Consider the following 57671-nt stretch of genomic DNA (forward strand, 5'->3'; position numbering starts at 1 on the left):
GCGCAGCGCTGCGCCAGGGACTGGCAACCAGCATCAGAGCTGCACCGGCATACGGAAGGTGCGCAGCACACCCATGTCGAACGGGTTTGGCGTGCGCTGGCTCGACAGCAAGTAGTTGGCGCGCAGGCCGCCCACGTCAGCTTTCAGCACCAGCACATCACGACCGCTCAGGTATTCGGTCTGCATCAGGTCGAACAGGCGGAACAGCGACCACGGGCCGGTGTTCTTCTCGATGCCGATCGGGCGGCCGGCCATTTTGTCGAGGACCAGGCTGGTGCGACCGTCTTCAGCGTCGGTCGGCCATTTGAACGACACCGGCACGATCGGGCCGTGGCGGTATTCGATGGTCTTGTCGCCGAACTTGAATTCGGAACGGCTGACCGCCGGGTCGAGGGTGTACGGCTCCAGTTTGAACTGCACTTGCGGCTCGGCCGGGTTGATCGAGAAGAAGCTCTGGCGAATCACTTGTGCCGCGGCCATCTGGTCGAGGTAGAGCTTGGAGATCGGCATGCTGTGACCGTCGATGCTGCGCAGACGGTAGTTGCCTGGATCGCCGCTCACGAACGGACGCATGTAGGTATCAAAGAAGCGATCGGCAATGCCCTGCGCCTTGAAGAACTCGCGGAAGTCGCTGATCGCCACGTCGCTGGTGCTGTGGGCGCTGAACGGATAACGCTTGTTGATCGCCTTGCCGTAGAAGCTGTAAAGCTCGCTCTGATAACGCTGGTTCAGGTACTGGTAGGAATCGTTGAGCACCAGACGCCAGGTATCTTCGGCCAGCACGTTGAACCACACGCTGACCGGGCGCGGCAGACGGTTTGACGCATTGCGCAGGTTGCTCAGCGCATCACGCTGGCCGCTCATGCGGGTCTTGGCCATTTCGAATGCAGCCTGCTCCGGCGCACTGGCACGCGCCAGGCTCGCCAGTTGCATTTGCAGGTCGTTGAGCGCGTTCAGTGCCGGGGTCAAATCAGCGGCCGGGCCGTTGTTGTCATCCAGCAAACGGTGCAGCGGTTCGAAGCGGCGTTGCAGGGATTTCTTCGCCGTGTCCGGCAGGTTTTTGACCGCTGCCATGTCCGAGGCTTTGTCCGCTGCGGCAGACGCCAGTTTGCCCAGCTTGCCCAACTTGCCTTTCTGCTCGCCCAGTGCGGCGGCGGCATCAGCCGCTTGATCGACCGCCTCGGCTTCCACCGGGAACCGGGTGTTCTCACGCACTTCCACCAGCAGTTGCAGCACCGGCGAGTTGGCCGACGTCAGGCCAGCCAGTTGCTCGGCGCCCTCGCTGAAGTCGCTGATCGCGGGCAGTGCAACCTGGCCCACGGCTTCGCTCCAGAAGTTGGCGTAGTCGCGGAAGTACAGTTGCTCCAGTTCGACCATCAGGCGACGCAAGTCCATGCCGCTGATGCCCGAGCCTTCGCCCAGCACCCAGTTGTCACGCAGGATGTCGGTGACCAGCGCCGAGCCCTGGACCGAGAAATACTGCTGATAACCCTGTTGGGTGTAGAAGCCCGGGATCACGTATTCGGTGCCGACAAACAGCGCACCCTGCGGGCCCAGGTGTTGGCTCAAACGGTATTCCGGCAGGTTGCGGGCCTGCTCGCGCAGCATCCGGTAAACCACGTTGGCCAGCGATTCGCTGCGCAAGACCTGACGCGCCTGCGCCACCAGTTGATCGTTCAGCGGGTAGATAAACGGCTGCTTCAGCAAACGCTCGAAGTGGGTGTTCAGACCGTTCTGCACCGCGGTGTTCCCGGCGTAACGCTGGGACCATTCGGTGGCGACCCAATCCTTGAGCCACGGGCCGTCACGACGGTCTTCCATGTTCAGCATCAGGTACGCACGCAGGCTGTTGAGCAGGCGTTCGCGGTCCTTCATGTTGGCGCGGATCTGCCCTTCCAGCAGGGTCGCGACCTTCGGCAGCAACTGCGTTTCGAGCTCGCGCTCGTAAGCTGCCTTGACCACCGGATTGACGTCTTCGCCCTGATACAGACCGCCGCGTTCGTGGTACGACACGTCGCCCTTTTTCGGGAAAACCTGAGTCGCCGCGTAGCTGGTGTCGAGGGGCTTCAGTACGGCCATGGAATCATCACGCGCGGTCAGCGCCGAGCGTTGTTGCGTCCAGGTTTGCGCCAGGTTGCGCAGGTTTTCCAGACGCTCATAGTTCGCCGAGAAACCGCCTGCCCACAGCAGACCAAACAGGCCCAACGCCGCCAAAGCACCGACGTACAACGCACGCTGGCCCCAATGGATGCGACTGCGTTCGCGCTTGTCCAGACCGGCCAGATCGGCCTCGGGGAAGATCACCCGGCTGAGCAAGTGATGAATGAACCGCGAGCGGCCACTGCGCAGGGTTGGCAACACGCCGGAGTTGATCCCCAGATTCGCGCCGATGCCGGCGGTGGTCTGGTCCATTTCCTGGGTCAGGTGCGGTGCGCTGGTCAGGTAGAAACCGCGCAACTGGCTGACACGCTGATAGCGGTTGCCAGTGAACGCCATGTCGACGAACAGGCACAGGCGCTCGCCGATCTGCCCCAGTTGATGCGGGAAATCGAGGATGCGGCCACGGCGCTGGGTGTCGCGCTCCTGGTGCATGCGCATGATCACCTGACTGTTCAGGCGACGCAGCAGCTCTTCGAACTCGGCGCGCAGGACGGTGACGTCGGTGCCGCTCTGCTCTTTGCGGAAGCTGGTGCCGAGCACCTGATCGCTTTCTTCGCGGGTCAACTGATCGAAGAACTCGTCGAAACCGAGCAACTGGTCAGCCTTGCTCAGCACCAGATAAATCGGCACATCAACGTGCAGTTTCTGATGCACGTCTTGCAGGCGCGCACGCACTTGGCGAGCCAAGGTGTCCAGATCCTGCTCGGTGTCGCCCAGCAGCATTTCCACCGGAATGGTCACCAGCACGCCGTTCAACGGACGGTTGCGGCGACGCTTGCGCAGCAGGTCGAGCAAGGTGCTCCAGGCGCTGCCGTCGACTTCGGCATCCGGCTGGGTCAGGTAACGCCCGGCGGTGTCGATCAGCACACCGTGGTCGGCGAAATACCAGTCGCAATGACGGGTGCCGAGGGTATCGCGGGTCAGTTTGCGGTCGATCTTGTTGATCGGAAACTCAAGGCCCGAGAAGTCCAGCAGGCTGGTCTTGCCGCTGCCCTGCGGGCCGATCAGCAAGTACCACGGCAAATCACTGCGCCAGCGTTCGCTGCGGCCGCGATACAGGCTCGAGGTCTTCAGGGTTTTCAGGGCGTCCTTGAAACGCTCCTTCAACTCCTTCTGCTCTTCGTCGATCTTCTCTTCGCGGCGGATACGGTCCTGACCGTCTTCAGTGTCTTCGACCGCTTTCTTGCGCACACCGGCGCGCCAGCTGACGAAAACCATGGTCAGGCCCCAGATCAGGAACAGCACACTGATGGTCAGCAGGCGGGAGGTCGAGCCTTCCCAGAACTTGTAGTCATTGACCGCCAGCAGCGGCCCGACGAACCACACCAGCAGCGCGACGAACAGCACCAGCAGCAAGGTCCAGACCCAGGTCTGACGCACGAAGGCGCCGACTTTCTTGAAAAACTTTTTCATCACACGTCCCTGTTTACGGCTGCGACTGCGGCTGGACCGCGGCGGAATCCAGCGGCTGATAAGGTTGCAGAACGGTGTCGCGCTGCTCGCCCAAGACCCAGGCGAAACCCGAATACATCACCACCAGGCAGACCACGGTGAACAACACCACCATCCACGCCGGCACGATGCGCACCAGGCTGCGGCGCTGATCGTTCAAGCCTTCCCAATGCGGCGACAGTTCGCGAGGCACGTCGCCGCGCAGCTGACGAATCTGCCGATACAAGGCATCGCGGATGCCTTCGAGTTCGAGCATGCCGCGCGCCTGCACGCGGTACTTGCCTTCGAAACCGAGGGACAGGCACAGGTACATCAGCTCCAGCATCGGCAGGTGCTTGACCGGGTTTTTCGACAAGCGATCCAGCAACTGGAAGAACTTCTCGCCACCGAAGGTTTCGTTGTGGAAGCTGCTGAGCAGGCTCATCTGCGACCACTCGCTTTCGTTGCCCCACGGCGTGGTCACGACGGCTTCGTCGACCACGGTGCAGAGCACGTAACGGGCGGCCATCACCTGGCTGCTTTCGGCGCCGTTGTGCAGTGCGCGCACTTCAAACAATTTCAACCCGGCAGTCAGGCGCTCATTGAGCGCGTACATGTCTTCGCGGGTGTCGCTGTGTTTGAGGCGCACCACTTCCGACAACAGGTCGGAACCGGCGGCCACCAGCGAATTGAGGCTGATGTTGAAGGACTCCGCCGGACGCAGGCGTGCGGCGTAGATCATCCGTTCTTCGAGCTGTTCGAAACGCGGCGGTGCAGCGAAGTCAGTCAGCGGACTTTGCGCCGGGCCGTGGCCCTGGCGGTCGAGCAAGACGGTTTTATCGTCCTGATGGTGTTCCATGTCCTTGATCATGTCGGTCAGTTCCTGATGGCCCAGAATTTCAGTTCAAGCTCGGCGAATTCGCCGGACACGTGGAACGCGAAGCCGCCGGAGCGCTCGAGTTGTGCCAGGTCTTCGGAACTGAGTTCGAGGATGAAATAGGTTTTGTTGGAGTGGAACGCGATCTGCCGCGGGGCCACCGGCAACGGTTTGACCTTGATGCCCGGCAGATGCAGGTTGACCAGTTGGCGGATGCGCTCCACCGGGCCGACCTTGAGGTGCGCCGGCAAACGATGGCGCAGTTCTTCGGAGTCGCAGTTGGCACTGGCCGCGAGCACGAACGACGCCGAGCCCAGCAGTTTGTGGTCGTGCAACGGCGAGACGATGATCCCGTACTGACGCGCTTGCAGGACCAGCTCGATGGCGTGCTGTTCGAGCACCATCGACAGCACCTGACGAATCGCTTCCATCAGTTTGCGGAAGCTCGCGCCCTGGTCGCTGTGCTGGTAACGGCTGTCCAGGCGCGGACGTTTGCTGTCGCTGGAGAAGGTCGCCAGATCGCCGAGCATGGTCAGCAGCGTGCGGTACAACTCTTCCGGGTGAACCTGCTCCAGGCCGAGGTAGTGACGCAGCAGCAGCTCGGTGCGGTTGATCAGTTGCAGCATCATGAAGTCGCCGACTTCCGCGCCACCGACCTTGCCGTTGGAGCGGATGCGCTCGGCAATGGTGTCGCCCCGGTGACCGAGCATGCTGATCACTTCTTTCAGGCACGACAGCAGGTAGCTGGAGGAATGCGCCTGAATGTAGGTCGGCACGAAGTCCGGGTCGAGGCTGATCACGCCGTCGGGCGTGGTATCCAGCACGTCGCAGATCTTCAGCTTCACATAGGCCTGATCGCTCTGCTGCTCGCCGAGCAACAGTTTGAAGTCCGGGCGGCCGCAGCTGACCTGGCTGGCGGAATCGTCGCCGGCGTTGGAGTCGGCGACTTCGGCTTCGTACGCGGTGTAGCGCGCCAGCACGTCGGATTGCTCCGGACGGCGGGACTCGATGTGGTTACCGGTCACCAGTGGCAACGCGAGGTAGATCGGCGTGTTGCCGGTGTTCGGCGGCACGTCCAGCGCCAGCGGCTCGGTGTTGCCACCCAGTTCGAACAGGCTGCCGTCCGGCAGGATCCCCGAGGCCTGGCTGATCACCAGTTTGCCCATGTTGAGGAACTGCAAATCGATGTCGAGATTCAGGAAGCCCCAGGTGTAACTGCCCAGCAACTGGGTGCGGGTCTTCATCTGGTGGTCGTAGTAGCGATCGTTGTGCTGGAAGTGCTGCGGGCGCAGCAGCATGCCTTCCTGCCAAATGACTTTATGGGAATTCATGATCAGTCATCCGCCTTGGCGAGCGTTTCGTTGCTGTTGCGAATACCGGCCTGATCGAGGGTCAGGTCAGCCTCGGTGACTTCCACCGGCGTGACTTGCACCGTGTAGCGCCATTTGGTTTCCGGCAGGTCGCGGTAGGCCGCGAGGATCCCGACGTAACGGCTGCCCTCTTCCACGCTGAGCTTGAGTTCGATGGTTTCACCCGGACGCAGTTCGAGTTCTTCGCTGGCCACCAGGTCCGGGGCCAGGGATTCCTTGGCGCGCTCGTACAGGCTGAAGAAATCGGCGTTTTCAAAGGTCACCGGGTGCTTGAGCTCGAACAGACGCACGACGATTGGCGAGGGACGCCCGTTGAGGTCCGGGTTCAGCTGATCGCTGCCGGTGAGCTTCAGGTTGACTTTGGTCACTTTGGAATACGGCGACAGCGACGAGCAGCCGGCCAGCAGCACCACGGCCATGAGCACGGTCAGCATCTTGAAAAAAGCGGTCGAGCAGCGAGACATGCGCATCATCCTTGGTGGTCGGTGTGAAGGGTGGAAATCAGGCGGATCTGTTCTTCGTACGCCTGAGCGAAGTCGCGGGCCAGCAGACGCTCGCTCCAGTCATCGTCCTGACGCAGAGCCTGGTGATAACGACCGTAGGCTCTCCAGCGACTGCCGGACGTGGCCAGCAACGGCTTGTTGTCGCGCTCGAACCGCAGGGTCAATTGCTGCGGCGAGAAATGCTCCAGCGTGCCGCGAACGGCGGCGCGGCTGGCGGTCAGCAGCGCAACCTGGTGCGCCTGCAAATCGCGGAACGCGCGAGAAATCGACTGCTCCGCCGGCAACTGGCCGGGCTTGTTCGGCTGTAACAGAATTCCCAGCGCTTCACCGGCATCGACGGCGAACTTCAGCGGGTTTTTGTGGGTGCCCTGCACGGTGGTCTGGGCCAGACGCAGTTCGTTTTTCAGTTCGCTGCGGGTGCGCAGGCTCTGCTGCAAACCGCCGACGCTCTGCTTGAGCAAGCGCGCAGCGTTCAGCGCCAGGGCTTCGCGGGCGTCGTGGTCGAGGCCTTTGAGGTCCACGCCCAGCGCGGCGCCGAAGTGCTCCCAGAAATCTTCGCTCTGACGCTCACGCGCTTTCGGCACCGGGGCGGGCGCAGGTTCGGCCGGGGCGTCGATCAGCTCGGGCACCATCAGGCTTTCCATGTCGATGCGCGCATAGTCGGCGCGTTGACGGGTGTCCTCGATGGCGTTGCTCGGGGAGATCAGTTCGTCGATTTCCGAGTACACGCGCTCTTGCTGATCAAGGGCGTTCAACGGGTCGAGGTCGAGGAACGCGTCGTCCGGAATGATGCTGCCCGCGGCTTGCGGGCGGCCGACTTCCACGTCGAACGTCGCCGGGTCGCGCACCAGCCGTGCACGGATCTCGAAATCACCCAGCACGTAGGTGCTGCCATGCTCGATGCGCATCGGTTCGCCCTTGCGCAGGCGCGCGCCGCTTTCGCCATCCTGGACACCGTTGCTGCTGGTGTCAGTCAGGAAGAACGTCCCTTCGCGAAAGCTGATGTCCACATGGTGATTGGACAGATGACGTTTGCGATCCGGGATGATCCAGTCGCAATCCTCGCCCCGGCCAATCACGCCACCGGCCTGTTTGAAGGTCTTCTGGCACAGTTCCGTGGGCACGAACTGCTTGGTGTTGAGCATTTCGAAAACCAGTTCCATGGTGATACTCCTTGCGGTCACTTGCCGCGATTGACCGCCTGCGGATCACCCAATGGGCGATAGGTGTTGTCGTTGAATTTGTAATTGCCGCTACAGCCGCCGAGGCCGCATAGAACGACGAGGGTCAGCAGGACGGCTTGCCAGTGACGAACAGACATCAGAGGGTCTCCAGGGGTAGACAAAGCACAAAGCGCCGGCCCGGTTGGGCGGCGCTATCGAAAGCAAATGAAATGGGTTGTGGGGCTCTAATACGGTGGTTAGAGCCGATCCCCCGTGGCGAGGGAGCTTGCTCCCGCTCGGCTGCGCAGCTGTCGTAAATCAACGAATGCGGTTTGACTGAGGCACCGCGGCGCATGGTTTTGGGGCTGCTGCGCAGCCCAGCGGGAGCAAGCTCCCTCGCCACTTGGAATGTGCTGGCCTCAGCAAGCATTCCAGCCAGAGTTGTTGGTGGGTAGAAAATGGGCTCAGCCATCGAAATCACCCAAATTGATATTCAGGCGCCCGAGGCGGTACAGCAGCGTGCGGCGTGGCAGGCCGAGTTCGCGGGCGGCGAGGGTCTGGTTGCCGTCGTTTTTGCGCAGGCAATCGAGCAGCAGGCTGCGTTCGACCTGCTCCAGGCGTTCGCGCAGGTTCAAGCTGTTGTCTTCCGGCATGGCTTCCATGCGCAGGGAAAAATGCTCGGCCAGCAATTCACCGCCCTCACACAGCAAAACGGCGCGTTCGACCAGGCCTTTGAGTTCGCGCACATTGCCGGGGAAGGTATAACCGGACAGGTGATCCAGCGCCGCATCGGACCAACGCACCGCGTCGCGCTGCAAAAACGCACACGCCTTGTCGGCGAAATGCCGGGCCAGATCGAGGATGTCGCCTTCACGCTGACGCAGGGCCGGCAGTTCGATCGGAAATTGCGCGAGACGGTAATACAAGTCCTCACGGAATTTGCCTTCACTCACCAGCACCGACAAATCCCGGTGCGTCGCGGCGATGATGCGCACGTCGATCTTGTGGGTGTCGTTGGAACCCAGCGGGCGGATCTCGCCTTCCTGCAACACGCGCAACAACTTGGCTTGCAGCGACAACGGCATGTCGCCGATTTCATCGAGCAACAAGGTGCCGCCATTGGCCGCGTCGAACAGCCCGGCGCGGTCGCGATCAGCACCGGTGAACGCGCCCTTGCGGTAGCCGAACAGCTCGCTTTCCAGCAGGTTCTCGGGGAACGCCGCGCAATTCTGCACAATGAACGCCTGGGACCGACGCGGGCCGCAGTCGTGAATGGCGCGGGCGACCACTTCCTTGCCGGTGCCGGTTTCGCCGCGCAACAGAACGGTGTAAGGGCTGTGCAGGACTTTGCTGATCAGCGAATAGGTCTCGCGCATGGCCTTGCTCTTGCCGATCAGGCCGTAACCACTGGCACTCGGGACGCTGGCCTTGAGCGGTCGTGCATCACCGGTCGGCTGACGCAGACGGTGCAGCAAATGCAGTTGGCCGAGCACAAACGAACCCAGTTGACCGAGGGAATCGGCAAAGCCTTGCAGGTCGATGTGCCGGCGGCTGGCGCACAGCAGCAAACCTTCGACCGCCTTCTGCTGATTGACCAGCGGCACGCACAGCAGCGACTGCCACGGCGTGGCCTGCGGCGGCAGGAAGCTGGTTTCGTGCAGGCTCCCGCTCAGTTCACCGAGGCTCACCACACGGTTCTGGCACAAGGCGAATTGCAGCAGTTGTTCACCGTTGTAATCCGCCGGAAGGCTCGCCGATTCGCGTGGTTGCAGGATGCCGTTCAGGCACTCGGCGTTCATCCCCAGGCAGGTGTGGGTCGCGTCCAGCAAGTACAGCTGCGTCAACTCGCACCCGCTCAGCTCCGCCACCCCGCGCACGAAGTCACCCAGCAGCGCAGCGCCGTCCGCCGCCCGCGACAGGCTGGCGAACTGCGCCAGCAAGGCTTCGGCATACACCAGCGGCTGCGGCACTTGAGTGAACATCACACCCACCTCAGGCGAACTCGCAGGTCACGCTGGCGCCGCCGTCGAGCGTCGCATGGACACGCTTGAGGCTTTCCCCGGTGGCCATCGCATCGAGCAAGCGGTCGGCCACCAGCGGCAGCACGTGCAGGTCCAGCAAGTGATCGATCAGGCGTGCGCCGCTGTCGCTTTGGGTGCACCGCTCCGCCAGGTGATCGACGAGGTCTTGCGAGTAAGTGAAATCCAGCTGACGACGGTTCAGGCGCTCGCCCAAACGACCGAGTTTGATTTCGATCAGCTCGCGCAACACCGGACCGCCGACCGGGTAGTACGGCACGACGCGCATACGCGCCAGCAGCGCCGGTTTGAAGTGTTTGCTGAGCACCGGGCGAATGGTTTCTTCGAGCACTTCGGCGGTGGGTCGTGCGCCGTTTTCGCAGAGCTCGCTGATGCGGTCGCTGCCCAGGTTCGAAGTCATCAGGATCAGCGTGTTGCGGAAATCGATCTCGCGCCCTTCGCCGTCGTTGGCCACGCCCTTGTCGAAGATTTGGTAGAACAGGTTCAGTACGTCCGGATCGGCCTTTTCGACCTCATCGAGCAGCACAACGGAGTACGGCTTCTGACGCACGGCTTCGGTGAGCATGCCGCCCTCGCCGTAACCGACATAGCCCGGTGGCGCACCGATCAGGCGCGAGACGGTGTGTTTCTCCTGGAACTCGGACATGTTGATGGTGGTGATGAAACGATCACCGCCGTACAGCAAGTCGGCAAGGGCCAGCGCGGTTTCGGTCTTGCCGACGCCGCTCGGGCCGACCAGCAGGAACACGCCGACCGGTGCATCGGGTTTGTTCAGGCCGGCAGCGGTGGCGCGCATCGAGCGGTCCAGTGCGTGAACAGCTTGTTCCTGACCACGGATGCGGGTGCGCAGGTCGGTGGCGAAGCTCGCGACCTTGGCGTTGTGCTCACGGGCCAGTTGCGCCAGCGGTACGCCGGTCCAGGCGCTGATCACTTCGGCGACCAGGCGCGGGCACACTTCGAAGCTCACCAGACGTTCTTTGACCTGCAACTCGGTCAAGGCTTTGTGAGTTTCGTTGAGCGCGGTTTCCAGAGTTTCGACGCTTTGCGCTGCGTCCACCGGCAGTGTTTCGATGACGGTGCCTTCGGCATCTTCTTCAACCGTGACAGCAGGCTCGACGGCTGCGGTTTCGCGGGCCTTGGCCAGTTGCTGGCGCAGATCCAGCAAACGCTCGGCCAGTTCTTTCTGTTCGGTCCACAGCGTTTCGAGGGCGACCATTTCGTCTTCGGCCTCGGCCAGGCGATCTTCCAGAGCGCCCAACGCTTCGTGATCGATCAGCAGACCGGCTTCGGCATCACGACGCAGCGCCTGACGTTGACGCCCCCCTTCAGCCAGTTCGCCGCGCAGGCGCTCAAGGCTTTCCGGCGCAGCGGCGAGGCTGATGCGTACGCGGGCGCACGCGGTGTCGAGCACGTCGACGGCCTTGTCCGGCAGCTGCCGACCGGCGAGGTAACGGGCGGATAATTCGGCCGCCGCCACCACCGCGTCATCGCGCAGGTAAATGCCGTGGCTCTTCTCGTAAACCTGAGCCAGGCCACGGAGGATGGTCACCGCTTCGCTGACGGTCGGTTCGTGCAGTTGCACCGGTTGGAAACGACGGGCCAGGGCCGGGTCTTTTTCGAAGTACTTCTTGTACTCCGCCCACGTGGTGGCAGCGATGGTGCGCAACTCGCCACGGGCCAAGGCTGGCTTGAGCAGGTTGGCCGCGTCGGAACCGCCGGCATTGCCGCCCGCGCCGATCAGCGTGTGGGCTTCGTCGATGAACAGGATGATCGGTTTCGGCGACGCTTTGACTTCATCGATGACGCCTTTGAGGCGACGTTCGAATTCACCCTTGACGCTGGCGCCGGCCTGCAACAGGCCCATGTCCAGCGACAGCAACTCCACGCCTTTCAACACTTGCGGCACTTCACCAGCGGCGATGCGCGAAGCCAGGCCTTCGACGATCGCGGTCTTACCGACGCCAGCTTCACCGACCACAATCGGGTTGTTCTTGCGGCGACGGGCGAGGATGTCGACCATCTGCCGAATCGCGCCATCGCGGCACAGCACCGGGTCGAGTTTGCCGTCGCGGGCCTGTTGGGTCAGGTTGTGGGTGAAGCGCTGCAGCAGCGATTCGCCGGGTACAGCGGGTTTGCCCGTCGCCGGTTGTTCTTTCTGCGACAGGGCGAATTCTTTCAGGCGCTCGATGTTCAGTTTGGACAGCAACAACTGGTAGCGGCTGCCGGCGTAGCGCATCGGGTTGCGCAACAGCGCGAGGATCAACGCGGCTTGCTCGACCTGGCTTTGGCCCAGTTCAAGGTTGGCCACCAGCAACGCATCCTGCAGCCACTGCACCAGTTCCGGGGCGAACACCGGGTTGCGCGAGGCGCTGTGCTCGACCCGCGATTGCAGGGCGGCGCTCAGCTCACCGGCATCCACTTCGGCGTCTTGCAGCGCGCGTGCGAGCAAGCCTTGCGGGCGCTCCAGCAGGCCCAGCAGCAAGTCTTCGACGAGGATCTTGCTGCCGCCACGGGCGACGCAACGCTCGGCAGAACTTTCCAGATCACGACGGGTTTCGGCGTCCAGCGCCTGGATAAGTTGTTGCAGGTCTACGTTGATCATTGGTCATCTGTCCTTAATGAATTTTGCTGCCCAGGGTCACCACGCCGTCCGCTTTTTCGCGGCCCAGCCAACTGGTCCATCCCAGGCGACAGGCGTTCTGCTCACCGATGCGCAGTTCGCGGATTTCTTCCTGGCGCAACACCAGGCGAATGTCGTAATCGAGTGGGTCACGCAGGGTGAACCGCACCAGCGCGCACAGCGGCTGGTAGCCGAAACCGATCGGCAGGAATTCGTGAAAGCGCTGCCAGTCGAGCTCGCGGATGTGGATACGGAATTTGCCGCTGCGGTCGCGTACGTGTTCGCCCAGCACCAGGTCTTCGCCGAGCAGGCTGTTGGCGCGGCCCAGCCGATTGCGCTGCTCGTCGAGAATTTCCACACGACGCTCGATGCACTGCTCGATGGTCAGTTCGGCGTGCTTGAAGTAGTAACGCAGCACCGCTTCGATCAGCGCCGCCGAGTGCGCCCGCAAACTGAGCAGACCGAGGTACGGCAGCAGGCGTTTCCAGTTGAGTTCCTGGGCCTTGCGGATCTCTTCGCCGCCGAGGCCGATCAAGGCAAACAGCTGCGCCGAAAATGGATCGAGCGCGCCGCTCTGGAAGCTGGCGCGGTAGCGGTACTTGCGCCAGATCGGCAGCATCAGCCGTTGCAGGCGATGGTGAAACAGGTCGAGGAAGTGGCGGGTCGGGTTGCCGTCTTCGCTGTCGCCTAACGCCTGCTCGCCGTAGAACGCCGGCAGCGGCGAACCGGAGCCGACCAGGCCGATCAGGTTGAAGCGCAGGCGCGCGCGCATCTGCCCCTGCTCGTGGAAAAACTCCACACGATCGACGTCGCTGCCGGGGAAACCCAGGCTCGGGTTGGCCTGGAATTCCAGCTGGTCGTACAGGTCGTCTTCGCTCAGGTGCGGGTGGGCCTCGCGCAGCCGGTCAACCACCAGCAGCACGGCCTGAAACAGCGAGTACTCGCGTATTCCCCGGGTCAGTCCGCTTAAAGAAGCGGCTGAAGGCCCATACGTGGTGTCCATTGGTACACCTCTCCTTGTGTACTTTTTACCCGCAGCTCGTGGTACGAATTGAGACTGGCGTAAAGCGCGAAAAACTCGTTGAGAACCGAAGCGAACACGAACAGGTCGCCCTCGCCGATATACCCTTCCGGATCGATGGTCAGCTCGGTGCGCAACCCGCGAACCGGCAACCCTCGGTGCAGTCGATCGACATGCTGGTGCTTGATCGACTTGAGCCCGCCGAGCAGGCGTTTGCTGACTTTCTCCGCGTGCTGGTCGTAATAGCGCGGCAGGTCGTAGGTTTCGAGAATCACCTTCAACGCATTGACGTCGGCCAGCGACAGATAGTTAAGCGACATGTTGCTGATCAGCTTCCAGAGGAAGTCGCGATTCAGCGGCGGCGCGAAGCTCGACGTGGCCGGGGTGATGTTGCGGAAGCTCAGGAATTCCGGTGTGTCCTCGCATGCCATGCTGATGTCACCGAGCTTGAGCTTTTTGGGCAGATTCTGGTTGGTGCACATCAGCTCGATCGACAGGGTTTCGTGGGCTTCGGTGTGACGGATGCCGAAGCTCAGGTAAGTGTCGAGGCCGTCGTGCAACGAGGACGAACGCTGGCGAATGCTGTAATGCGGGCGGCTGTTGGGCACGTCGAAACTCGGGTCGTGCTCGAAGGACTCGAACGGCACGTACTCCTGATAACCGAGGCCGCCGGGTTTCCAGCCGGTCACGGTTTCCACCGAGAACACGCCGCAGTTTTGCAGATCGAATTCGGCCGGCAGCAGCAGGTATTCGTCCTGTTTGCCGTCGAGGCGGATCGGCAGTGCGTCGTGCTTGAACAGGTTGACGATGGGCGTGCAGTAGAGCTTCACGTTGTCCAGGGTCGGACGCATCCGCATGATGCCGCTCTTGCGAATGTCGAAGCGCAATTCGAGGCCGCGCATTTGCTTGAGCGTGTCTTCCGGCAAGGCTTTGAGCAGGTCCAGACCGTTGATATCAACGAAGAGAAATTTGTCCTGGAAGGCGAAGTATTCCTGCAAGTAGCGATAGCCGCGGAAGGTGTTCAGCGGATACGGGATCAACGCTTCTTCTTCGGCAAACCCCACCGGCTGCACGCGGTCGCCGGGCATTTTGAACGCCATTGGCGTGCCGTTGACGCCGTTGATGGGCTTGCCGGCGCCGTCCAGCGGGATCAGCTCGATGCCTTCCAGGTTGCGCAACAGGCTCAGGTAAAGCATCTGGCTGATGTAGCGCTCGCCGGCGAAGTGCAGACGCAGACGACTCAGCTCCAGCTCGCCCAAGTGACCATCTGCGCTCATCTCCAGGCGCAGGCTCAACAGCGAACCGTCGCCCTTCACCGAGTAATTCAGCGCGGCCAGATCCAGCGGCAACACCTCGGTCGGGTAGCACGTGCGGAAACGGCAACGCACATCATCGACCGGCACACTCTCCACCGGCGTGTCACGCTCGACCATCAACGCAGGCCCGGAACGCTTCAACGGGTCGAACTGCAAAATGCTGAACGCCGGCAGCGGCCGCATGTAGTTGGGCCACAGCAGGTGCATCAGGGAGTGGCTGAGCTCCGGCAGTTCATCGTCGAGCTTCTGGCGCAGGCGACCGGTCAGGAATGCAAAACCTTCCAGCAACCGCTCCACGTCCGGATCCCGCCCGGCCTGACCCAGGAAAGGCGCCAACGCCGGGCTACGCTCGGCGAAGCGACGACCTAACTGGCGCAGTGCGGTGAGTTCGCTTTGGTAGTAGTGGTTAAAGGACATCGTGTGGTTGCCTGATCATAATTTAGAGTAAATTCCCACGCTGACATAAGCCGTCGTTCACTTAGTGAGCTTAATTCGCGCCAAAGTAGTCATCGAGAGGGATTCATCCGCCTCAATTAGGAATAACCTCATACGGCGTATTACTGATAAAGACATTCAGCCAACTTTCTTCCCACTGCGGCATTGAAACCGTGAACACTTTGCTTTTCTTGTTGAAGTCGATCCAGGTAATACCGACCTCGTTATCATCCTCGTACGCACGCATATCTAGCGATTGAGTATCGTACAACGGGCTTCGATATACTTTGGCTGAATCCTTCGAATCAATAATTCTTAAGTACGCCATACCGCCAAGCATGAAAATTCTGCCGACACGCACATTCTCAATTACGTAATCTCCTGAAGGGCTGGCCTTAGTTGTACTTGCAGGAAATCCAAGCATTGCGTTTACGCAATAAACAAACAATGCAAACAACAGCACCAACGAGAGACTGATAGACCACAACCACCTCTTGCTAAACGTGATCATTTTTTAACACCCACATTTTCCGCAACCACACCAACGCTAAATGTGCGCATTATTTATTCCAAACGTTAATAACTGTTAATGGAATACCCTGATAGTGCACGTCAGATAAAACCTGAAAGTCGCCACCCTTACCGAACTCAGCCCGATATTTCACAAAGTGGGAGTTCGTAATATAAAAATAGCGCGCACTGTCTATTTCCTTAAACATAGCTTGAGAGTCTTCGGCACTGAGATACGGATTCGACGCGATGTCTGACCTCATCTGCGCCGCGCCGGCATTTGCAGTGGCTGCATAGGCAGGGTTGGCTACCCCATCAAAATTCCAAAAACCCAGTGGTTGACTGAAATTATCTTCCGGTGCGTCATTGAAGTCGTAGGCATCCTCAGCATAAAAGCCGATACGCTCAACAAATAGTTGAATGCTATCTACAGAGACGACTAACTTCCCTTCTGGAAATACGCGAACGTTAAAATTTGCCAGCGCAGCCCGGAGCTCATCGGTTTTCTCTATCAAGCCGAATTTGACCGCTCGATTATTACTGTATCCGAACTCTTCAACCTTTCTTGCACCTTCAAACTTGAAAGGGTAAACGCCTAGAGTCGAGCCAAGATACTTATCTTTGACTTTCTTGCTTATATTTTTTCGTCCAGCAGGATTATCCCAAACAAACTTCAACTCTTCAATTACAGCCTTGGCAGGTTCAAACCGCATCAGCCAAGCCATTTTCACGATGGTATCTTCTACATAATTGACGTCTGCAAGAGCGGCGTGGTCTTTGACCTCTTTGCTCATAGCGCCGTCTGTGGTTGGCCATGGCTTGCCATTGAACCAATGGCGCATGAGCTTCGCAGCAACCGGCCATTTCATCTTATCCATCGCGCCAGGTATATCTGTGATTTTGAATTGACGAACAACTGCTGACTTACCAGCCTGATTACTCGCTGGTGTCAGACTTGAAGCTATTGTTGTATCCGCCATATCAAAAACCCTCACTCGTTTTATCCAATTACAACTTCGGATTGCTGCTCAATAATCAACTCATACGTCTCAGCTACCGATGACGAAATTTTCTGCGTCTTGCCGTCGGCGCCTGTGACACCACTGATTATTTTTCCCGAGGCTGTTTTGAAACTGTATGCAACTCCAGGCAACGGCTTCCCGGTGTCCTGGCAATTGATCACGTAGTGCTCGTTAAACGGCCACTGAATCTCCACCGGCAACGGCGCCACAAACGGCACCGGCGAATGCGAATTCCCGATAATCACCGTCCCGGAACCCGCCGTAACTTTGTTGCCATGAGTCCCGACGGAATCCACCGTTGCCGCCGGTTTGCCGTTAATCAAAACCGTCGTCGCCAACCCGCCCGACATCGCACCACCACACGCCGAGGCATCGCCTTGGCGGGCGGCCGCGAGGCCGTCGAAGAACACATCGCCGGAACCGGCGGCGATCGGGTTGGTGCCGTGGCCGGGGAGCGGGCAAGCGGTGGGGTCGGATACGCGTGCTGCGGGTTTGCCGGACATACGAATCTCCTTAGTTGACCTTGACTTGACCGCTGCCATCCAGGCGCGCGGCGAAACTGACCTGGCGCTTGAAACCATCAACTTCGAGCAGGCCTTCGATGCTGAAGGACAGGCGAAGCTGATCGTGATCACGCGGCAGGGAGATGACACGCACATTGCTCAGGCGTGGCTCGTAGGCTTCGATGAAATTTTCGATGGCCAGACGGGCCTGACTCAGGGAGTCGTGCAGGCTCAGACGCATGTCATTGAGATCGGGTAGCCCGTAATCGGACAGCGTTTGCACGCTGCCCGCACGGGTGCTGAGCATCTTGGCCAGATGGGCAGCCACGGACGCCATGGCGGAGACCTCGCGGCTCCAGCCGACGCGTTTGTCCGCGTCGCCACCCAGGCGTTCGAAAAGGCTGCCGTATCCAGTCATGAGTTAGGCTCCGCTTACTCTTTGTCCAGCTTGCCAACCAGCGACAGGGTGAAATCGGCACCCATGTACTTGAAGTGCGGGCGCACGTTCAGGCTGACGCGGTACCAGCCAGGCTCGCCTTCGACATCGCTGACGATGATCTGGGCAGCGCGCAGCGGACGACGGCCACGGACTTCGGCGCTTGGGTTTTCCTGGTCGGCCACGTACTGGCGGATCCACTTGTTCAGTTCCAGCTCGAGGTCGGTACGTTCTTTCCACGAACCGAGTTGCTCGCGCTGCAGCACTTTCAAGTAGTGAGCCAGGCGGTTGACGATCATCATGTACGGCAGTTGGGTGCCGAGCTTGTAGTTCAGCTCTGCGGCCTTGCCTTCTGCGCTGATGCCGAAGAACTTCGGCTTCTGCACCGAGCTGGCGGAGAAGAACGCCGCGTTGTCGGAGCCTTTGCGCATGGTCAGGGAGATGAAGCCTTCCTCGGCCAGTTCGTATTCACGACGGTCGGAAACCAGAACCTCGGTAGGAATCTTGGTTTCGATTTCGCCCATGCTTTCGAAGTGGTGCAACGGCAGGTCTTCAACCGCACCACCGCTCTGCGGGCCGATGATGTTCGGGCACCAGCGGAATTTGGCGAAGCTGTCGGTCAGCTTGGTGCCGAACGCGTAGGCGGTGTTGCCCCACAGGTAGTGCTCGTGGCTGTTGGCGACGGTTTCTTTGTACACGAACGATTTGACCGGGTTTTCTTCCGGGTCGTACGGGTTACGCAGCAGGAAACGCGGCACGGTCAGGCCAACGTAACGGGAGTCTTCCGATTGGCGGAAGCTCTGCCATTTGGCGAATTGCGGGCCTTCGAAGTGATCTTTCAGATCCTTCAGGTCCGGCAGGCCGGTGAAGCTTTCCAGGCCGAAGAATTTCGGGCCGGCCGCGGCAATGAACGGCGCGTGGGACATACAGGCAACGCTGGACACGTACTGCATCAGCTTCACGTCTGGCGAGCTTGGGGACATGAAGTAGTTAGCGATGATCGCGCCCACAGGCTGGCCACCGAACTGGCCGTATTCAGCGGTGTAGATGTGCTTGTACAGGCCGGCCTGCATCACTTCCGGCGAATCTTCGAAATCGTCCAGCAGGTCTTCTTTGGAGACGTTGAGGATTTCGATCTTGATGTTTTCGCGGAAGTTGGTGCGGTCGACCAGCAACTGCAGACCACGCCACGACGATTCCAGGGACTGGAAGTCCGGGTGGTGGAGGATCTCGTCCATCTGACGGCTGAGCTTGGCATCGATCTCGGCGATCATGCGGTCAACCATGGCTTTCTTGACCGGCTCACCGTTGTTCTGCGGCTTGAGCAGCTCTTCGATGAAGGCCGACACACCGCGCTTGGCGATGTCGTAGGCTTCGTCGTCCGGCGTCAGGCGGGTTTCGGCGATGATGCTGTCGAGAATGCTGTATTCGCCGTTCTCGTTACTCTTTTGCTGCGCTGCACTCGTGCTCATGTTGGCTTCCTTGGCTGATGGAGACTCAGGCGTCCTGGGCTGCGGCGTTCAGGCCCAGCTCACCCAGTACGCGACCGCGGGATTCGTCGTCGGCGAGTACGCCTTCGATGGCTTTGCGGAACGCAGGCGCGTTACCCAACGGGCCTTTGAGGGCCACCAGTGCGTCGCGCAGTTCCATCAGTTTTTTCAGCTCGGGCACTTGCTCGACCAGCGAGGCCGGGTTGAAGTCCTTCATCGAGTTGACGCGCAGTTTCACGGCCAGTTCTTCAGTGTCGCCTTCTTCCTGAAGACGATTTGGCACGCTCAGCGTCAGGCTCAGCTCTTGCTTGGCCAGCACTTCGTCGAAAGTCATTTTGTCGATGCTGATCGGCTTGCGATCTTCGACCTTGCGTTCGTCCTTGCGGTGGGTGTAGTCACCGATTGCCAGTAGTTTCAACGGCAGTTCAATCTCTTCCTGGGCACCACCGGTGGCAGGTTTGAAGGTGACGTTGATGCGTTCCTTGGGGGCTACCGAGCCTTCTTTGGCCATGGCTTTTCTCCTTGCGGTTGTGGCCCTGGGGCCTATTCGAGTACCACTTCGAGATCGAGGTGGCACAGCCTGCGATAAATCTCTTCCTTGCGTTCACGTACGGCATGGTTCTGCGGCAACAACTCGCAGCAGCTATGCAGTAAATGCAGCACTTCCAGCGCAAGATCGGGCTCCCAGGCGTGCAGGCCTGAGTCCTGTAATGTTTGGTCGAGGGTTTCGAGTTGGGTCTTGGCCAGTTCGTATTTCTTGGCCATGAAACACAGCCGCGCGAGGGCGAACTGCCAGAAGAATCGGACGCGCCCGCCGTGGGCACTTTGCAGGCCCTGCTTGAGGATTTGCACGGCAGCCTTGAGGCCGTCCTTGCGCAGAATCGGCAGGACTTCTTCCAGGGCCAGTTCCCAGGCCGGCTGGGTGTCGGCGACTTCGACCTTGCGCGGCGCACTGGCGCTTTGCAGGTGCGGCATGACATTGGCGCTGACCCAGGCACGGGTGGCCGGATCGGCGAACGGAGCACCGTCATGGAAACGCAACTCGACGATGCCAGGCAGGCGCTGAACCAAAAGCGCGAAGTGGATTTCCACTTCGCGCATTGCCATGTCGGCGTTCAATGCCTGGAGACATTCCCAGACCATTCGCTGGCCATCGAACCAGAACGGTGCCTTCGCCAGGCTCGCCTCCAGTTCCACCAGCAGGTCGGCGTATTTGCCCTGATCGTAACGGTCCTGATAGGCCTTGAGCTTGTCGGCCGGCAAGCCGCGCAGCACGGTGATCTGTTCAGCGTTGCGTTCAGGGACGGCGTCGATGGGCAACCACAGCAACGTGCGATTGAGGCGCAGGGCGCGCAGGTCGGTGGCTTTTTGCTTGAGCCACCAGGCACACAACGGACGGGCGCTTTCCTGCTGGGCGCGCAGGGCCTTGTGGGCTTCTTTTTCGTTGTCGATCGGCGCGCCGGGCGTTAACAGTTGTGTCGCGACTTGTTTGACCTGAGCCACCGCAGCACCGACCACGCCGGGCTCCGGCTGGTTGTCGGCGGCGCGTTGCACCATGTTTTTCAGGCGGCGGGAGATCGGCAGCAGCAACGGCGCGTCATCGCCCAGATGCTCGGTGCACGCGGCGTCGAGGCCCTCAAGGTGTTCGACCAGCCGCCGGAACATCGGCAACTGCTCTTTGATCGCGATATTTTCAGTCAGCACCTGCTCAAGACGCGGCACCAGCCAACTGATCGCAGCGGTGCGCGTGCGGGCCTTGTTCGGGTGGACGTCGGCCCAGTGGCTTTCGCACAGGTAGTGCAGCAAACCGAGGCCGGCGAGCAGGCCTTGAAAGGATTCGCGCTGGTACAGCGCCCAGGTCAGCCAGGCGCCGACGCGCAAATCCTTGGATTGGGTACGCAGCAGGTTTTCGCTGTTTTCACGGATTTTCAGCCAGTCGATCTGACCGCTTTCGTGCATGGACGAGGCTTTGGCCAGCTCACTTTCCAGTGCTTCATATTCGCTCGAGAAGCGAACATCCTCGCCCGCGAAATTCTCTTTGGAAACAGAGACTTTTGCGAGTTCAAGGTAATGAGCAGAAAGTTTGCTTGAGTAGGACATCCATGGCCTTTAGTTTGGATTACGGTCATACGCCCATTGGAATTCCAACGGCGAGGGACGGTAACGAAGAGCTGCGAAGAGTCTCATCCAATTGAGATCGTGCTCTTACAAAGTGGGCGCATCGTACTCACGATGATGGCCACTAGCAAGCACCCGAGTAAACAATAAGACAAAGTGTGTTTATCACTCCTAGGAGATTTCCCTATATATAGCAAGGGAATCCCTGAGATCGGCTCAACTGTTTATTGTTCGGCCAGCAGGCCGGAAACCGTTGAGATAGAGCCATCCAGCCTCTCATCCTGAATAAATCCCGTATTCATTGCCTTTGCACTCCCTGAGGCGGACGTGAAGCATGCCAAAAATATAAAAGGAAGAATGTAGGAGCCTTCTGAAATGTTACTGATCGCAATGAATAAATCGATGAGTGACAACAGTCGACTAGAAAAGTGCCATCATAATGATGGCATTTTATAATTAACACGAAGTTCCAGAATGGAACTTTCAGTATCACGGAAATTTCATACTTCGCTTCAGGATCCCTCCTACATCAATACTTTGGAGGCCTTGTTAGCGTGCCCGGCATTTTGACGACTTAATTCGGTCACGCACGGCTCGGCCGTCGCGATTTCTTTCTCTCTCTGCTTAAGGACGAGCAAAAAAGCAAAAGGATAAGCGCATGTCGACACCGGCCAATACTGCCCCACTCCGCCCTTGTGATGAGACATCCATGGATGATCACCACATCCCCCCCGACTACCTCCGATGCCTGCCCATCGAGCTACACAGCGAGGCGGAGGCCTTCATCCGTTATCTGCGCGAGCTACCCAGCAAATCGCCGGTCGAATGCCCAAAGTGCGGTCATCCACGCTTCAGTGTGGAAGCCAATTCAAAACCACGTATTCCCTCTTACCGCTGTGCCGCTTGCAACAAAGGCTTTAACTGTCTGACGAAAAGTCCGTTTTCAGGTTTTGGGCTAATGCACCTTTGGCCCGCTTACGGCCAATACCTATTGGCGGGCTGGTCCATCCATAACGCCGCCAAAGCGCTGGGCGTTGCACCCAGTACCACAAGTCGCTGGATTAAACCCTTGCGCACGGCAATGGCTAAAGAATTTCCAGCGCTGTATCACTGGTGGTCTGCGCGACACGATAGAACCAACCTGGAACCCCCGCCGCATATTGCGGCACAGGCCCAGGCATTTCTGAACGGCTTAGAGCATTTACTGACCACTCAACAGGCAGATTGTCCGAGGTGTGGCTCGCGTGATACGCAGCGCGTCGATGAGCTGCGCCCCAACTTCTACTGCTCTGTCTGCTCGAGCACGTTGAGCTTGCTGCGCGACACGGTGCTGGCTCGATTGGGTTATCCCGAACACTGGATGGGCTTTGCTCAAGGGGTGATCAATGGTGAAACCGTGGTGGACCTGCAACGGCGTACGGGGCTTTGCGTACCTGCGTGCAAGCGCTGGCAAGTGCGCTTCTTGCAGATGCTGGAACAGCAGGGCCACGACGATCTAATCCAGTGGATTACCTGGCTGCGAAGTCGCCGGGTAAAAGAGGTAGGTGACTTTGTGCGTGAAGGCGGACACATGGAGGCTGTAACCGGCTCTCGCTATTCCGCTGATTCGAAGCGTCGTTTTTCCGTTCCGCCGCACCTGATACGTAAGAAGCACTAGTGACATCTGGGACAGTAGGAGTGGAGCGACACCCAGTGCGCTCCCGCTGCGCTCGTAGAATCAACATTTGGTAATGCGGGAGCTTTCAGACAGTGCTTCGGGACTCTTCCTACATCACTCCCATCCGCGCGCTGATAGCGTTTCCGGTTCTTGCGTAACTCCAGGCCGGGCACGGCTCGGGCGTCGCAGCTTTTTATCTCTTAGCTCAAGGACGAGCTACTCGGAAGCAAAAGGACAAGCGCATGCTTGCATCGGCCACTGCTGCCCACTTCACCCTCGTCATTGCGACGGTTCACAACGATTTTAAAGTGCTGGCCTTCGCAGGCACTGAAACCATCAGCGCCTTGTACTCGATCCAGGTTGACCTGGTCAGCGAGCATCCGGATTTCGATCTGGAAAGTTTGCTAAGCCAACCCGCATTTCTCCAATTCGGGCATAACGGCGAAGGCATTCACGGCCGCATCGAAAACGTGGTTGTCGGTGAATCGGGGAAGCGCCTGACCCGTTATCACCTGACCCTGGTGCCAGCGCTGCACTACTTGCAATTCAGTCACGATCATCGAATTTTCCAGAACCTGACAGTGCCCCAAATCATCACTCAGGTTCTCAAGAGGCATGGCATCCAGACGGATGTGTTTACCTTCCATGTCAGCACCAGCGTCGAACGCGAGTTCTGCACTCAGTATGGACAAACTGACTTCGAGTTCGTCCAGCGCCTGTGCGCCGAAGACGGTATTGCATGGCATCACCAGCATTCGCCTGAGAGTCATTTGCTGGTGTTCACCGACGACCAGGTCTTTTTACCGACCCTCGGCGCAACCCCCTATCGGCAAGACACCGGCATGGTGGCCGAGCATCCGGTCGTCCACCGGTTCGCCATGGGTTTCAGCACTCGCACCAGCACGGTCACACTCCGCGACTATGACCAGAAACGCCCTGGTCTGTTGCTGGAAAGTAGCTTCACCGCGGAATTCACCCCCGAGCTTGAAGACTACCGCTATCCGCTGCTGATGAAGTCTGAGAAACATGGCAAACAGCTCGTCCGCCAGGCACTGGAGCGACACCGTAGCGACTATCAGTTGGTCGAGGGAGCAAGCAATCAGCCGACGCTGCGTAGCGGTTACTTGTTCGACCTGACCGAACACCCCCGCACAACCTGCAACGGCATGTGGTTGCTGGTGAGCCTTCATCACGAAGGGAAAGAACCGCAATCTCTGGAAGAAGCGTTCGTCAGCGACGACAAACCCGCCAACGGTTTCACTCAAGGCTACCGCAACAGTTTCAGCGCTATTCCGTCAGACGTGCTCTACCGCCCTCCTCTGCCCCCCCGAAAACCTGTGTTGGTCTGCCAGACCGCTCGTGTCACAGGTCCGCCCGGAGAGGAAATTTTTTGCGACGAATACGGCCGGGTTCGCGTCGAAATGCCTTGGGATCGAGCAGAACTCAACAGCGAAAAAAGCAGTTGCTGGCTACGGGTTGCCTCCAGTTGGGCCGGCGAGGGATTTGGTGCAGTGACGATCCCGCGCGTCGGGATGGAAGTCGTCGTGACGTTTCAAGAGGGTGACCCGGATCAACCGTTGATCACCGGGTGCGTGGTCAACAAGGTCACGTCCGTCGCTCATCAACTGCCCGAGAACAAAACCAGAACGGTGCTACGCAGCCAAAGCTCACCGCGCAATGGCGGCTACAACGAATTGTCGATTGAGGACCGCGCAGGTCGGGAAAAAATCTACCTGCGCGCACAACGCGACATCGAGCAACTGATCCTCAACGACAGCCATAGCCTAATCAACAACGACCGCTTCGAGCAGGTGGACAACCACAGCACCAGCCTGATCAAGGGCAAGGAATTGCACACCACCCAAGGCATGCGCAGCACGGTGATTGGCGGTGACGAGTTGATCACTATCAGTGGCAACAGCAGCACGACGTCCACTGGTTCGCTGGTGATTCAGGCCGGTCAACAGGCGCACGTCACCGCCAGCAACGTGGTGATCGATGCGGGCATGAGCCTGACGCTCACGGCGGGTGGTCACCACATCGTCATCAATGCGGGCGGGATCTTCAGCAGCGTGCCCATCGTCGAGGGTGGTGCGCCACTGGCGGGTATTCAGCCGTTACAGGCGCTACAAGCTCCGGCTCGCACTGCCAATGCCGCTATCGCCAACCCAATGTCCATCGTCGCCAGCGCCCGACAGCAGGCGGCGGACTACTGCCCGCTTTGCGAGGCCTGTCTTGCGGGCCAATGCAGCATTGGAGAAGTCGCATGAATACCCTTGAACAATGGCTGTTCGATCAGTCCCGGTCCGCGCGGGAGCTTTATCTGATACTCGACTCGGATGGCCAGCTCGACGAGCGCAACGCATTAACCAAGGAACTGGGCGCCGATCAGTACCGCAATCTGTATGTGGGCACGGCGGCGAATTCAATGGCACAAGCAGGCCCAGTTCTTTTTCGGATCGGAACCGTCAACCATCCGGTCATCCAGGCGCTGCTCGCCACGCCCGAGCGTCATTGGGGCTGGCTGGCCAGTGCCACCCTCACGGACCTTGATGCCTTGGTCACCCACTGGCGCGACCGGCTGGTGGTCGGTGAGCGCCCGAATCTGGCGCTGTATCGCTTCCACGATAATCGCGTATTGGCGCGCGCCCTCAGCTATCTGCAATCTGAGCAATACGCCGATTATCTGGGGCCGATCGCCAGCGTCTGTTACTGGCACGCCGAGCAATGGACGGTCACGGACAACCCTGACCCCGGCGAACATCCGCTGCCAGTCGATCCTGCCTGGTTGAAAACTCCGACGCCGGAGATTGTCTACGCGAATGTGCAGTTCGATAACACGCGCCGCTACTTGGTCCGTGAACACACCGAAGCCTTGGTTGCCCTTGCCACAGAGCGCGATGTGGATGACTGGTTGTGGGGCTTGATTCAATTGGCCCGTTTGTGGGGCTGGCAGCAACCTGAGCAGATGCATTTTTTGTTGACTCAATGCTTGAAAGCGCCGGGGTACTTGCCACCCAAGACATGGCAACCGAAGCCGGAGGAGGACTCAGCGGCGCATTTTGAGCGGGTGTATCAGCAAGTGTTGTATTGGGAGGGAGATGCACACTTATAAAGCGCGTCGTCAGTACCTTAAAAACGTACAAAATCACCCAATCAATGCGAACGTTCAAAACGACAATATGAAAAAAATTAAATTAGTAGCAAACAGAATGATCGTAATTTTGATTACGACCTCTTTGACTGGTTGCATTGGTTACGCCCTAAAAATACCTGATCCTTATACACGCAGCGGAGACAAAACAACCCATGAGTGGTGTGGGATTACGCTATGGGCTCTAATTTTACCAATCCCATTAATGCTGCCTGTATGCAAGGTGTACAAGGACCAAAAATTCAACTCTGATTTTTATGCGTGCGGCCCTCTTATGTTTCTAGGACCTTTAGTTCATAGCTACAAAGGGAACGCTTTGTGTGGAAAATTCTCCGGATAACCAAAGGTAAGCGCAGAAGGGAAGTGACCTTCTACATACCGGCTGATCGCAACACTTCCCCCGTTTACTTTGGCTGCACGGAAAACAAGGATGAAAGCCTATGAAACATCAAAAAGCGCTGGGGTGCTGTGGTGCTGCTTTGCACGTGAAACGGGTTATTCAAAGCTTAACCCTCTCCGCTGCTCTTTCCCTTACTTTGGGTTGTGCTGCTGTTGGAAAGCGGGAGACATTTACCTTCGTTCCCGATTTCCCGCCTGACTTCAAGTACGAACTGACGGCCAACTACGTGCCCGCCCAAGGGCAGACGTGCACCGTGCCGGGTGGGAAAGGTACTCAGCTCGGTTTCAACAAGGTCTACATGGAATACGAAGCGACTTCCGAGATCCCGCTTTACAGAACCGTGAGCGGCTGTCCGCTGGCGTTGAACCGTGTGGAGGTCGAAGTGACGGGCATCTTTGGCCCGGAACGAAGTGATAGAAGCACTGACTATGCCGCAATTGCCGTGCGTCCAGAGTTGTTAGAGCGACAAATGGGCACCTTCGACAGCGACGGCGTAGGTGAGTTCTTTGGTGAATGCCAGTGGGCATTTCGCACAGTCGGCCCCAAGCGCTACCTGATAAAACTGCTCACCTGCAAAAAAATGGATGAGCAGGGAAATATCGCCCGAGGTCGTCCTTTCACGGCCTACACACTGACTCAGTTACCGGGGAAAACTGTAAAGCTGAAAATCAAGCTAGCGGGTGAAGAACTGCCAGGCTGGGGTGACACTTGGGTCAAAGTCCCGGGAGGCTGGAAGCGCTGTATGGGAAAAGGCAATGAAGACCAGCGTGGCTATTGCAATGGAAATTACAAAGATTTCAGCAGTTTCAGAATGGTGGATGAACGGATCTGCACCATTTACCCGGGCTGCACGGAAGACAAGGACGAAACCAAATGAGCATTCAAACTTTAGCAGTAAGTGATGTGCCTTTTATGGGGGGAAATATCCACGCCTGCCCATTACGCGGTCACTCGACGAGCTTTCAGTTAGTAGACGAATTCGGCGACGGCAAAGCCTATGCAGGCTTGATTTATGAAGTCATCGATTACGAAGACGCTGTCTACACCGGCAAATTGGATGCTACAGGCGCCGGAAAAGTGGATAACCACTACTGCGGCCCAGTAATGCTCAAAGTCGATCAGCCCTTCCAAGGATCAGAAGAACTTTACAAGGATCTAAGAGATAGACCGAACTACCCTCTCCCCATCACTGAACTACAAGTACGCGCCGAAAAAGCCCGCTTTTTCGATATATCAGGCGTACGCACTCTCGCAAATCCAGCAAAAGACCTCGCCGATCCCGAAGCCTATTACCAGGTTGAAGTGAGCGAACTGGTCAAGCACGTTGCGCATTTGCCGCCCTTGGCCTCGCGCAGCGCCCCACCCAACACGGTGTTACACACGCTGTTCCGCCAGCCCGCAAAAACCAGATCATTCACGCTTCAGAATAAAGGTGCCACGGATGGAGGAATGGGCGCTGTCATGACCCCGGCAGACATGGGCATGTCCGAACTGGGGTTCGCCCCGCCGACGCCCAAGCCAAAAGGCATCGCCTTACTGCCAAACAAACACCATGTGCTGGAAGTACGCCCGATGAGGGCGCTGCGGCCGATGTTGTCGACCAGCAACGAGTTTTGCGCACTCAACCTTTATCAACTGGCACTGATGTCGACATTGAGCTACACCGATTTTGGTCAAGAACCAAACACCCAGCCCGTAACCTCCGACAGCGTGTCATTTCCACTACGGCCCAGCAGCGGCAACTGGTTCGGTCATGCCTTGCCGCAATTTGAAGAGCTATGGCAAGTCGATGACTCACAGACTGCGAAGTTCTACCCCCTGTATGAAGAGGTGCCTTACTCCAAACGTCTGGAAGTGGTGCCGTTCGACCCGCAGTTGTATCCAGAGGTTAACGACCCCGAGTTGGGTGCGGAGCAGGAACACCCGACGAAGCTGCACTGCCTTGATGATCGCGAACTAGAGGAAAGCTCGGACACTCAGGCCTTTATCAGCCATCACGACGAGTTGATATTGATCAGTGTCAGGGGAACCAGTGAGAAATGGCCCGACGCCTGGCTTGATGCGGATGCCCACCAAGTTCCCTTCGAGGAAGGGGATGGCAAAGTGCACAACGGTTTTTATCGGGCTGCCAAAGTGGCCTACACGTTTGCTGTGAAGTACTTGGAAAAATTCTACAACGGGCAAAAGTTGGTGATTTGCGGGCACAGCCTTGGCGGTGCGGTAGCGCTGTTACTTGCTGAGATGCTGCGACGCAATAAACGGTATCAACCGGAAATCGTGCTTTACACCTACGGCGCCCCCCGCGCCGCCGACTCAACCTTTATCGAAGCGGCACAACCGCTGCACCACCACCGCGTCGTCTTCCACAACGACCCCGTACCCAGCGTTCCTTCCACCTGGATGAACACGCCATCCAACCGGGTTCCGGCCTATGCCACCCATGGAGCGGTACTCGCCCTCCACCCGGTTGGTGGTTTGGCTTTCTTCATCGGCGGGATCACGAACTTCACGGGTGACCCCTATGGGCATCACGGCAAATTACGTCACTTCATGCCGGTGGACTTCGACGACGGACGCCAATCCTCGATTCTCTGGGAACCCAGTTGCAGTACGATCAACGACCATGGCTACGCCGAGGCACTGCGGCAGACCTATGGCTTGCCCAAGCGTGGTTCATTCCTGCGGCAGATAATAGACGGCGGCCATCACTCGATGGTTGGCAGCTACATTCCCGGCTGCTGGGCCACCCTGCGCCGCTGGCAGGAAGCGCAGGAACAAAGACGTCCGCGTGTGACGTTTACGGAATACGAGCGGGTCAGCGCCAACCTTGAAAACGTCAGAAGGCAACTGAACGCTTTACGCATGAAACTCGAAAAGCAGTCACGCACTTATGCCAATCCTCAGCGAGATGCCCAAGACATCAGGGATCTTGAAAAAGAAGTCGAAAATCTCCGGATGACCCAAGCTCGCCTGGAGGCGCCGCACAAGCACACAGTCACCGTGGCCGATGTTTATGGCAGCCATGCCGACCAGCCCGAGAGGGTGCAAGAAAGCCTGCTACGTTGGAGAGCCCATCCGAAAAATACTGCCCACGATCCACTGGCGATGATTCCGTCACCCCCCGAAGACAATGACGCGGCTATTGCGGCAATTACGGGCGGGCATGCGGTGGGCAAACCGTTCCATTTGGATATTGATTCGATTGTGTAGCGCTTGCCAGAATCAAAAAAAGTGGCAGTGTCGCTGCCACTTAAACACGTCTGACCGATCTTGTTTAAAAGCCTTGTAAGTTACTTCCTGAGAGCTACAGCACCTTGCGTCGTTGCCTACGGCTACGCCAGAATCCGCCGGCTTGTGCGCCTTGGGGGCGGTCGGTAACTTGGTTCCTGTCACTGCCCATCAGTGATCGGGTTTAGTCGCCCGGTTAGTCATCCACGGTTGCACAATTGTCATCCAGTCAGGTTTCGATTGAACTTGATGGTGGCTGTGCGCATGGCGCCTTCTGGCGCGCCGGGTTTGGATGCTTACCGGTCGACTAACTTGCGTACAGCCGCCTCCCTTTCGTTTAGTCGCGAGATGGTCGCGGCCCAACTAAAGGAAGCTCCCATGTTCAAACCAACCCCAAACCCGCCAGACACCGACCCGATCTCCCCCTACGAAAGCCCCGACTCCAATAAACTCAACGAAGCCGCCGAGCGCGCCCTCGACCATCACTTCCCGCCAACCGAACCAAAACCACCAAAGCGCAACGGCCAGCTCTTCAGCGTCTGCCCCGGCATCAACACTGAAGCCCTCCTCGCCAACGCCTCGGAAGACCTGCTTTCCATCAGCGCCATCGCCGCCGACCTCGCCGACGATGTGGACGGCTCACGCCGCTCCGTAGCGCTGGCGCTTAGCCGCATGGCCGACGGCGTGCATTTGTTGGTGGAGCGCGCACTGGATCATCTGGATGAACCGGAGATGGCGGCGATTTTTGCCAAGCAACAACTCCGCGTCGATTGACCTGTAGGAGCCGGCTTGCTGGCGATAGCGGTGTGTCAGGCGACTTCAATGTTGATTGGTAAGCCGCTATCGCCAGCAAGCCGGCTCCTACGAGGGTCTTGTGTTGTCTAATCCGTAGGTGACCGGCATGACCTTCGCACCCACAAAAAAATGGGCACCCAACCCAGTTGGCGTGCCCATTTCTTATTCCGCTCCCGCGCTACGCGGGAAGTCGGTCGGTGTTACGGATTGACGCTGTCTTTCAACGATTTGCCTGGCTTGAATGCAACGGTGTTGCTGGCCTTGATTTTCACGGGCTCACCGGTTTGCGGGTTTTTGCCGGTGCGGGCTCCGCGGTGGCGTTGCAGGAAGGTGCCGAAGCCTACCAGCGTCACGCTGTCCTTGCGGTGCAGAGCGCCGGTGATTTCTTCGAGAACGGCGTTAAGTACGCGGTTGGCCTGCTCTTTGGTGAGATCTGCTTTTTCAGCAATTGCTGCGGCGAGTTCTGGTTTACGCATTAGTGAAGCCCCTTTGACGGTTTTTTGTTGTTATGTCCGTGCTGTTCTCGTTGGAACAGCGCCCAAAGCGCCGCAGGTGCTCTACTCTGCGGCAGACGGGAGTGAGAATGGCACGCACGGAAGAGCCGCGCCAGTCTCGGCGCGACGTTTGTAGGGGCAAAAGCGGGGTGATTCCGACAGAACGACCGGTATTTACGCCAGCAGCGGTGGAAGTTCTTTGTTCAGTGCGAGTTTTTCCATCACCGCCGTGCCTGTCAGGGCATAACCAAGCAGTTTCCCGGCTGCATCGCGGCATAAAACCTTGAGGTCGGCGCCCTGCCCTTCGACGGTCCACACACCCTCCAGACCTCGTGGCGGCGGTGAAACCACCAACGGACAGACCGGCGTTTTGACGGTGATTGGCATCGCGCCATAGCTCACCGCTGTCGGGTTTCCGGCGAGGGTCTGGGCCAGCGCTCTCGCACAGCTCATGAGGGGCATGACGTACAGCAGGTTCAGCCCATCGACTTCGGCGCAGTCGCCCAAGGCGTAGATATTGGCGTGAGAGGTTTTCAGGTGACGGTCGACCATCACGCCACGATTGACCTGCACACCGGCCGCGGCCGCCAGGTCGATGCGCGGACGCAGGCCGATGGCGGACACCACCACGTCGCAAGGGATGACCTGACCGTCTGACAGATGCGCTTCCAATCCCTCTTCAACACGCTGCAAACGGTTGAGCACCGGCCCGAGGTGGAAACGTGCGCCCAGACTCTCCAGCCCGGCCTGGACCGCAGCGGCTGCCGCCGGGTGCAGCAGCGTCGGCATGACCTGTTCGCACGGTGCAACCAGTTGCACCTCGTAACCGCCGAGGATCAGGTCGTTGGCGAATTCACAGCCGATCAGACCGGCACCGAGCAACAACACCCGACGCTTGCCGGCCGCTGCCGCACGAAAGCGTGCGTAGTCTTCGAGGTCGTTGATCGGGAACACGGCGTCCGCCGCATCGCCTTCGATGGGCACGCGCACGGTTTCGGCGCCCCAGGCCAGGATCAGGTCGCGGTAGATCACCGACTCTTCACCGATCCACAGGCGCTTGTGCCCCGGGTCGATGCCGCTGATGCGCGTGTGGGTGCGCACTTCGGCCTTCAACTGTTCGGCCATGGCGCCCGGTTCGGCCATGCTCAGGCCATCGGCGTCTTTGTTTTTGCCGAAGCCCGTAGAGAGCATCGGCTTGGAGTAGGAGCGTCCGTCATCGGCGGTAATCAGCAGCAGCGGGGTTTCGCTATCGAGTTTGCGAAACTCCCGGGCCAGGTTGTAGCCAGCCAGCCCGGTGCCGACGATCACGACAGGTGCGTTCATTCCTTACTCCTCTCAAATGCCTTAGTTGATTTCGATCATTTCGAAATCCATCTTGCCAACGCCGCAGTCCGGGCACAGCCAGTCTTCCGGCACGTCTTGCCACAGGGTGCCCGGCGCAATGCCGTCATCCGGCCAGCCGTCGGCTTCGTTATAGATCAGGCCGCAGACCACACATTGCCACTTTTTCATTCAGGTACTTCCTCAGGATTCAGGCTTATTGCCGGCGCGAACGGTCGATGATTGCAGCGTTGCCGTCCGGCTCAGGGCGTTTTGTACTGATCGGGCCCGGCAGATGCAAGCCTGTTCGGCGCAATGGCGCGCCGGTTCAATCAAAATCGCCGAGTGACATGGTAAGCTCGCCGCCTCATTTGCTGCCAATAATGACTCACTGTGCCGCACTCAAAACCTCCGTTCTGGCTTCCCCAAAGCCAACTCGCGCCCCTGCCCGACGCTTCTACCCTCGACTGGCTGTTCGACGAAGGCTCGCTGACCCGACGGCTGATCCGCCTGTCGAATGACGGTTTCAGCGTCACGCCATTGTTCGAAGGCTGGCAACCGCTGCGCGCCGACGAATGTGCCGCGCTGGATCTGGCCGAAGGCAGCGAAGGCTGGGTGCGCGAGGTGTATTTGCGCGGGCACGGCGAAGCCTGGGTGTTTGCCCGCAGTGTGGCGGCACGTAGCGCGTTGCAGGGCGACGGTTTGCACATGGACGAACTGGGCAGCCGCTCGCTGGGCGAATTGCTGTTCTGTGATCAGGCATTTCAGCGTCGCGCCATCGAGGTTTGTCACTATCCTCAGGAATGGCTGCCGATCGAGTGCCGGGCACCCGAACTGTGGGGCCGGCGTTCACGCTTCGACCGTGGCGCCTTGAGCGTGCTGGTGGCGGAGATTTTCCTGCCGACCTTGTGGCTCGCCGCCCGCGCCCATCCGGAGACCTGCTGATGTACCAGAGCCTGCTCAAGTCCCTGAACCGCTTGAACCCTCGGGCCTGGGATTTCATTCAGTTGACGCGCATGGACAAGCCGATCGGCATTTACCTGCTGCTGTGGCCGACGCTGTGGGCGCTGTGGATTGCCGGCAAAGGTTCGCCGTCGCTGGCCAATATCGTCATTTTCGTCCTTGGCGTGGTGCTGACCCGCGCCGGCGGCTGCGTGATCAACGATTGGGCGGATCGAAAGGTCGATGGCCATGTGAAGCGTACCGAACAGCGCCCGCTGCCGAGCGGCAAGATCAGCTCCAAAGAAGCGCTGGTGTTCTTTGCATTGCTGATGGGCGTGAGTTTCCTGCTGGTGTTGTGCACCAACGCGGCGACGGTCTGGTTGTCGTTCGGTGGCCTGGCGCTGGCCTTCACTTATCCGTTCATGAAGCGCTACACCTATTACCCGCAAGTGGTGCTGGGCGCGGCGTTTTCCTGGGGGATGCCGATGGCGTTCACGGCCGAAACCGGTGAACTGCCGGCCGCCGCGTGGTTGCTGTGGATCGCTAATCTGCTGTGGACGGTGGGCTACGACACGTATTACGCCATGACGGATCGCGACGACGACTTGAAGATCGGGGTGAAATCCACGGCGATTCTGTTTGGCGACGCGGATCGGGTAATCATCCTGGCGCTGCAAGGGTTGGCGTTGGGTTGCTTGTTGCTGGCCGGTTCGAAATTCGAGCTCGGCGGCTGGTTCCACTTGGGGCTGCTGACGGCGGCGGGCTGTTTTGCGTGGGAATTCTGGTACACCCGCGGCAAGGACCGGATGCGTTGCTTCCAGGCGTTTTTGCACAACCACTGGGCCGGGTTGGCGATTTTTGCCGGGATTGTGCTGGATTACTCGACCCGCTGATAAAGCACAAAGCCCTGTGGCGAGGGAGCTTGCTCCCGCTCGAGTGCGCAGCACTCGCAGATTTTGGGTCCGCTTCGCGGCCCAGCGGGAGCAAGCTCCCTCGCCACAGAAATCGTCAACAGGTGCTACATCTTCGGTCCGGAATTGGTGATGACGTGCCAAACGTCCTTCATCTTGTCACCTTCCTTTTGCCCCGGTTTCGTGTCTTTCATGAAGTAGTACAGCGGTTTGCCCTTGTAGGCCCACTGCATCGTGCCATCGTCACGCTTGACGATCGTCCAGTCCCCTTCGGCCTTGGCACCCGCTTCCGCCTTGAACGGCGGCCAGTTTTCCGCGCACTGGCCGGTGCACACAGACTTGCCGCCTGTATCCTTATCGAAGGTGTACAGGGTCATGCCCTTGTGGTCCGCCATCACACCGTCTTTCATCATCACAGGTTCAGCCGCGAAGGCCATTGATGGCAACGCCAGGGCTGCGGTCAGCATAAGAGCCTTGAAGGAATGCGAGTATTGCTTCATGGAAACCTTCCTTTTGTGGTTGTCAGGATTCGGACTTAGAGCTTAGTTCAGGATCATGACAATCGCCGGGCGACTAAAATACTGTCACACGACTGCAATAATTCCGTTATCTAATGCGGCGCAAGACAGTTAAATGACAAGAGGATTAATGGCATGGTTGGCAGGAGCATTCTGATCGTCGACGACGAAGCGCCCATTCGCGAAATGATCGCCGTTGCGTTGGAAATGGCCGGCTATGACTGCCTGGAGGCCGAGAACTCGCAGCAGGCCCACGCCATCATCGTCGACCGCAAACCGGACCTGATCCTGCTCGACTGGATGCTGCCCGGCACCTCCGGCATCGAATTGGCCCGCCGTTTGAAGCGCGATGAGCTGACCGGGGACATCCCGATCATCATGCTCACCGCCAAGGGCGAAGAGGACAACAAGATCCAGGGCCTGGAAGTCGGCGCCGACGACTACATCACCAAACCCTTTTCCCCACGTGAGCTGGTCGCACGCCTGAAGGCTGTGCTGCGCCGTGCCGGGCCTACCGATGGCGAGGCACCGATCGAAGTCGGCGGCCTGCTGCTGGACCCGATCAGTCATCGCGTGACCATCGACGGCAAACCGGCCGAGATGGGCCCGACCGAATACCGCTTGCTGCAATTTTTCATGACCCACCAGGAACGCGCCTACACCCGTGGCCAGTTGCTGGATCAGGTCTGGGGCGGCAACGTGTATGTCGAGGAACGCACCGTCGACGTACACATCCGTCGCCTGCGCAAAGCCCTCGGCGATGCCTACGAAAATCTGGTACAAACCGTGCGCGGCACCGGTTACCGCTTTTCTACCAAAGCCTGATCCGGACCTTTCCCGCCCGACAAGCTGACAAGGACGCGCGTTCAAGTGAACCAAAACTGGCATGGCACCCTGATTCGCCACATGCTGCTACTGGTCACCGCCTGCCTGGTGGTCGGCCTGATCACCGGCTACTACGGCTGGAGTCTCGCCGCGGGCCTGGGCCTTTACCTGGCCTGGACCCTCAAGCAATTGCTGCGTCTGCACGAGTGGCTGCGCCTGCACAAACCCGACGAAGCACCGCCGGATGGCTATGGCCTGTGGGGCGAAGTGTTCGACAGCATCTACCACCTGCAACGCCGCGACCAACGGGTACGCGGGCGCCTGCAAGCGGTGATCGACCGGGTTCAGGAATCCACCGCCGCGCTGAAAGACGCGGTGATCATGCTCGACACCGACGGCAACCTCGAATGGTGGAACCGCGCCGCAGAAACCCTGCTCGGTCTCAAGACGCCGCAGGACAGCGGCCAACCGGTGACCAACCTGGTGCGCCATCCGCGCTTCAAGGAGTATTTCGAGCAGGAAAACTACGCCGAGCCGCTGGAAATACCGTCGCCGATCAATGATCGCCTGCGCATTCAGCTGTATATCACCCGCTACGGCAACAACGAACACTTGATGCTGGTGCGCGACGTGACGCGCATCCATCAGCTGGAGCAGATGCGCAAGGACTTCATCGCCAACGTCTCCCACGAATTGCGCACGCCGTTGACGGTAATCTGCGGCTACCTGGAAACCCTGCTCGACAATGTCGAGGACGTGAACCCGCGCTGGAGCCGTGCCTTGCAGCAAATGCAGCAACAGGGCGGGCGCATGCAGACGCTGCTCAACGATTTGCTGCTGCTGGCCAAACTGGAAGCCACCGATTACCCGTCGGACAACCAGCCCGTGGCCATCGACGGCTTGCTGCAATCGATCAAGGGCGACGCCCAGCAACTGTCCGGGCAAAAAAATCAGCACATCACCCTCGAAGCCGACCCGACGATTCAGCTCAAGGGCAGCGAAGCCGAACTGCGCAGCGCGTTTTCCAACCTGGTGTTCAATGCTGTGAAGTACACCCCGGCCGAAGGCAATATCCGCATTCGCTGGTGGGGAGACGAGCAAGGCGCGCACCTGAGCGTTCAGGACTCCGGCATCGGCATCGACAGCAAACACCTGCCGCGCCTGACCGAACGTTTCTACCGTGTCGACTCCAGCCGCAATTCCAACACCGGTGGCACCGGGCTCGGGCTGGCGATCGTCAAACACGTGTTGCTGCGCCACCGCGCACGGATGGAAATCAGCAGCGTACCGGGCCACGGCAGTACGTTTACCTGCCATTTCGCGCCGGCCCAAGTCACCAAAACACGACTTATCAGCACGGCCGATTGATACCGACCGGCACTCGCCACTAGGCAATCGACAAGTCAGCCGCTACATTGGCTGACTTGTGCCTGCCTTTCAGGTGCACTTTTTTCTTTCCTTTCGAATACACGGAACCCGCAAAACTCCATCATGGACCCTTCCCCTGGCTTGACCCTCGCGACACTCTTCGCCGATTTCGGCATGATTCTTTTTGCTCTGATCCTGGTTTTGCTCAACGGCTTTTTCGTTGCGGCGGAATTTGCCATGGTCAAACTGCGCTCGACCCGGGTCGAGGCCATCGCTGAGAAAAACGGCTGGCGCGGGCACATCCTGCGCACCGTGCACAGTCAGCTCGATGCCTACCTGTCGGCGTGCCAACTGGGTATCACCCTCGCCTCCCTCGGCCTCGGCTGGGTCGGTGAACCGGCGTTCGCGCACATCCTCGAACCGATCCTTGAAGCCGTCGGCGTGCAGTCGCCCGAGGTGATCAAAGGCGTGTCGTTCTTCGCCGCGTTCTTTGTGATCTCGTACCTGCACATTGTGGTCGGCGAACTGGCCCCGAAATCCTGGGCCATCCGTAAACCCGAATTGCTGTCGCTGTGGACCGCCGTGCCCCTGTACCTGTTCTATTGGGCGATGTACCCGGCGATTTACCTGCTCAATGCCAGCGCCAACACGATTCTGCGGATCGCCGGCCAGGGTGAGCCCGGCCCCCATCACGAGCACCATTACAGCCGTGAAGAACTGAAACTGATCCTGCACTCCAGCCGTGGCCAGGACCCGAGCGACCAAGGCATGCGCGTACTCGCCTCCGCTGTGGAAATGGGCGAACTGGAAGTGGTCGACTGGGCCAACTCCCGCGAAGACCTGGTAACGCTGGAGTTCAACGCACCGCTCAAGGAAATCCTGGCGATGTTCCGTCGCCACAAGTTCAGCCGTTATCCGGTGTACGACAGCGATCGCCAGGAGTTCGTCGGCCTGCTGCACATCAAGGACCTGTTGCTGGAACTGGCGGCCCTGGACCACATTCCCGAGTCGTTCAACCTGGCCGAACTGACCCGGCCGCTGGAGCGTGTGTCGCGGCACATGCCGCTGTCGCAGTTGCTGGAGCAGTTCCGCAAAGGCGGTTCGCACTTCGCCCTGGTCGAAGAGGCCGACGGCAACATCATCGGCTACCTGACCATGGAAGACGTGCTGGAAGTGCTGGTCGGCGACATTCAGGACGAACACCGCAAGGCTGAGCGCGGGATCCTCGCGTATCAGCCGGGCAAGCTGCTGGTGCGCGGTGATACGCCTCTGTTCAAGGTCGAACGCCTGCTGGGCATCGATCTGGATCACGTCGAAGCCGAAACCCTCGCCGGGCTGGTCTACGAAACCCTGAAACGGGTGCCGGAAGAGGAAGAAGTGTTGGAGGTCGAAGGCCTGCGGATCATCATCAAGAAGATGAAAGGACCGAAGATCATTTTGGCCAAGGTGTTGATGCTGGATTAACTGTCGGCAGGGATTTTTGTGGCGAGGGCGCTTGCTCCCGCCGGGCTGCGAAGCGGCCCAACATCCTGCAACCGCGATCCTCCAGGCACACCGCATTCACCGGTTTACGACTGCTGCGCAGCCGAGCGGGAGCAAGCGCCCTCGCCACAGTGGATCGCCATCACCTCACTGCTTGCCCAACGCAAAGTTGGGCAGCGCCCCCACCGGTTGATTGAACTGGTACGGAATCGACACCAGCCCCAACCCGGTATTGCGCTGTACCACGAAATGCAGGTGCGGCCCGCTGCTGTTGCCGGTATTGCCTGACAGCGCCAGCGGACTGCCCACCGACACCCGCTGCCCTTCGCGAACGCTTACCGACCCTTGCTTGAGGTGCAGGTAAACGCCCATCGTGCCGTCATCGTGCAATATCCGCACGAAGTTGCCCGACGGATCGTTGCCGCGCCCGGACTGGGCATTCTCTGTTTTCACCACCACCCCGCCTCGCGCCGCGACGATCGGCGTGCCTACGGGCATGGCAATGTCCATGGCGTAGCGATTTCTTGGACCAAAGTGGCTGTACTGTCCATTGTTGCCCTGACTGAGCCGAAACGGTCCGCCACGCCAGGGGAACGGGTATCGATAGGCCATGGCAGCCCCTGAGGGGTCGCCCAGGGAGTATTCGAATTTGGGGGTGTATGCCAGCGGCATCTCCGCTTTCGTCGCCGTGAGCAGCGCCAGACGAATGCTGCTGCGCGCCGGCATGACCCGGCGAATCGGCCGGCTCGGCGCACCACTGACGTTTTGCAGCCCGGCGAAACTCAGCTCGATCTCTACTGGCGCATACAGGTCATTGCGCACGTAAACGCTGTCCACGCCCTTCTTCTTCGTGATAACGAGGTACACCTGACGCTCGAGGTGTTCGACCATGCGATCACGAAACGTGAACACCTGGGAGCCCTTCGTGGGGCGGTCGCTATAGGAGACCACGCCATTGGCATCGGTGGATTTGTAGATGGTCATGGCCATGGCCAAAGTGGACGCCATGGACAGACCACAGAAAAACAGCAGGCGCGCAAGCATGGGCAGGATTCTGTCGAGTAAGGCCTGGGGATGAGCCTAGCAGCTGCAATGGACCCGGGTAGTCGGCAGATGTTTCAAAATGGGCAGTTCAGCGGATGTGCGGCAAATTTGAGGGCCCCTTCGCGAGCAACCCCGCTCCCACAGGGGAATACGTTCCAATGTGGGAGATTCTATGTTTGGGGGGAACACCCAAACATAGAATTTGGCTTGTATTCGGTTTGGTTTTTCGTCAGGGCAAACATCACTCTGGCCAGCTTGCGTGCCAGGATAACCAAGGCCTGAGTGCCTTTTAGACCTCTGGCCAGATAGCGTTCGTAGTACGGCTTCCAGGTCGGCGAACGGCTGGCAGCCATAGCGCTATTGTGAAACAAGCGCCGGAACTCCGAGTCCCCTCGTTTAGAGAGTCGGCGCTTTTGATCCTTTTGTCCTGACTGCCTCACACGCGGATCCATGCCGAGGAAGGCGACGTACTCGTCGCTGTTGGCAAATTCCCCACGCATAAAAGCAGTGGCCGCTGCGGTGGCCGTCAGGAGCCCTACGCCCTCGATGGCCTGGCAACGCTTCACCTGATCATCAATCCCACCTTCCTCAGCAATTTCCTTGAGCGTTTTCTGAATCATCTTTTCGAACTGGGCAATGGCGGCCAGAAGCTGGTTGAAGTGCTCTTTCAGCAAGGATTCGTTTTTCCAGCTCTGCTTGAGTGCAACACAGGCCCGGACCAACTGAGCCCGACGGCGAAGCAGGCTTTTCATTTGTGTGTAAGCCTTCGGTGGCGGATTCCAGATCCTCAATCTGTCGGATTCGCGGCTCAAGTAACGGGCCAGCAGTTCGGCATCCAACGTATCTGTTTTCGCCCTCATGCCTATTCCATCGCGGTATTTGTTGAGGCGACTGCCATCGATGACGTAAACGTCATGGCCCATTTCATGGGCCATTTCCGTTGTATCAAGGTGATAGATATTGGTCGCTTCTAGCGCGATAGCGCTGTGCGCTGGCAGCGTCTTGAGCCATTGCTTCAAGGTTGATCGCTTGTTCGCGATATTTAGGGTCTTTTCCAGGTCGGATCGATAGATAACGATCTCGTCCTTCGCCACATCCACACCGACGACCACCTGCGAATCCAGGATTGTCATGGCACACCCTCCGAGCTAGGGTTTAGATACTTGACGGGGTTCACCGTTGCGCTGGCTTGTTTCTATCGTCGGTCCGAGCCGATGCATTCCTTATCGGCGCATTAGGTGAAGGGGTGGGACGAAGTCTCCCACGGTCTGTACTGGTCGGAGTCAGATGACGAGCTTTAGTCCCACCCACCCTTTCAAGTCTAAACATACAAGCGGGGTTGCTCGAGAAGACAGACTGTCAGGCGACGAAGATCACGCGCCGGGTACGAAATGCTTCTGCGCCGTACCACGTGCTATCAAACGTGAGATGTAATCCAGTTTCTGCGCGTCCTGATCGACAAAGCGGAACGTCAACTGCAGCCATTCGCTGTCGGGTTTCTGCTCATGAGCGACGATAGCGTGCAGGTAACCGTTCAGGCGGGCGACTTCAGCGTTGTCACCCTGCTCCATGTCAAGCACGGCGCTGTCGAGCACTTGCGGCAGCGCATCGGTGCGTTTCACGACCAGCAGCGCTTCCTTGAGGCTCAAGGCCTTGATAACGCATGGCTGAATGCCGTTCGGCAGGCGCAGCTGACCTTGCCCACGACCGCCGGAGGCTGCAGCGGCAGCAACCGGAGCCTTGACGGGCGGGCTGTTGAGCAGACCTCGGGATGGCGCAGCAACCGGGGCGGGGGCCGCCGCGACCACTTCCGCCTTGCCGCCGGTCAACGCGCTCAACGAATCGTTGCCGAACGCCGAGTTCATTTTGGTCGGCGCGCTGTTCATCAAGGTATCGAGCTTGCCGACCTTGTTCAGCGCCTGCTTGACCTTGGTCAGCAGTTGTTCGTTGGTGAACGGTTTGCTGACGTAGCCGGATACCCCGGCCTGGATCGCCTGGACGACGTTCTCTTTGTCGCCACGGCTGGTCACCATGACAAAGGGCATGGTCTTGAGGTTGTCCTGCTCGCGGCACCAGGTCAGCAATTCCAGGCCGGACATTTCCGGCATTTCCCAGTCGCACAGGACCAGGTCGAACGCTTCCCGTGCCAGCAAGGCCTGAGCCTTCCTGCCGTTGACCGCGTCTTCGATCCGGATCCCCGGGAAGTAGTTGCGCAGGCACTTTTTCACCAGGTCACGAATGAACGACGCATCGTCCACGACCAACACACTGACCTTACTCATCCATCACCCCTTAAAAAAATCCCGGCAAGCATACCGCTTTGCTGATGGCACATTGCCAAAAACCTTCAGTCACGCCGGGACTTTTCGTTCGCGGGTGCTGCTTCGAATTCGTAAGCCCGTAAACAAAAACGCCCGGCCAAAAGGCCGGGCGCTTTACTTGGGCAATCTTACTTATCGTCAACTTCGCCCGGAACATTAGCGGTTTCGCCACTTGTGCCTTCAACTTCTTGCTTCATGCGCTTGAGGCCCAGGTGACGCACATCGGTGCCGCGCACCAGGTAAATCACCAGCTCGGAGATATTGCGCGCGTGGTCGCCGATCCGTTCCAGCGAGCGCAGCACCCAGATGATGCTCAGAACCCGCGAGATAGAGCGCGGGTCTTCCATCATGTAGGTGGCGAGTTCACGCAGGGCGGTCTTGTATTCGCGGTCGATGATCTTGTCGTACTGCGCCACCGACAACGCCAGGTCGGCGTCGAAGCGGGCAAACGCGTCCAGTGCGTCACGCACCATGTTGCGCACCTGGTCGCCGATGTGGCGGACTTCAACGTAACCGCGCGGGGCCTCGCCTTCCTCGCACAACTGGATGGCGCGGCGGGCGATCTTGGTCGATTCGTCGCCAATGCGCTCAAGGTCGATCACCGACTTGGAGATGCTGATGATCAGACGCAAGTCGGACGCTGCCGGCTGACGACGGGCCAGAATGCGCAGGCATTCTTCGTCGATGTTGCGTTCCATCTGGTTGATCTGGTCATCGATCTCGCGAACCTGCTGGGCCAGGCCGGAGTCGGCCTCGATCAGCGCGGTCACCGCGTCGTTGACCTGCTTCTCCACCAGCCCGCCCATGGCCAGGAGGTGGCTGCGCACTTCCTCCAGCTCGGCGTTGAACTGTGCGGAGATGTGATGGGTAAGGCCTTCTTTACTAATCATGTTGGCGTCCTTGGAGCGTCCGGTAAGGTGCGGTGGGCCGCAGCGTCAGTTCAGTGAGCAACCACAGCTTCCTAGCCGTAACGACCGGTGATGTAGTCTTCGGTCTGCTTCTTCGCCGGATTGGTGAACAGGGTGTCGGTATCGCCGAATTCCACCAGTTTGCCCATGTACATGAACGCCGTGTAGTCGGAAACCCGTGCGGCCTGTTGCATGTTGTGGGTCACGATGACGATGGTGAACTTCGATTTCAGTTCGTAGATCAGCTCTTCGACTTTCAGCGTCGAGATCGGGTCGAGTGCCGAGCACGGTTCGTCGAGCAGCAGCACTTCCGGCTCCACGGCGATGGTGCGCGCGATCACCAGACGTTGTTGCTGGCCACCGGACAGGCCGAGTGCCGATTCGTGCAGACGGTCTTTGACTTCGTCCCACAGTGCCGCGCCTTTCAACGCCCACTCGACGGCTTCGTCAAGAATGCGCTTCTTGTTGATGCCCTGGATGCGCAGACCGTAAACCACGTTCTCGTAGATGGTTTTCGGGAACGGGTTCGGCTTCTGGAACACCATGCCGACGCGACGGCGCAGCTCGGCCACGTCTTCGCCCTTGCGGTAGATGTTATTGCCGTAGAGGTTGATTTCGCCTTCTACGCGGCAGCCGTCAACCAGATCGTTCATGCGGTTGAAGGTGCGCAGCAGCGTGGACTTGCCGCAGCCGGACGGGCCGATGAAGGCGGTCACGCGCTGTTTCGGGATGTTCATGCTGACGTCGAACAGCGCTTGTTTGTCGCCGTAGAACAGGCTCAGGCCCGGCACTTCGATGGCCACGGTTTCCTGCGCCAGGCTCAGGCTCTGCTTGTCGCGGCCCAGGGCAGACATGTTGATGCCGTGGGTATGTGCTTCGTGCTGCATGGGAGGCTCCCTGTGCTGACAAATTCGGTTCGGTTTTTGTGGGAGCCAGCCGGCTGGCGAAGGCATCACCGCGGTATCAGAGTTAAACCGCAGTGCCTGAATCGCCAGCAGGCTGGCTCCCACATATAGAAATCAATGCTGCAAATCAGCTATCCAGCGCTTTGTATTTTTCGCGCAGATGGTTGCGGATATAAACGGCCGACAGGTTCAATGTCGCAATCACCAGTACCAGCAGCAGCGCCGTGGCGTACACCAGCGGTCGTGCGGCTTCGACGTTCGGGCTCTGGAAGCCGACGTCATAAATATGGAAGCCCAGGTGCATGATCTTCTGGTCAAGGTGAAGGTACGGGTAGTTGCCATCCAGCGGCAGCGACGGTGCCAGTTTCACCACGCCCACCAGCATCAGCGGCGCCACTTCACCGGCGGCGCGAGCCACGGCGAGGATCATGCCGGTCATCATGGCCGGGCTGGCCATCGGCAGCACGATCTTCCACAAGGTTTCCGCCTTGGTCGCGCCGAGGGCCAGCGAGCCTTCACGCACGGTGCGAGGAATCCGCGCCAGGCCTTCTTCAGTGGCCACGATCACCACCGGCACCGCCAGCAATGCCAGGGTCAGGGAAGCCCAGAGCAGACCCGGCGTACCGAAGGTCGGTGCCGGCAGCGCTTCAGGGAAGAACAACCGGTCGACCGAGCCGCCCAGCACATAAACGAAGAAGCCCAGGCCGAACACGCCGTAAACGATGGCCGGAACGCCCGCCAGGTTGTTCACGGCGATGCGGATAATCCGGGTCAGTGCGTTCTGCTTGGCGTATTCGCGCAGGTAAACCGCTGCCAGTACACCGAACGGGGTCACGATCATCGCCATGATCAGGGTCATCATCACGGTGCCGAAAATCGCCGGGAAGATCCCGCCTTCGGTGTTCGCTTCACGCGGGTCGTCGCTGAGGAATTCCCAGACCTTGCTGAAGTAGAAGCCGATCTTGGTCATCGTGCCCATGGCGTTCGGCTGGTAGGCGTGAACCACTTTGCCGATGTCGATCACGACTTCTTTGCCGTTGGCATCGCGGGCCGTCAGGCTGTCGCGGTTGAACTGGGCGTGCAGGTCGGCAAGACGTGCTTCGACGTCCTGATAACGGGCGTTCAGCTCGGCGCGGTCGGTTTCCATGTCCGCTTGTGCAGCGGCGTCAAGGGTGCCGTTCAGCTCGAGCTTGCGACCGTGCAGGCGGATGCGTTCGAGGCCGGCGTTGATCGCGCCGATGTCGACTTTTTCCAGGGTCTTGAGCTGTGCGGCGAGCTCGTTGACGCGGGCAACGCGAGCCTGCAACTCAGGCCACGCGGCTTCGCCTTCAGCAATGACTTTGCCTTCCTGTTTGACGTTGACCAGATAGCCGTAGAAATTGCCCCACTCGCGACGCTCGATAGCCATGAGTTCTGGCGGAGTGGTTTGGTTAGTCAGCCACTCGCCGACGATCCAGGTGAAGTCGTTGCCGTTCAGGTCACGGTTGCCGACCTTGATCAGCTCGCGGGTCATGAACTCCGGGCCCTCATCGGGCACCGGCAGGCCAGCGCTTTTCAGGCGTTCGCGCGGCACTTCTTCTTTCTGCACGATTTCGCCGATGACCAGGTGATTGGCCTGGCCGGGCACGTCGTAGCTGGCGTGAATCAAATCCGCCGGCCAGAAGTGACCCAGGCCACGCACGGCAATCACCGCGAGCAGGCCAATGGTCATGATGACCGCAATGGACACCGCGCCACCGCTGATCCAGACGCCGGGGGCGCCGCTCTTGAACCATCCATTCAGGGAGTTCTGTTTCACAGACTTCTACCTTTCTTAAAGCGACGAGTATTTCTTGCGCAGACGCTGACGAATCAGTTCTGCGAGGGTGTTCATGACGAAGGTGAACAACAGCAGCACCAGCGCGGAGAGGAACAGCACGCGGTAGTGGCTGCCGCCGACTTCCGATTCGGGCATTTCCACTGCGACGTTGGCCGCCAGCGTACGCAGACCTTCGAACAGGTTCATTTCCATGACCGGGGTGTTGCCGGTGGCCATCAGTACGATCATGGTTTCACCGACCGCACGGCCCATGCCGATCATCAGCGCCGAGAAGATGCCCGGGCTGGCGGTGAGGATCACCACCCGCGTCATGGTCTGCCACGGCGTGGCACCGAGCGCCAGGGAACCGAGGGTCAGGCCGCGAGGCACGCTGAACACGGCGTCTTCGGCAATGGAGTAGATGTTCGGGATCACCGCGAAGCCCATGGCCAGACCGACCACCAGTGCGTTGCGCTGGTCGTAGGTGATGCCCAGGTCGTGGGAGATCCACATGCGCATGTCGCCGCCGAAGAACCAGTTCTCCATGAACGGGCTCATGTACAGCGAGAGCCAGCCCACAAACAGGATCACCGGGATCAGAATCGCACTCTCCCAGCCATCCGGCACTTTCAGGCGAATGGACTCAGGCAGGCGACTGAAGACGAAGCCGGCCACCAGGATGCCGATCGGCAAGAGCATCAGCAGGCTGAAAATGCCCGGCAAATGCCCTTCTACATAAGGCGCAAGGAACAGGCCGGCGAAGAAACCGAGGATCACCGTCGGCATCGCTTCCATCAGCTCGATCACCGGCTTGACCTTGCGACGCATGCCCGGGGCCATGAAGTATGCGGTGTAGATCGCCGCAGCGACGGCCAGTGGAGCGGCCAGCAGCATGGCGTAGAACGCGGCTTTCAGGGTGCCGAAGGTCAGCGGCGACAGGCTCAGCTTGGGTTCGAAATCGGTGTTGGCGGCGGTCGATTGCCAGACGTATTTAGGCTCGTCGTAGTTCTCGTACCAGACCTTGCTCCACAGCGCGCTCCACGAAACTTCCGGGTGCGGGTTGTCGAGCAGCAGCGGTTGCAGCTTGCCACCCTGCTCCACGATGATGCGGTTGGCCCGTGGTGACAGACCGAAAAGGCCTTGGCCATCGACGACCTGATCCACCAGCAAGGTGCGGTGCGCGGTACTGTGGAACACGCCAAGCTTGCCGGAGGCGTCGAGGGCAATGAAGCCTTTGCGACGTTCTTCGGCGGTGATTTCAACAATCGGCGTGGTGCCCATCTGGAAGGTGCGAATCTGCTTCAGGCGCAGCTCACCATCCGGATCGCGGGCCATGAACCACTGGGCCAGACCACCCTTGGAGTCGCCGAGGATCAGCGAGATACCGCCCACCAGTTGGGTGCTGGCGGTAATTTCGGCATCGCCGTTTTCGAGCAATTTGTAGCGACCATTGAGGCTCTTGTCGCGCAAGCTGAACACGTCGGCTTGCGCACGGCCGTTAATCACATACAGCCACTGCTGACGCGGGTCGACGAAGATGTTCTTCACCGGCTCGGTCATTTGCGGCAGCTCGATGCGCTTCTGCTCGTTGGTGACTTCGCCGGTCATCATGTTTTCTTCGCTGGTCAGCGAGAGCACATTGAGTTGCGAACCGGTGGAACCGACCAGCATCAGGGTCGAATCCGTGGCGTTGAGGCTGACGTGCTCCAGCGCACCGCCCGCTTCGTTCAGCGCGATCGGCGTTTCGCCGTACGGGTATTCGATCGCCGGCGAGATGGTTTTCTTGCCATCCGGATAGCTGACTTTATAGGTGTGACGGAACACCAGCGCCTGACCGTTGGACAGACCTACCGCGACCAGCGGATGGCCGGGCTGGTCTTCGCCGATGGAGGTCACGGTGGTGCCGGCCGGGATCGGCAGATCGACGCGCTTGAGTTCAGCGCCACTGTCGATGTCAAAAAACAGCGCCTGCCCTTTGTCGGAAACTCGCATGGCGACCTGGTTCTGCTCTTCCAGAGAGATCATCAACGGCTTGCCGGCGTCTTGCATCCAGGCGGGCGTGATGGATTCCTTGGCGGTCAGGTCGGCACCCTGGAACAGGGGGAAGACAACGTAGGCGAGGAAGAAGAAGATCAACGTGATCGCGCCAAGAACGGCAAGGCCGCCCACGAGGACGTACCAGCGGGTCAGGCGATCCTTGAGCGCGCGGATGCGACGCTTGCGTTGCAATTCAGGCGTATTGAAATCAATTCGCTTGGGGGGATTTGTAGTCATGGTGGAATTGGCCAGATCATTCATGCGCACACCCTAGCGATCCTGTATGACAGAAAGATGACAATGCAGTGACGCAGCAAATCCGCCGCCAGCGGGAACTGGCAGTGGACCAAAAAATTGGGGGGGGTGTAGGAGCAGCCTCGGTTCCCTCGACAGCTCCTACACAGGTCCGGGGTTTACCCCGGACCTAAGGTGTTACTTCTTTGCGACGCTACCGCCTTCTTGCAGACCCAGGTCAGCCAGTGCTTTTGCAGCAACCTTGGCTGGCAGTGGGATGTAGCCGTCTTTCACTACAACTTCCTGACCCTGTTTGGACAGAATCAGTTTCACGAACTCGGCTTCCAGCGGGGCCAGAGGCTTGTTCGGGGCTTTGTTGACGTAAACGTAGAGGAAACGCGACAGCGGGTACTTGCCGTTCAGGGTGTTTTCTTCAGTGTCTTCGATGAACTCAGTGCTGCCTTTCTTGGCCAGAGCCACTGTCTTCACGCTAGCGGTTTTGTAGCCGATGCCCGAGTAACCGATGCCGTTCAGCGAGGAGCTGATCGACTGCACGACCGAAGCCGAGCCTGGTTGTTCGTTGACGTTTGGCTTGTAGTCGCCTTTGCACAGGGCTTCTTCTTTGAAGTAGCCGTAGGTGCCGGATACCGAGTTACGACCGAACAGTTGAACCGGCTTGTTGGCCAGGTCGCCCGTCACGCCCAGATCACCCCAGGTTTTCACGTCGGTTTTAGCACCGCACAGACGAGTCGAGGAGAAGATCGCGTCGACTTGCTCCATGGTCATGTGCTGGATCGGGTTGTCTTTGTGCACGAAGACAGCCAGGGCGTCCACGGCAACCGGGATAGCGGTTGGCTTGTAGCCGTATTTGGTTTCGAAGGCCTGCAGCTCGTTGTCCTTCATCTTGCGGCTCATCGGGCCCAGGTTAGCGGTGCCTTCAGTCAGCGCAGGTGGCGCGGTAGAAGAACCAGCAGCCTGAATCTGGATGTTGACGTTCGGGTATTCTTTTTTGTAGTTCTCAGCCCACAGGGTCATGAGGTTGGCCAGGGTATCGGAACCGACGCTGGACAGGTTGCCCGACACACCAGTGGTCTTGGTGTAGCTCGGGATAGCAGGGTCAACAGCGGCAACCGCGTTGGCAGTCGCAACGCCAGCAGCGACAAAAGTCATTGCCGCCATCAAACGCTTCAGTTTCATGCCTTACTCCTAGCAGATAGGGTGTGTTAGTCGGGGCCAAGTATCAGCAGGCCGTGTGAACACTCTATGGCTGAAATATGACAATTGGATGAAAGGCCAGCATTCGAGTTTTTACCGGATAATTCATGCGCCCTGATCGCCAGCAGGCTGGCTCCCACTTTGGAATGCATTTCAATGTGGGAGCCAGCCTGCTGGCGATTGGGGCCGGTATAGCTACAGACAATTTAGGGATCAGCGCCCCTTCTTCCAGAGATACGCCCCCACCAGGATCCCGACCCCGCACAGAACCGCGACGTAATACGCCGGGCCCATCGGGCTCTCCTTGAGCAGCAGGCTCACGATCATCGGCGTCAGGCCACCGAAGATGGCGTAAGCCACGTTATAAGAGAACGACAGGCCGCTGAAGCGCACCACCGGCGGGAATGCCTTGACCATGACATACGGAACCGCGCCGATGGTGCCCACCAGCAAGCCAGTCAAGGCGTACATAGGGAACAGCCAGTCAGGATGCTCGGCCAGGCTGTGGTAGAAGGTCCAGGAGCTGGCCAGTAACGCAGCACAGCCGAACACGAACACCCGGCCTGCGCCGAAGCGATCTGCCAGGGCACCGGCAATGATGCAGCCAACGCTCAGGAACACGATCGCCACGCTGTTGGACTGCAGGGCGGTGGTCGCCGAGAAGTGGTGAACCGTCTGCAACACGGTCGGGGTCATCAAAATCAACACCACGATGGCAGCGGACAGCAACCAGGTCAGCAGCATGGAAATCAGAATCGCCCCGCGATGGTCGCGCAACACAGCGCGCAGCGGCACTTCTTCGGCCAGGGCCTTGCGCAGTTGCAGTTCGGCGAACACTGGCGTCTCGTGCAGCCAGCGGCGCAGGTAAACCGAGAACAGACCAAACACGCCACCCAGCAGGAATGGGATCCGCCATGCGTAATCCGCCACTTCCACCGGCGTGTAAAGGCTGTTGATCGCCGTGGCAACCAGTGAGCCCAGGAGGATGCCCGCGGTCAGACCGCTGGTCAGGGTGCCGCAGGCGTAGCCGATGTGCCGCTGCGGCACGTGTTCGGAAACGAAGACCCATGCGCCAGGCACTTCACCGCCAATCGCCGCGCCTTGAATCACGCGCATCAGCAGCAACAGGATCGGCGCCCACATGCCGATCTGCGCGTACGTCGGCAGCAAACCCATGATCAGGGTCGGCACCGCCATCATGAAAATACTCAGGGTGAACATCTTCTTGCGACCCAACAGGTCGCCGAAGTGCGCCATCACAATGCCGCCCAGCGGCCGCGCCAGGTAGCCGGCGGCAAAGATGCCGAAGGTCTGCATCAGGCGCAGCCACTCGGGCATATCGGCCGGGAAGAACAGCTTGCCGACCACCGTGGCGAAGAACACGAAAATGATGAAGTCGTAGAACTCCAGCGCGCCGCCCAGGGCGGACAGCGATAAAGTCTTGTAATCATTGCGGGTCAACGGACGTGCGGGCTGGGTCGGCTGCGCGATGCTCGAGGGCGCTGTGGTCATGGCAAGGCTTCTCTAATAGTCGGATCTGCAACCCCAACAACGCTGGCGGAGGCTTGGGCAGGTCCGGCACGATAGCAAATTGTTCGAAAAAGCACATAGAGGTGCGTATTTGACGGTCAAAATGAGAACCGGACGGTCGTCTCGGAGTCTACCGATCGATATACTCGCGATCTTGAACAGCTTGAAAGGGTTGCTGTGCGAAGACGCTGCTGGCCAACCAGTCGATTTCGCAGAGTTTCCCTTTAGGCGCCTCACGAAAAACGTGACGAACGTAGTATGTTCGGGGCTGAATCGTTTTTCCTTGAGACGGCTATTCACCTGAAGTACCAATGAAGAGTCACGGGTCAGAGGCACCCCCGGCATGATAGAGCTCGAACAAGAAGATCCAATCCCGCAAGGCGACCTGGCCCTGCAAATCACCGCGCTTCCTCGTGAAACCAACGGTTTCGGCGATATTTTCGGCGGCTGGCTGGTGGCGCAGATGGATTTGGCCGGCACCGCAATGGCCAGCAAAGTCGCTGGCGGCCGGGTGGCTACCGTGGCGATCGATCGCATGGCGTTCCTGGTTCCGGTGGCGGTGGGCGCTCAGCTCTCCTTCTATACCCAGGCACTGGAAATCGGCCGCAGCTCGATTCAGATGATGGTCGAAGTCTGGAGCGACGATCCGCTGTCGAGCGAGTGGCGTAAAGTCACTGAAGCCGTGTTTGTGTTTGTTGCCATCGACGGCAGCGGTCGCACCCGTTCGGTTCCGCCACGCGCGCGTTAAACACGGCGACCGTTTTGCGGTCCATAGCTGCCATCGTTCCCGATCGAGAGTTGCCCCATGAGCACGCCCAACGTTGAAGCCGTAAAACTGGATGAACTGAACTGCTGGCGCATCCGCCACGGTCAGGCCGAATTGCTGGTGGCCCAGCAAGGCGCGCACATCCTGAGTTATCAATTGGCTGGCCAACCGCCGCTGATCTGGCTCAACGACGAGGCTGTGTTCAAGACCGGCAAGAGCATCCGCGCCGGCGTGCCGGTGTGCTGGCCGTGGTTCGGCAACCTTTCGCGCAACCCGCAGAGCGTCCAGGCGATGCGCGTCAGCAACGAACCGCCGACCGCCCACGGCTTTGTACGGGCGATGGACTGGGAGCTGGGCGGCATCGAAACCGAAGGGGAAAGCCTGAAGGTGGAATTTGTCCTGCCCTACCCCGAAGGCGGCTTTCCGGGCTGGCCGCATCAGGTGGATTTGAAGTTGAGCATTCGACTGGATGAGCAACTGCACATCAGCCTGACCAGCCACAACCAGGGCACCGATACCGTCACCATCAGCCAGGCGCTGCACAGCTATTTCGCGGTCAGCGACGTGCGCAATGTGCACGTTGAAGGGCTGGATGGCTTGAATTACATCGAGACCCTGGAAGACTGGAAAACCAAGACCCAGACCGGTGACCTGCGCTTCACCGGCGAGACCGATCGCATCTACCTGAACACCCCGGCGAAGCTGAGCATTGTCGATCCGGCGTGGGAGCGGCACATCGAGCTGACCAGCAGCGGTTCGCGCACGGCAGTGATCTGGAACCCGTGGATTGATCGCGCGGCGGCGTTCAGTGATATGGCAGACGATGGCTGGCAGCGCATGCTGTGCATCGAGACGGCGAATGTGATGGATGATGTGATCACGCTGAAACCGGGCGCCACCCACACCCTCGGTGTGAACATCGCCAGCACACTTCTCTAATCAACACCGCAATACGAACTGTGGGAGCCAGCCTGCTGGCGATGGTGTCATGTCAGTCAACTTGAAAGTGCCTGACGGACCGCTATCGCCAGCAGGCTGGCTCCCACAGTTATTTTGGCTGGCTGCTAGAGATCTGATTCCTGCACCACCCGAACTTTCGCCGCATCCAGCGCATACGCCGCATCGGCCAGATCGTTGTTGACCTTCTCGATCTTCAACGTGCCGGTCACCCAGAGCGGCGTGTAGATATCATCCAGCTTCAACCCTTTCGGATAGCGCACCAGCACCAACTGGTTAGGCGGCGGTGGCGGCACGTGGATGCAGGCGCCCGGATATGGCACGAGGAAGAACAGCGTGCTGCGGCCCTTGGCGTCTGATTCCAGCGGCACCGGATAACCGCCGATACGGATGTTCTTGTCGTTCATCGACGGCACGGTTTTGGTCGAATACATCACCGCCGGCAAGCCCTTGCTCTGCTTCATGCCACCCTTTTCGGTAAAGGTGCCATTGGCTTCGGGGGAGTTGTGATCGATTTCGGGCATGGCCTCGAGGGCTTTCTGGTCCGACTTGGGCATCAGTTCGAGCCAGTCGGTCTCCGGCAGTTCGCCGGCATGGGCAAGGCCCGAACCCAGTAGAAGAAGAGTCAACAGAAGACGGCGCATGAAGGTGCTCGGCAAGAGAAAGGACGGTAGAACGCCGAGCATTCTAGCCCTCCCTGCGTGCGGCGCAGAGAGGGCTTTGTCGCCTGGATCAGTTCTTTTTGATCAAGCCGTAGATCACCAGCAATACCACGGCGCCAACCAGCGCACCCAGGAAGCCTGCGCCCTGGCCGGCCTGATAGAAGCCCAGGGCCTGACCGCCGTAAGTGGCCGCCAGCGAACCGCCGATACCGAGCAGGATGGTCATGATCCAACCCATGCTGTCATCACCCGGTTTCAGGAACCGGGCCAGCAGGCCGACAATCAAGCCGATAAAGATGGTTCCGATAATTCCCATGGCATTTCCCTCTGATTGGTTGGTCATGCGAAAGACTAGTCAGACTTTCGCATCCTGCCATGAGAGAACGGCGGCCCCTGAATGGTTCCGCCGCCGCCACATGAAACTGTTTATTCGGCGATCAGCGCTTCGACCTTGAGGATCTGTGCCGCCAGTGTCTCGCGGTCTGCACAACGCAGGTTGGCGTGACCGACCTTGCGGCCGACCTTGAACGCTTTGCCGTAGTGATGCAGATGGCAATCGGCGATGGCCAGGACTTTTTCGGTCTCTGGCACTTTGCCGATGAAGTTGAGCATCGCGCTCTCGCCCACCTTGGCCGTCGACCCCAGCGGCAGACCGGCAACGGCCCGCAGGTGGTTTTCGAACTGGCTGCATTCGGCGCCTTCGGTGGTCCAGTGCCCGGAGTTGTGAACGCGCGGCGCAATTTCGTTGGCCTTCAGGCCACCGTCGACTTCAAAGAACTCGAACGCCATCACGCCAACGTAGTTCAACTGCTTGAGCACGCGGCTGGAGTAGTCTTCGGCCAAGGCTTGCAACGGGTGGTCGGTGCTGGCTACGGACAGTTTGAGGATGCCACTGTCGTGGGTGTTGTGAACCAGCGGGTAGAACTTGGTTTCGCCATCGCGGGCACGCACGGCAATCAGCGACACTTCGCCGGTGAACGGCACGAAGCCTTCCAGCAGGCAGGCAACGCTGCCCAGTTCAGCGAAGGTACCGACCACGTCTTCAGCGGTGCGCAGGACTTTCTGGCCCTTGCCGTCGTAACCCAGGGTGCGGGTTTTCAATACGGCTGGCAGACCGATGGAGGCCACGGCGGCCTCCAGATCGGCTTGCGACTGGATGTCGGCGAACGCCGGGGTGGGAATCCCCAGGTCCTTGAACATGCTCTTCTCGAACCAGCGATCGCGGGCGATGCGCAGGGCTTCGGCGCTCGGGTAGACCGGGACGAACTGCGACAGGAATGCCACGGTTTCGGCCGGGACGCTTTCGAACTCGAACGTCACCAGATCGACTTCTTCGGCCAGCTGACGCAGGTGATCCTGATCGCCGTAATCGGCCCGCAGGTGTTCGCCCAACGCGGCTGCGCAAGCATCCGGCGCGGGGTCCAGGAAAGCGAAGTTCATGCCCAGCGGAGTACCCGCCAGCGCCAACATGCGACCCAACTGGCCGCCACCGATTACACCGATCTTCATCGTCAACAACCTCAGGCGATGCGTGGGTCTGGATTTTCCAGGACGCTGTCTGTCTGCTCAGCACGGAAGGTTTTCAGCACCGCGTGGAACTGCGGGTGCTTGGCGCCAAGGATACTCGCCGACAGCAGCGCTGCGTTGATTGCGCCTGCCTTGCCGATGGCCAGGGTGGCGACCGGAATGCCCGCAGGCATCTGCACGATGGAAAGCAGCGAATCGACGCCCGAGAGCATCGACGACTGCACCGGAACGCCCAGCACCGGCAGGTGGGTCTTGGCCGCACACATGCCTGGCAAGTGGGCCGCGCCACCGGCACCGGCGATGATCACCTCGATGCCACGCGCCTCGGCCTCTTCGGCGTACTGGAACAGCAGGTCCGGGGTGCGGTGGGCAGAGACCACTTTCACCTCATAAGGGATGCCGAGCTTTTCCAGCATATCGGCGGTGTGGCTAAGGGTGGACCAATCGGACTTGGAGCCCATGATCACGCCAACCAGTGCACTCATCGTCGTGCCTCTTCTCTCTGGGCGCCCGCAGGCGCGTCAAAAAACAACAAGCCACGCAAAATGCGTGGCTTGATTGTACGAAAAATGGCCGGACGAACCGGCCGAAGGCCGCGCAGTATACCTCAATGAAGCGGATAAACAGCCCCCGAAACGACCATCTGTCATACGGCACAAAGTGCCGGTTTTATTGACTTGAAGGTCAAGAGCGCACAGAGCCCACCGCCGCCCTTCAGGGCAATAACCCCCTCGCTGACCAATGCGCACAAGAAGTTCCATTTATCACTTTAAAACACCAAGTAATAAATAAGGGATATCAACAAGTTTAGATCCGGAAAAAACTCGTGCTATATATAAAGCGGCACCAAACTAACGTGCCACTTACTTAATCAATGACCCCTCTTAACGCCCTCAACCAAATCACCGAGAGCGATTTTTCCACGAGCCTTGATCATGCACACTTTATTAAAAGCACTACTGACACTTGTCACCACCTTGAGCATCCATATCTGTGCCCATGCAGCAAATGACAATACACTCAAAGACGATCCTTTTAATCCGATCCGGATTTTCGTCATCTTCCATGACGATGTTCCTGAATCGAAACGAAACTTAACCTACGTTGATCGAATTCGACCCTTTGTCATCGAGTTCAAGCGTATCACTGGCCGCGACATCTCAGTGGTCTTCGATCGGAACCGCCCACCCTATACCAACTTCAACTACAAATCTGACACCCCCCATAAAATGTTTGAAGAGTGGAAAAAGCTCAGCTGGGAATATAAAAAAGAACGACACAAAAACAACGAGTTTTTGTCTTCTCGCAATGACCGGATTCTCTTGATCACCAACGATTATATCAATGGCAGTCCGCTAATGGGCGGCATCGGAGGGCTCGCGACTCTACCCGGACACTCCGCGATCGCCTCGTTTGAACAAGGGCAGGCAATAGGGCATGAACTCGGGCATACCTTTAATGCACGCCATGACGACAGCGAAATTATTTATAACGGATGGTGGTGTGAAACCTTTATGTTCCCGGAATCGTTTGTACTTCGCTCTAATTGTTATGTTTTTAGCCAAGCAAACGAAAAACGTATCAAGGCCTATGTCGACAGCCTGTATTGAAAGTTCCACGACGGCCCTCTCCCACCCCAACAATGAATAACAACAAGGAAAACCGCATGAAACACATTAAAACCAATCAAGCAAAAAAACCTATACTTTTAATTGTTTTTATCCACGACGACCTGGACGGGTACGATGAAGGAAAACTTTACGACGACCACTTCGCCTGGCTGAAAACCGAGCTTGAGCATATATCCGGTCGTGGCGTCACAATCATCTTCAGCTCTAAAGCCACGTCTCCGGGAATGACCCATTACCATTACAAAAATGAAAGTGTTTACGATTCAGGTCAGGGCTGGAAAGCAATGGTTAAAGAGTTTACTTCGAAGGTGGAGGAGAGCCGCCCTTATGATCCAGACCTCAATAAATTCCTCTTGTTAACTCGCAGCCCAATCAACAGCAGCGTTGCCGGCGCCGCGATCGAAAAAGGCCAGAGTGGAATCGCTTCGATATTTTATTACATGGCACCCGCCCACGAGGTGGGCCACATGTTCGGGGCCACCCATGACGATGCGGACGTGATCTATGACGGCTGGTGGCATGACACGGTCATGAAAGCTGACTGGGCGACCACGTTTCGTGGCAATGCCTACCGTTTCAGCGACAAGAACCGAGAGAATATTCGTCACTACCTCGATCAGTTCGACTGAAACACCGGTGAGCTGACCATCGGGTGCGAGCCTTTTGCATGGGCTTGCACCCGACTCAGGAAGCGGGGCTAGCCGCCCCGCCTTCCAGCTTGCGCCACAACAATCGCACGTTCGCCTTGCGCACCAGTGCGCAGCGGTAAAGACGAATCTCCAGCGGCACATGCCATTGCGGGCCGCCACAGACCACCAGTTCACCACGAGCCAATTCGGCCCGTACGCTCAGTTGCGGGACCCAGGCAATCCCCAACCCTTCCAAGGCCATGCTTTTCAAGCTGTCAGCCATGGCGGTTTCGTACACTGTGGTAAACCTCAGCGCACGCTGGCGCAGCAAGCCGTTCACCGAACGTCCGAGAAACGCTCCGGCGCTGTAGGCCAACAAAGGAACGCTGGCTTCGCCCTCCAGATCGAACAGCGGCTTGCCATTGGCATCCGCCGCACACACCGGCAGCATTTCCGTGTGCCCCAGATGCAGAGACGGAAAGATCTCCGGGTCCATCTGCATGGCGGCGTCAGGGTCATAGAACGCCAGCATCAGATCGCACCCGCCTTCGCGCAATGCATGCACCGCGTCGCCAACGTTGGTCGCCACCAGCCGTGTAGCAATGTTCAAACCTTCATTACGCAACTGCGCGATCCAGCGCGGAAAGAAGCCCAATGCCAGGGAGTGGGCGGCGGCGACCTGCATCACTTCACCCTGCCCGCCTTCCAGATGGTGCAGGTGGCGCAGGACTTCGCCGAGCTGCTCGACCACGGTCCGTGCGGTGACCAGGAACAACTGCCCCGCCGCCGTCAACTCGACCGGCGTGCGCGAACGGTTGACCAGTTGCAGCCCCAGTGCGGCTTCGAGGCTGCGGATCCGTCGGCTGAACGCCGGCTGCGTCACGAAGCGGCGTTCCGCAGCCTGGGAGAAGCTGCGGGTGGCGGCCAGGGCACTGAAGTCCTCAAGCCATTTACTTTCCAGATTCATCACGTCCTCCCGGACACGCACCAAATTAGGTCACACGCTCGCCGCACACACGGCGTCACACGGGCATTATGCCGAATATGCATAGGCCAGTGTTTAACAGCATTGGCCGAAAACTCTCCACAAGCCTAGCATTTGCGGTGTTCCGGCACAGACCGGGTCCATATCGAGATGATTTCTATCATGTCCTCCGCTGCATCTTTCCGCACAGAAAAAGACCTGCTTGGCGTACTCGAAGTACCGGCTCAAGCGTATTACGGCATCCAGACCCTGCGAGCGGTGAACAACTTCCGTCTCTCCGGCGTTCCGATTTCGCATTACCCGAAGCTGGTTGTCGGCCTGGCCATGGTCAAACAAGCCGCCGCTGACGCCAACCGCGAGCTGGGTCACCTGAGCGAAGCCAAGCACGCTGCCATCAGCGAAGCCTGTGCACGA

52 protein-coding genes (2 of these 52 only partly in view) are annotated in these 57671 nt (G+C 59.1%); 16 read left to right on the forward strand and 36 right to left on the reverse strand.

Annotated elements, in window-relative coordinates; all coding sequences use genetic code 11:
- The 18 genes from ACM6I5_RS23065 to tssA all read right to left on the reverse strand — a co-directional run.
- Positions 1-34, reverse strand: partial view of a PP2C family protein-serine/threonine phosphatase gene (locus tag ACM6I5_RS23065; protein WP_017341528.1) — the 5' end (the start) only. It extends 695 nt beyond the left edge of the window; the window shows 34 of its 729 coding nt (coding positions 1-34); it begins with the start codon at positions 32-34; its stop codon lies off the left edge, out of view.
- Positions 34-3573: a type VI secretion system membrane subunit TssM gene (tssM, locus tag ACM6I5_RS23070; RefSeq protein WP_414884786.1), complete on the reverse strand. Its 3540-nt coding sequence runs from the start codon at positions 3571-3573 to the stop codon at positions 34-36. The genes ACM6I5_RS23065 and tssM overlap by 1 nt, the downstream gene beginning before the upstream one ends.
- Positions 3574-3586: 13 nt before the next feature.
- Complete coding sequence (icmH, locus tag ACM6I5_RS23075) at positions 3587-4462, reverse strand: type IVB secretion system protein IcmH/DotU (RefSeq protein ID WP_017341530.1); 876 nt, start codon at positions 4460-4462, stop codon at positions 3587-3589.
- Positions 4463-4467: 5 nt separating this feature from the next.
- Positions 4468-5799 carry a type VI secretion system baseplate subunit TssK gene (gene tssK / locus ACM6I5_RS23080; RefSeq protein WP_008030656.1) on the reverse strand — a complete coding sequence of 444 codons (1332 nt, stop codon included), beginning with the start codon at positions 5797-5799 and terminating at the stop codon, positions 4468-4470.
- Positions 5800-5801: 2 nt separating this feature from the next.
- On the reverse strand, positions 5802-6302 hold the full coding sequence (gene tssJ, locus ACM6I5_RS23085; protein WP_017341531.1) for a type VI secretion system lipoprotein TssJ: 501 nt from the start codon (positions 6300-6302) through the stop codon (positions 5802-5804).
- Positions 6303-6307: 5 nt separating this feature from the next.
- Positions 6308-7504: a type VI secretion system-associated FHA domain protein TagH gene (gene tagH, locus ACM6I5_RS23090; protein ID WP_017341532.1), complete on the reverse strand. Its 1197-nt coding sequence runs from the start codon at positions 7502-7504 to the stop codon at positions 6308-6310.
- A gap of 17 nt (positions 7505-7521) precedes the next feature.
- A complete protein-coding gene (locus tag ACM6I5_RS23095) occupies positions 7522-7662 on the reverse strand; it encodes a hypothetical protein (RefSeq protein WP_008030659.1) in 141 nt (46 codons plus the stop codon).
- Between the two features lie 306 nt (positions 7663-7968).
- Positions 7969-9486, reverse strand: a complete 1518-nt coding sequence (locus ACM6I5_RS23100) for a sigma-54 interaction domain-containing protein (RefSeq protein WP_414877966.1) — start codon at positions 9484-9486, stop codon at positions 7969-7971.
- Between the two features lie 10 nt (positions 9487-9496).
- Complete coding sequence (tssH, locus tag ACM6I5_RS23105; protein ID WP_414884787.1) at positions 9497-12145, reverse strand: type VI secretion system ATPase TssH; 2649 nt, start codon at positions 12143-12145, stop codon at positions 9497-9499.
- A gap of 13 nt (positions 12146-12158) precedes the next feature.
- The gene (gene tssG, locus ACM6I5_RS23110; protein ID WP_031319179.1) at positions 12159-13166 is read right to left on the reverse strand and encodes a type VI secretion system baseplate subunit TssG; all 1008 of its coding nucleotides are present in this window, start codon (positions 13164-13166) and stop codon (positions 12159-12161) included.
- Positions 13130-14917, reverse strand: a complete 1788-nt coding sequence (gene tssF, locus ACM6I5_RS23115) for a type VI secretion system baseplate subunit TssF (RefSeq protein ID WP_414884788.1) — start codon at positions 14915-14917, stop codon at positions 13130-13132. Before tssF ends, tssG begins: the two co-directional genes overlap by 37 nt.
- Positions 14918-15029: 112 nt before the next feature.
- Positions 15030-15446: a hypothetical protein gene (locus ACM6I5_RS23120; protein WP_414884789.1), complete on the reverse strand. Its 417-nt coding sequence runs from the start codon at positions 15444-15446 to the stop codon at positions 15030-15032.
- Positions 15447-15495: 49 nt separating this feature from the next.
- Entirely contained in the window at positions 15496-16440 is a 945-nt protein-coding gene (locus tag ACM6I5_RS23125) for a DUF6402 family protein (RefSeq protein WP_414884790.1), read from the reverse strand.
- A gap of 5 nt (positions 16441-16445) precedes the next feature.
- Positions 16446-16970, reverse strand: coding sequence for a PAAR domain-containing protein (locus ACM6I5_RS23130; protein ID WP_414884791.1), 525 nt, complete (start codon positions 16968-16970; stop codon positions 16446-16448).
- 10 nt (positions 16971-16980) lie between these two features.
- Positions 16981-17388, reverse strand: coding sequence for a type VI secretion system baseplate subunit TssE (tssE, locus tag ACM6I5_RS23135; protein WP_008150080.1), 408 nt, complete (start codon positions 17386-17388; stop codon positions 16981-16983).
- 14 nt (positions 17389-17402) lie between these two features.
- Positions 17403-18878 carry a type VI secretion system contractile sheath large subunit gene (gene tssC, locus ACM6I5_RS23140; RefSeq protein WP_017341541.1) on the reverse strand — a complete coding sequence of 492 codons (1476 nt, stop codon included), beginning with the start codon at positions 18876-18878 and terminating at the stop codon, positions 17403-17405.
- A gap of 25 nt (positions 18879-18903) precedes the next feature.
- The gene (tssB, locus tag ACM6I5_RS23145; RefSeq protein ID WP_010465292.1) at positions 18904-19407 is read right to left on the reverse strand and encodes a type VI secretion system contractile sheath small subunit; all 504 of its coding nucleotides are present in this window, start codon (positions 19405-19407) and stop codon (positions 18904-18906) included.
- Positions 19408-19439: 32 nt separating this feature from the next.
- A complete protein-coding gene (gene tssA / locus ACM6I5_RS23150) occupies positions 19440-20996 on the reverse strand; it encodes a type VI secretion system protein TssA (RefSeq protein ID WP_414884792.1) in 1557 nt (518 codons plus the stop codon).
- Positions 20997-21723: 727 nt separating this feature from the next.
- Between tssA and ACM6I5_RS23155 the strand changes: the two genes are divergently transcribed.
- The 6 genes from ACM6I5_RS23155 to ACM6I5_RS23180 all read left to right on the forward strand — a co-directional run bounded on the left by ACM6I5_RS23155 (position 21724) and on the right by ACM6I5_RS23180 (position 30227).
- Positions 21724-22671, forward strand: coding sequence for a transposase (locus tag ACM6I5_RS23155; RefSeq protein WP_414884793.1), 948 nt, complete (start codon positions 21724-21726; stop codon positions 22669-22671).
- 242 nt (positions 22672-22913) lie between these two features.
- Positions 22914-24941: a type VI secretion system tip protein VgrG gene (locus ACM6I5_RS23160; RefSeq protein ID WP_414884794.1), complete on the forward strand. Its 2028-nt coding sequence runs from the start codon at positions 22914-22916 to the stop codon at positions 24939-24941.
- Complete coding sequence (locus ACM6I5_RS23165; protein ID WP_414884795.1) at positions 24938-25786, forward strand: DUF4123 domain-containing protein; 849 nt, start codon at positions 24938-24940, stop codon at positions 25784-25786. The genes ACM6I5_RS23160 and ACM6I5_RS23165 overlap by 4 nt, the downstream gene beginning before the upstream one ends.
- Before the next feature lie 524 nt (positions 25787-26310).
- Positions 26311-27102, forward strand: a complete 792-nt coding sequence (locus ACM6I5_RS23170) for a hypothetical protein (RefSeq protein WP_414884844.1) — start codon at positions 26311-26313, stop codon at positions 27100-27102.
- Positions 27099-29435, forward strand: a complete 2337-nt coding sequence (locus tag ACM6I5_RS23175; RefSeq protein WP_414884796.1) for a lipase family protein — start codon at positions 27099-27101, stop codon at positions 29433-29435. Before ACM6I5_RS23170 ends, ACM6I5_RS23175 begins: the two co-directional genes overlap by 4 nt.
- Positions 29436-29831: 396 nt before the next feature.
- Positions 29832-30227: a DUF6124 family protein gene (locus tag ACM6I5_RS23180; protein WP_414880366.1), complete on the forward strand. Its 396-nt coding sequence runs from the start codon at positions 29832-29834 to the stop codon at positions 30225-30227.
- Positions 30228-30448: 221 nt separating this feature from the next.
- On the opposite strand, the gene ACM6I5_RS23185 is transcribed toward ACM6I5_RS23180, so the two are convergent.
- From ACM6I5_RS23185 to ACM6I5_RS23195, 3 genes are all read right to left on the reverse strand, one after another.
- Entirely contained in the window at positions 30449-30724 is a 276-nt protein-coding gene (locus ACM6I5_RS23185) for an HU family DNA-binding protein (protein ID WP_003213368.1), read from the reverse strand.
- A gap of 192 nt (positions 30725-30916) precedes the next feature.
- Positions 30917-32065 (reverse strand): NAD(P)/FAD-dependent oxidoreductase, encoded by a 1149-nt coding sequence (locus ACM6I5_RS23190; protein ID WP_414880365.1) that lies wholly within the window; start codon positions 32063-32065, stop codon positions 30917-30919.
- Between the two features lie 21 nt (positions 32066-32086).
- Complete coding sequence (locus tag ACM6I5_RS23195) at positions 32087-32254, reverse strand: rubredoxin (RefSeq protein WP_007954349.1); 168 nt, start codon at positions 32252-32254, stop codon at positions 32087-32089.
- Positions 32255-32455: 201 nt separating this feature from the next.
- On the opposite strand from ACM6I5_RS23195, the gene ACM6I5_RS23200 reads away from it, so the two are divergent.
- Positions 32456-33007 (forward strand): chorismate--pyruvate lyase family protein, encoded by a 552-nt coding sequence (locus ACM6I5_RS23200; protein ID WP_017341548.1) that lies wholly within the window; start codon positions 32456-32458, stop codon positions 33005-33007.
- Positions 33007-33897 (forward strand): 4-hydroxybenzoate octaprenyltransferase, encoded by an 891-nt coding sequence (gene ubiA, locus ACM6I5_RS23205; protein ID WP_414880364.1) that lies wholly within the window; start codon positions 33007-33009, stop codon positions 33895-33897. Before ACM6I5_RS23200 ends, ubiA begins: the two co-directional genes overlap by 1 nt.
- Before the next feature lie 125 nt (positions 33898-34022).
- Here the strand turns inward: ubiA and ACM6I5_RS23210 are convergent, their stop codons facing one another.
- Entirely contained in the window at positions 34023-34415 is a 393-nt protein-coding gene (locus ACM6I5_RS23210; protein WP_017341550.1) for a hypothetical protein, read from the reverse strand.
- Between the two features lie 153 nt (positions 34416-34568).
- On the opposite strand from ACM6I5_RS23210, the gene phoB reads away from it, so the two are divergent.
- The 3 genes from phoB (at position 34569) to ACM6I5_RS23225 (ending at position 38090) form a co-directional block, all read left to right on the forward strand.
- Positions 34569-35258, forward strand: a complete 690-nt coding sequence (phoB, locus tag ACM6I5_RS23215; protein ID WP_007896474.1) for a phosphate regulon transcriptional regulator PhoB — start codon at positions 34569-34571, stop codon at positions 35256-35258.
- 81 nt (positions 35259-35339) lie between these two features.
- Positions 35340-36626 (forward strand): phosphate regulon sensor histidine kinase PhoR, encoded by a 1287-nt coding sequence (gene phoR, locus ACM6I5_RS23220; protein WP_414884845.1) that lies wholly within the window; start codon positions 35340-35342, stop codon positions 36624-36626.
- A 123-nt stretch (positions 36627-36749) separates the two neighbouring features.
- Positions 36750-38090 (forward strand): hemolysin family protein, encoded by a 1341-nt coding sequence (locus ACM6I5_RS23225; RefSeq protein WP_017341552.1) that lies wholly within the window; start codon positions 36750-36752, stop codon positions 38088-38090.
- A 165-nt stretch (positions 38091-38255) separates the two neighbouring features.
- Here the strand turns inward: ACM6I5_RS23225 and ACM6I5_RS23230 are convergent, their stop codons facing one another.
- From ACM6I5_RS23230 to ACM6I5_RS23270, 9 genes are all read right to left on the reverse strand, one after another.
- Positions 38256-39152: a peptidoglycan DD-metalloendopeptidase family protein gene (locus tag ACM6I5_RS23230; protein ID WP_414884797.1), complete on the reverse strand. Its 897-nt coding sequence runs from the start codon at positions 39150-39152 to the stop codon at positions 38256-38258.
- A 170-nt stretch (positions 39153-39322) separates the two neighbouring features.
- Complete coding sequence (locus ACM6I5_RS23235) at positions 39323-40285, reverse strand: IS110 family transposase (RefSeq protein ID WP_414884798.1); 963 nt, start codon at positions 40283-40285, stop codon at positions 39323-39325.
- Positions 40286-40525: 240 nt separating this feature from the next.
- The gene (locus tag ACM6I5_RS23240) at positions 40526-41434 is read right to left on the reverse strand and encodes a response regulator (protein ID WP_017341554.1); all 909 of its coding nucleotides are present in this window, start codon (positions 41432-41434) and stop codon (positions 40526-40528) included.
- 167 nt (positions 41435-41601) lie between these two features.
- Positions 41602-42363: a phosphate signaling complex protein PhoU gene (phoU, locus tag ACM6I5_RS23245; RefSeq protein ID WP_017341555.1), complete on the reverse strand. Its 762-nt coding sequence runs from the start codon at positions 42361-42363 to the stop codon at positions 41602-41604.
- Between the two features lie 71 nt (positions 42364-42434).
- Positions 42435-43268, reverse strand: coding sequence for a phosphate ABC transporter ATP-binding protein PstB (gene pstB / locus ACM6I5_RS23250; protein ID WP_017341556.1), 834 nt, complete (start codon positions 43266-43268; stop codon positions 42435-42437).
- Positions 43269-43413: 145 nt separating this feature from the next.
- Positions 43414-45084, reverse strand: a complete 1671-nt coding sequence (gene pstA, locus ACM6I5_RS23255; protein ID WP_414884799.1) for a phosphate ABC transporter permease PstA — start codon at positions 45082-45084, stop codon at positions 43414-43416.
- Positions 45085-45099: 15 nt separating this feature from the next.
- Complete coding sequence (locus ACM6I5_RS23260; RefSeq protein WP_193393012.1) at positions 45100-47133, reverse strand: ABC transporter permease subunit; 2034 nt, start codon at positions 47131-47133, stop codon at positions 45100-45102.
- Between the two features lie 420 nt (positions 47134-47553).
- Positions 47554-48552 (reverse strand): phosphate ABC transporter substrate-binding protein PstS, encoded by a 999-nt coding sequence (locus ACM6I5_RS23265; protein WP_017341559.1) that lies wholly within the window; start codon positions 48550-48552, stop codon positions 47554-47556.
- Positions 48553-48783: 231 nt separating this feature from the next.
- Positions 48784-50082 carry an MFS transporter gene (locus tag ACM6I5_RS23270; RefSeq protein ID WP_017341560.1) on the reverse strand — a complete coding sequence of 433 codons (1299 nt, stop codon included), beginning with the start codon at positions 50080-50082 and terminating at the stop codon, positions 48784-48786.
- 361 nt (positions 50083-50443) lie between these two features.
- Here ACM6I5_RS23270 and ACM6I5_RS23275 point away from each other — a divergent pair, with 361 nt between their 5' ends.
- A complete protein-coding gene (locus tag ACM6I5_RS23275; protein ID WP_007896491.1) occupies positions 50444-50848 on the forward strand; it encodes an acyl-CoA thioesterase in 405 nt (134 codons plus the stop codon).
- 57 nt (positions 50849-50905) lie between these two features.
- Complete coding sequence (locus ACM6I5_RS23280) at positions 50906-51805, forward strand: D-hexose-6-phosphate mutarotase (RefSeq protein WP_414880362.1); 900 nt, start codon at positions 50906-50908, stop codon at positions 51803-51805.
- A 125-nt stretch (positions 51806-51930) separates the two neighbouring features.
- On the opposite strand, the gene ACM6I5_RS23285 is transcribed toward ACM6I5_RS23280, so the two are convergent.
- The 4 genes from ACM6I5_RS23285 to purE all read right to left on the reverse strand — a co-directional run bounded on the left by ACM6I5_RS23285 (position 51931) and on the right by purE (position 54497).
- Entirely contained in the window at positions 51931-52467 is a 537-nt protein-coding gene (locus tag ACM6I5_RS23285) for a DUF3299 domain-containing protein (RefSeq protein WP_414884846.1), read from the reverse strand.
- Positions 52468-52555: 88 nt separating this feature from the next.
- Positions 52556-52801, reverse strand: coding sequence for a GlsB/YeaQ/YmgE family stress response membrane protein (locus ACM6I5_RS23290; protein WP_017341563.1), 246 nt, complete (start codon positions 52799-52801; stop codon positions 52556-52558).
- Positions 52802-52911: 110 nt separating this feature from the next.
- Positions 52912-53994, reverse strand: coding sequence for a 5-(carboxyamino)imidazole ribonucleotide synthase (locus tag ACM6I5_RS23295; RefSeq protein ID WP_414880361.1), 1083 nt, complete (start codon positions 53992-53994; stop codon positions 52912-52914).
- A gap of 11 nt (positions 53995-54005) precedes the next feature.
- The gene (purE, locus tag ACM6I5_RS23300; RefSeq protein WP_017341565.1) at positions 54006-54497 is read right to left on the reverse strand and encodes a 5-(carboxyamino)imidazole ribonucleotide mutase; all 492 of its coding nucleotides are present in this window, start codon (positions 54495-54497) and stop codon (positions 54006-54008) included.
- 450 nt (positions 54498-54947) lie between these two features.
- Here purE and ACM6I5_RS23305 point away from each other — a divergent pair, with 450 nt between their 5' ends.
- Both ACM6I5_RS23305 and ACM6I5_RS23310 read left to right on the forward strand, forming a co-directional pair.
- Positions 54948-55622, forward strand: a complete 675-nt coding sequence (locus tag ACM6I5_RS23305) for a hypothetical protein (protein WP_017341566.1) — start codon at positions 54948-54950, stop codon at positions 55620-55622.
- A gap of 56 nt (positions 55623-55678) precedes the next feature.
- Complete coding sequence (locus ACM6I5_RS23310) at positions 55679-56272, forward strand: hypothetical protein (protein ID WP_017341567.1); 594 nt, start codon at positions 55679-55681, stop codon at positions 56270-56272.
- Between the two features lie 55 nt (positions 56273-56327).
- Here ACM6I5_RS23310 and ACM6I5_RS23315 read toward each other — a convergent pair whose 3' ends face one another.
- Positions 56328-57239: a LysR substrate-binding domain-containing protein gene (locus tag ACM6I5_RS23315; RefSeq protein ID WP_017341568.1), complete on the reverse strand. Its 912-nt coding sequence runs from the start codon at positions 57237-57239 to the stop codon at positions 56328-56330.
- A 180-nt stretch (positions 57240-57419) separates the two neighbouring features.
- On the opposite strand from ACM6I5_RS23315, the gene aspA reads away from it, so the two are divergent.
- A protein-coding gene (aspA, locus tag ACM6I5_RS23320; protein WP_017341569.1) for an aspartate ammonia-lyase crosses the window boundary here: on the forward strand, positions 57420-57671 show its 5' end (the start). 1173 nt of this gene lie beyond the right edge of the window; the window shows 252 of its 1425 coding nt (coding positions 1-252); its start codon is at positions 57420-57422; its stop codon lies beyond the right edge, outside the window.

The sequence above is a fragment of the Pseudomonas sp. IT-P171 genome, assembly GCF_949767765.1.
In the GTDB taxonomy this organism is placed as follows: Bacteria; Pseudomonadota; Gammaproteobacteria; order Pseudomonadales; family Pseudomonadaceae; genus Aquipseudomonas; species Aquipseudomonas fluorescens_B.

Coding starts and splice junctions, on each gene's coding strand:
- tssM (WP_414884786.1), bottom strand. CDS start 3,573: ATGAAAAAGTTTTTCAAGAAAGTCGGCGCCTTCGTGCGTCAGACCTGG.
- icmH (WP_017341530.1), bottom strand. CDS start 4,462: ATGATCAAGGACATGGAACACCATCAGGACGATAAAACCGTCTTGCTC.
- tssK (WP_008030656.1), bottom strand. CDS start 5,799: ATGAATTCCCATAAAGTCATTTGGCAGGAAGGCATGCTGCTGCGCCCG.
- tssJ (WP_017341531.1), bottom strand. CDS start 6,302: ATGTCTCGCTGCTCGACCGCTTTTTTCAAGATGCTGACCGTGCTCATG.
- tagH (WP_017341532.1), bottom strand. CDS start 7,504: ATGGAACTGGTTTTCGAAATGCTCAACACCAAGCAGTTCGTGCCCACG.
- ACM6I5_RS23095 (WP_008030659.1), bottom strand. CDS start 7,662: ATGTCTGTTCGTCACTGGCAAGCCGTCCTGCTGACCCTCGTCGTTCTA.
- ACM6I5_RS23100 (WP_414877966.1), bottom strand. CDS start 9,486: ATGTTCACTCAAGTGCCGCAGCCGCTGGTGTATGCCGAAGCCTTGCTG.
- tssH (WP_414884787.1), bottom strand. CDS start 12,145: ATGATCAACGTAGACCTGCAACAACTTATCCAGGCGCTGGACGCCGAA.
- tssG (WP_031319179.1), bottom strand. CDS start 13,166: ATGGACACCACGTATGGGCCTTCAGCCGCTTCTTTAAGCGGACTGACC.
- tssF (WP_414884788.1), bottom strand. CDS start 14,917: ATGTCCTTTAACCACTACTACCAAAGCGAACTCACCGCACTGCGCCAG.
- ACM6I5_RS23120 (WP_414884789.1), bottom strand. CDS start 15,446: ATGATCACGTTTAGCAAGAGGTGGTTGTGGTCTATCAGTCTCTCGTTG.
- ACM6I5_RS23130 (WP_414884791.1), bottom strand. CDS start 16,970: ATGTCCGGCAAACCCGCAGCACGCGTATCCGACCCCACCGCTTGCCCG.
- tssE (WP_008150080.1), bottom strand. CDS start 17,388: ATGACTGGATACGGCAGCCTTTTCGAACGCCTGGGTGGCGACGCGGAC.
- tssC (WP_017341541.1), bottom strand. CDS start 18,878: ATGAGCACGAGTGCAGCGCAGCAAAAGAGTAACGAGAACGGCGAATAC.
- tssB (WP_010465292.1), bottom strand. CDS start 19,407: ATGGCCAAAGAAGGCTCGGTAGCCCCCAAGGAACGCATCAACGTCACC.
- tssA (WP_414884792.1), bottom strand. CDS start 20,996: ATGTCCTACTCAAGCAAACTTTCTGCTCATTACCTTGAACTCGCAAAA.
- ACM6I5_RS23155 (WP_414884793.1), top strand. CDS start 21,724: ATGGATGATCACCACATCCCCCCCGACTACCTCCGATGCCTGCCCATC.
- ACM6I5_RS23160 (WP_414884794.1), top strand. CDS start 22,914: ATGCTTGCATCGGCCACTGCTGCCCACTTCACCCTCGTCATTGCGACG.
- ACM6I5_RS23165 (WP_414884795.1), top strand. CDS start 24,938: ATGAATACCCTTGAACAATGGCTGTTCGATCAGTCCCGGTCCGCGCGG.
- ACM6I5_RS23175 (WP_414884796.1), top strand. CDS start 27,099: ATGAGCATTCAAACTTTAGCAGTAAGTGATGTGCCTTTTATGGGGGGA.
- ACM6I5_RS23180 (WP_414880366.1), top strand. CDS start 29,832: ATGTTCAAACCAACCCCAAACCCGCCAGACACCGACCCGATCTCCCCC.
- ACM6I5_RS23185 (WP_003213368.1), bottom strand. CDS start 30,724: ATGCGTAAACCAGAACTCGCCGCAGCAATTGCTGAAAAAGCAGATCTC.
- ACM6I5_RS23190 (WP_414880365.1), bottom strand. CDS start 32,065: ATGAACGCACCTGTCGTGATCGTCGGCACCGGGCTGGCTGGCTACAAC.
- ACM6I5_RS23195 (WP_007954349.1), bottom strand. CDS start 32,254: ATGAAAAAGTGGCAATGTGTGGTCTGCGGCCTGATCTATAACGAAGCC.
- ubiA (WP_414880364.1), top strand. CDS start 33,007: ATGTACCAGAGCCTGCTCAAGTCCCTGAACCGCTTGAACCCTCGGGCC.
- ACM6I5_RS23210 (WP_017341550.1), bottom strand. CDS start 34,415: ATGAAGCAATACTCGCATTCCTTCAAGGCTCTTATGCTGACCGCAGCC.
- phoB (WP_007896474.1), top strand. CDS start 34,569: ATGGTTGGCAGGAGCATTCTGATCGTCGACGACGAAGCGCCCATTCGC.
- phoR (WP_414884845.1), top strand. CDS start 35,340: ATGCTGCTACTGGTCACCGCCTGCCTGGTGGTCGGCCTGATCACCGGC.
- ACM6I5_RS23225 (WP_017341552.1), top strand. CDS start 36,750: ATGGACCCTTCCCCTGGCTTGACCCTCGCGACACTCTTCGCCGATTTC.
- ACM6I5_RS23230 (WP_414884797.1), bottom strand. CDS start 39,152: ATGCTTGCGCGCCTGCTGTTTTTCTGTGGTCTGTCCATGGCGTCCACT.
- ACM6I5_RS23235 (WP_414884798.1), bottom strand. CDS start 40,285: ATGACAATCCTGGATTCGCAGGTGGTCGTCGGTGTGGATGTGGCGAAG.
- ACM6I5_RS23240 (WP_017341554.1), bottom strand. CDS start 41,434: ATGAGTAAGGTCAGTGTGTTGGTCGTGGACGATGCGTCGTTCATTCGT.
- phoU (WP_017341555.1), bottom strand. CDS start 42,363: ATGATTAGTAAAGAAGGCCTTACCCATCACATCTCCGCACAGTTCAAC.
- pstB (WP_017341556.1), bottom strand. CDS start 43,268: ATGCAGCACGAAGCACATACCCACGGCATCAACATGTCTGCCCTGGGC.
- ACM6I5_RS23260 (WP_193393012.1), bottom strand. CDS start 47,133: ATGCAAGACGCCGGCAAGCCGTTGATGATCTCTCTGGAAGAGCAGAAC.
- ACM6I5_RS23265 (WP_017341559.1), bottom strand. CDS start 48,552: ATGAAACTGAAGCGTTTGATGGCGGCAATGACTTTTGTCGCTGCTGGC.
- ACM6I5_RS23270 (WP_017341560.1), bottom strand. CDS start 50,082: ATGACCACAGCGCCCTCGAGCATCGCGCAGCCGACCCAGCCCGCACGT.
- ACM6I5_RS23275 (WP_007896491.1), top strand. CDS start 50,444: ATGATAGAGCTCGAACAAGAAGATCCAATCCCGCAAGGCGACCTGGCC.
- ACM6I5_RS23280 (WP_414880362.1), top strand. CDS start 50,906: ATGAGCACGCCCAACGTTGAAGCCGTAAAACTGGATGAACTGAACTGC.
- ACM6I5_RS23285 (WP_414884846.1), bottom strand. CDS start 52,467: ATGCGCCGTCTTCTGTTGACTCTTCTTCTACTGGGTTCGGGCCTTGCC.
- ACM6I5_RS23290 (WP_017341563.1), bottom strand. CDS start 52,801: ATGGGAATTATCGGAACCATCTTTATCGGCTTGATTGTCGGCCTGCTG.
- ACM6I5_RS23295 (WP_414880361.1), bottom strand. CDS start 53,994: ATGAAGATCGGTGTAATCGGTGGCGGCCAGTTGGGTCGCATGTTGGCG.
- purE (WP_017341565.1), bottom strand. CDS start 54,497: ATGAGTGCACTGGTTGGCGTGATCATGGGCTCCAAGTCCGATTGGTCC.
- ACM6I5_RS23305 (WP_017341566.1), top strand. CDS start 54,948: ATGCACACTTTATTAAAAGCACTACTGACACTTGTCACCACCTTGAGC.
- ACM6I5_RS23310 (WP_017341567.1), top strand. CDS start 55,679: ATGAAACACATTAAAACCAATCAAGCAAAAAAACCTATACTTTTAATT.
- ACM6I5_RS23315 (WP_017341568.1), bottom strand. CDS start 57,239: ATGAATCTGGAAAGTAAATGGCTTGAGGACTTCAGTGCCCTGGCCGCC.